Origin of the sequence: Paraliomyxa miuraensis (genome assembly GCF_026337845.1) — a bacterium.
GTDB lineage: Bacteria > Myxococcota_A > Polyangia > Nannocystales > Nannocystaceae > Paraliomyxa > Paraliomyxa miuraensis.
The window spans coordinates 57,672-113,794 of the sequence record NZ_JAOVZF010000146.1 but is presented as its reverse complement, the minus strand read 5'-3'; the positions used below and the strand labels follow the sequence as shown (position 1 = coordinate 113,794).

The window sequence follows — 56,123 nt, the reverse complement described above, 5'->3', positions numbered from 1 at the left end:
GCTCGTGTGGGCCGAGCCCGTCTCCGTGCTGCCCTCGACCTCGGATGCAATGTCGCTGGAGCTGACACCGCTACTCGGGTACTACGAGATCCCGGCGGAGGCGTTGAACGGCACCGTGCTCGCTCCGATCGAGGCCGAGCTCTCCCGGGTCGCCAGCGAGGCACTCGGCACCAAGCTCGAGGTCTTCATCGACCGACCCATGGACGGGCTGGACATCTTCGGGCCGCTCGAGGCCGAGCTCGCCGCGATCGGCGATCCGGACCCCGTGTCTCCGGCCCCGCCGCCGCTCTTTCCTCCACGGCAATCGATTGGTCTGCGGGTGATGCAGTGCGTCAAGGTCGTGGCCACGGTGGTCGATCCCGAGCGTGAGGTCACCCGAGAGGCGGCGGCGGCCGTGGTCGACGAGGTCGAGCTCGACGACGAGCTGCTGTGCACCATGGCCATCACGCGGTCGGAGCAAGCCAGGGCGGCCGCCCATGCGCAGCGCCACGACGTCTGGCCACGAGATCCATGGCAACCCGGGCTGGCGCGGCCGCTGTGGGCCGCGCTGCGACCCCTGCTGCAGGCGTTGGTGCAGCAGCTGCGGCGGGAATCCTGACGACCCCCGCGAGCGGCATGCCGCTCGACGGCCGGCCAGCCGAGTGAAGCGTCCCCACGGTCGACTCCGGTCCACGGTCGAAGAAGGGAACGCCGAGGTCGACTCGCGCGCATCGTCTGCTACAGGTCTGTGTTCACGCATGGCGCTCCAGATCCGTGGGCCATCCCCCACGGTGCGGCCTGCGCCTGGAAGGCGGACCCGTGAAGCTCTCTCTCCTGATCCGGCAGCACAAGGACTCGATCATCGAACGCTGGTCATGGAAGACCGCAAAGCGCCTCGGGCTGGAACCCTCCCAGAAGCCGCAGATCGTCAACGACCTGCCCGAGTTCCTCGATGAGATCGTCGAGCAGCTCGACCTCCCGCCCGAGCAGTGGACGGACACTCGCGGCGCCGCGGCGCACGGCCGCCACCGCGTCGAGATGGGCTTCGACATCGGGGGGCTGGCCGAGGAGCTCGGCATGGTCGGTGAGACCATCTTCGAGCTCATGGCCGAGCTGCGGCACTCGCTCTCGCCGCGGGAGGCCAGCGTGCTCGCGCGCATCATCGGCCGTGGCACCGCCGAGTCGGTACGGGCCTACGCCCAGCTACGCGATCGCCAGCTCGCGGAGGAGGCCTCGCGGCACTTCTCGTTCGTGGCCCACGAGCTCCGCACCCCGCTCCACACCGCGCGCTTGGCCACACAGCTCTTGATGGTGGGGCGGGGCGATCGCGCGGGGCTGCTCGAGCGCGTGCAGCGGGCCCACGACCAGCTCGTTCACCTCGTGGACAATTCGCTGGTCGAGGCGCGGCTGTTCGGCGCACCCGAGCTGCAGTGCACGCCGGAGCGCACCGCCGAGCTGCTGCGCGAGGTGATCGCCAACGCCTCGATGCTCGCGGATCGACGGGACATCGAGCTGATGACCGAGGGCGTGGACCTCGTGGTGAGCGTGGACCGCAAGCTGATGGTCTCGGCGCTGACCAACCTCGTGGTCAATGGCATCAAGTTCAGCCGCGAGGGCGGAGCCGTCGTCATCCGCACCCAGTACGTGGGCGACCGCATGCGCTTCGAGGTCGAGGACGACTGCGGCGGGCTGCCCGAGGACCTGCCCGCGCGGATGTTCCAGCCGTTCGTGCAGGCCAACGCGGATCGCAGCGGCTTCGGGCTCGGCTTGATGATCGTCAAGCAGGCCGTAGAGGCGCACGGCGGTGCCGTCCGGGTGATCAATCGACCCCCGCAGGGGTGCCGCTTCGTGGTGGAGCTGATGGCGACCGAGACCAAGCTCGACGGCGACCCGACGGTTGGCCGAGGCTAGCCGCTGGTGGTCGCCACGCCGTAGTCGGGCTCGGGGCCCGAGCTGCCGTCGGCCGTGGTGCCACCGGTGTCCGTGCCGCCGGTGTCCGTGCCGCCCGACTCGGCTCCCGTGCTCGCCGTGGTGGTCATCCCCTCGGTCATGCCGTCGGTCGCCCCCTCGGTGCTCCCCGTCGTCCCGGCCGTACCTCCGGTGCCCGAGGTGCTCGGATCCGGGAGGCCATAGGCCGGCTCGGCCATGATGCAGCTGGCGAGGGTCAGGCCGACCGCAAGCGTCGCAACCCGCGGCGCGGCCGTGCTGCGCAGCAACGCGCCGCAGTGCGGGCACGCACGATCACCGACGAGCACATGAGCATGACACGAGGGACAAGGGGTCAGGCGAGCCATGGCCGGAAGTATCACCCCGATCCAGCCGCCTCGCACCGGAAATCATGTCCGTAACGATGTTTTCGCGGTCCGGTGATCCGATCTCGACCCCGCGGGCACTCTCGGGTCGAGGCCGTGCGCCGACTCGGTCATCATTGGACTGCCATCGAGCTGGACTGGACTACACCATGAACAAGGACGTGATCCACCACCTCCTCCTCACGATGCTGATCGCAGCGGGTTGTGGGAGCGACTTCGAAACCTTCACCGCGGAGCGCGAGCGGCTGGCGTGCGAGATCGACGAGGCCTGCGGCGCCGAGGGTCTGATGTGCGACGAGGTCTCGGGCTACGCGAAGGACGATTGCGTGCGCTACCGTCCCAGCAAGGCGGACGAGTGTCTCGAGGCGCTCGAGGCCCGGCTGGCCGAGATCGAAGCCGATGCGGCCACCTGCGATCCCGGCTGGACCTGGCCCGACGCGTGCAGCGACGCCGACGAGTGGGTCAGCCACAGACAGGGCTGCAATGCGGTCGCGGGTCGGCCCTTGCAGCACGAGGGCCAGTGGGTGCTGGCCGAGGTGACGCGAGGTCGGCACTGGTCTCGGGCCACGGCTGCGCTCGCAGCCGATCGCGACACCAACCGCCGCCATGCGGCCGCGCGCTGGCTCGAGCTCGCACGCGCCGAGCATGCGTCGGTGGCCGCGTTCTCCCGGGCGAGCCTCGAGCTGATGACCCTGGGCGCTCCGCCACACCTGCTCGAGGGCTGCCATCGCGCGGCCCTCGACGAGATCGCCCACGCACGCCTGGCCCTCGACCTCGCTCGCACGCTGGGCGACCTCGATGACGAAGAGGCGTGGGACCTGGGCCCGCTGCCCGCCGTGCCCTGGCGCTCCGTCACCCTGGAGCAGGTGGCGATCGACGCATTGCTCGAGGGCTGCCTGGGTGAGGGAGCCGCGGCCGCGGCCGCGCAGGTGGCCACCGCCAGGGCCACCGGTCGGGCGGTCGAGGTGAGCGAGACGATCGCGGAGGACGAGACCCGTCATGCCGCCCTGGCGTGGGCCACCTTGCGGTGGGCGCTGCAGCGCGATCGAGCGCTGGCCGAGCCGCTCGCCGACGCGTTCGCGCTCGCGCTCGCCGAGCGTCGGGCTCGCGTCCGGCAGACGCCCACGCCCGAGCCCGACGTCGCGATCCACGGTCTGCTCGACGCGGCCGAGCTCGCACGGATCGAGCTCGACGTGGCCGAGCGGGTGGTCGCGCCCGTACTGACCCGCCTGCTGTCACGCGCGCACGATGACCGGGAGCCCCACGCCGCGGATCCGCGCGGCGAAGCCCTCCAGCCACGCATCGGGTAGCCGCGACAGCCGCTGCGCTCCCGGCTGCTGCGGCGGCCGGGCCATGCCGTAGAGCAGCACGTCGTGGAGGGCGGTGCCCGCGGCGAGCTCCTCGGCCAGGAACGCGAGGTAGGCCGACTGCTCGGCCTCGCTCGGGGGCTCGCCATCGATGGCGATCACGCAGGTCTGGATCCGCGTGCGGCACAGGCCGGCGCAGATCCGCAGGTTCTCGCGGGCACGCTGCGGCGACCCGGCCGCATCGTTGATCGCCTTGCGCCCGGCCGCGGTGGCGCTGTCGAACTTGAACCACGCCTCGCCGCCCGCCCGGCCCAGCCGCTCCACCGCGGGCTGGACCGCCGGCCGATGCAGCTGCGACCCGTTGGTGATGAGCACCTTGTTCAGGTCGGCGAGCCCCTCGCCGTGCAGCACGTCGAGCACGCGCGCGACGATCTCGTCGAGCTGATCGCTGGTGGTGGGCTCGCCGTTGCCCGAGAACGCCACGTCGACCACGCGGCGGTAGGGCTCCTCGACGTTGCGCTCGAGCCACTCCTGGCGCTGTGCTCGCCCCAGGAACCCGCGCAGCTCGGCCTCGAGCCGATCCACGTCGATGGGCGGCGCCGCGCCGCGCACGAGCCCCGGCACCTGGCAGTACACGCAGCGCCAGTTGCAGGCGTTGTTGGGGTTCAGGTTGATCCCCACCGACACGCCCCCGGCCCGACGAGAGACCACCGGGTACACATAGGTCAGGCCCGCGGCATCGCGGTCGTGATCGGTGACGGTGAGTCGGGTCATCGCGCGGCGGGCCATCATGGCGCATGCCCAACGCCTCGGCCAGCCGCCTCGGCCAGCCGCCCCGGCCAGCCCGTCGGGTGTCCCGACCGCCGGTCAGGGCTGATCGTAGCGCACGCGTCGATCGACCGCCGGCGGCGCGGGCTCGGTCGCGGTGCCGTCGGGCCACACGATGCGCAGCGCGATCGCCTCCGCGTGCGACCCCAGACCAAAGTGGCACGCCGTATCCCCGCCCCCACCCAGCGACGGGCGCCCCGTGTGGAAGCAGGTCTGGGTGCCCGCCTCGGTGGTCAGCTCCACGATCGCCCCCACCGCCGCTCGATTGCCCCCACGCCCGCGCAGCTCCACGTCGAGCCAGTGATGTCCGGTGACGGACCGATCCATGCGGTTGTGATACACGCGCAGCGTGCCGCCCCACACGGCGGTGGCCAGCTCCCACGCCCCGTCGCCGTCGAGATCGACCAGGGCCGAGCCCTTGCCATGGGCGGGATCGTTCAGTCCCGAGGCCCAGGTGAGATCCTCGTACGTCCCGTCGCCGCGGTTGTCGAAGAAGGCATCGGGCACCGGCTGGCTGCCCTTGATGCGGCCCCCGCTGAAGTAGAGGTCGAGATCGCCGTCGTCGTCGTGGTCCCACAGGTGCGGGGCCCAGGTGATCGACGGCCGATCCCAGGGCAGCCGGCGGCGCTCGATCCCCGCGTCGAGCGAGACGTCGACGAACGTCCCGTCGCCCGCATTGAGCAGCAGCACGTTCTCCCCGATGTTGGTGAAGGCCAGGTCGACCATGCCGTCGCCATCGACGTCGCCCAGCGCCAGGCCCATGCCGTTGACGCGGGCGAGCCCCACTCCGGACTCCTCCGCCACGTTGGTGAACGTCCACCCCTGCCCCGGGCCGTCGTTGCGCCACAGGGCATTGGGCTCGCTGATCATGCCGCCCACGTCGTCGTTGATGACCACCAGATCCTGATCGCCGTCGCGCTCGACGTCGATCCACACGGCCGAGAACCCCACCGAGTCGATCACCTGGGCCGTGCCACCCCCGAGCGCCTCGGTGCGCTCGACGAACACCCCGCCGTCATTGCGATAGAGGTGATCCCGCGCCCGGATCTCGCTGCCCAGGGCGGGGAAGCAGTAGGCGTGGTTGACCACGTAGAGGTCGAGGTCGTCGTCGGCATCGTAGTCGCCGAACGCCACCCCCATGGTGCGCTGGCTCTCCACGCCCAGCCCCACCTCGAGGGTCACGTCGTCGAAGCCGGGCTGGCCCGACGGCACCAGGCGATTGCGCAGCACCACGTTGGTCCCACGGCGGCCCACGAACAGGTCGAGATCGCCGTCGCCCTCGAGGTCGACGAACGTGGCCATGGCCACCGCGGACAGCTCCACATCGTGCAGGCCCGCGGCCGCGGTCGCATCCTCGAACTCGGGCAGGCCGTCACCATCGCGGTCGCCCACGTTGCGATGCAGCACGCCGTCTCGGCCCACCTGGCCCACGTAGGCATCCACGTCGCCGTCGCCGTCGTAGTCGCCGAACGCGAGCCCGGTGTGGCTCTCGGCGCACTCGTCCGGGCTGCCGGTCACGTCGTGCACGTGGGCCAGGCCGATCGGCTCGGCCACGTCGACGAAGCGCGGCTCCACCACCGTCAGCGCGTGCTCGGCCACCGACTCGGGCTGGGCGCGGCGCCGCACGAACAGGGTGGCCGAACCCACCTCGAGGTCGTCGGGCAGCGGCACGATCGCACCGGGCAGGTCGGCCTGCAGCGGCTCCCGTGGACCGTCGAGGAGCTGGCCATCGATGTCGAGCAGCACCATGTGCATCGGCAGGTCGACCATCACGTAGAGCCGACTGCCCCGGGCCACCGCGTCGGGGGCCGCCACGATCTCGGGCGGAGGCAGGAGCGCGTCGGTGTCCTGATCGCCGCTGCCGCCGCCGAGCGCGGGTACGCCATCGCCACAGGCCAGCGCTCCCCCACCGAGCAGCACGGTGGCGAGACTCCAGCCAGCGACGTCGCGCACCATCTCGTCGATGCCCCCCGATTCCCGCGGCTAGAAGCCGAGGATCACGATCACCACGCCGGCCTCCGCCACGGCCACGTCGTCGCGACCGTTGCCGTCGAAGTCACCGGCCGCCAGCGCCTGCGCCGGGAAGCCGTGGAAGTACTGCGAGGTGCACAGCAGCAGCAACGGCACGTTCTGACCGCCGTAGCCGAAGGTCAGCGACTCGCCGGTATTCACCACCACGTCGGGGATCCCGTCGCCATCGAAGTCGCCCACGTCGGCCTGTGAGCCGTTGCCTTCGAGCGCGATGTAGTACGGCCCCACGTCACCGTTTTGCCAGGCCTCGAGCAGGACCCAGCCTTCCTTGGGCGTGACGCCCAGCACGTCATCGGCGGCCGAGGCGTCGAAGTTCGAGGACAGCAGCTTGCGTGGCCCGTGGTAGGCGCCGTTCAAGACCGAGTCGAGGGTCAGATCGCCCGAGAAGTCACCCAGGAACAGCTGCCCGGCCGCGTCGTCCTGGACCCACAGGTCGTCGTAGGCATCGGCGACGTAGCTGGTGCGGGTCAGCGACGTCACGAAGCCGTAGGTGGGCAGCGTGGCGCTGGCGACGAAGTTCCCCATGCCGCCGCCGAGCTGCACGATCGCCGCGCCATCGTTCGAAGCACCAGCCAGGTCGAGGGTGCCGTCGCCGTTCCACTGGATCGCCGCCAGATCGTACAGCACCAGGCCGAGCGGTTGATCGAGCAGCCCATAGCCGCCCGCACCGTCGCTGAGCAAGGTCAGCAGGTGCCCGTCGTCGGTGGAGGCCACCAGATCGGGATCCCCGTCGCCGTCGAAGTCGCCCGACACGATGTCGACCACCTGCGAGCCCGGGGGAACGGGCAGCGGCTGCGGGCCCGCGTCGCCGGGGCCCAGGTGCAGCTCCACCAGGCCCTCGCGCGCGACCACCAGATCGTCCATGCCGTCGGCGTTGGCGTCGACGAACGCCATCGAGACGAACTCGCCATCGCCCACCGGGAGCTCGAGCGGGAGCAGCTCGGCTTCACCATCACAGCTGGGCAGCGGTATCGCCACCTCGCAATTGCCGTAGCCGTAGTTGGTGTTGCACAGCCCCATGGGGCCGCACTCCTCGTCGGAGTAACACTCGGCGTAGTAGCACTCGCCGTAGCAGCAGTCGTCGTAGCAGCAGTACTCGTAGCAGCAGCCCCCCTCCGCGCAGTAGTAGTCGTAGGGGATGCAGACGTTGTCGATGCACTCGTAGCCGGCCGGGCAATCGCTGCCGTTGTTGCACTCGACGGTCGTGGTGGGGTCGACCTCGGTGTCACCCTCGGTGGCGTCCGCGACCGAGTCGGACTCGGTCTCCTCGTCGAGCGTGATCAGTGGTCCACAGCCAACCGCCAGCACCGAGGTCGCGGCCGCGCCCAGGGTCAGGTTCCACCAGTTCGTCTCCAACCGAGGCCAATCCATGGCCCCGAGCCTACAGCAAACCCCGCGCCAAGGGCGGCTGGGGCTCGGAGGGGGTGAATTCGGGGGATCGGAGCCCGATCGCGACACGGCTGTCGCGGGCAGCCGAACGGCGTTGGACACCGGTGTCGTGCCTACCGCTCCCATGCTCGGGATCGGGTGACTCGCCGCAAGGAGCACATTCGAGCCGAGCAACGCCCATGGCCTGTCGCGCAACAGGCGCGCGAGCACCTCCGCGTCTCCATCAGCGACCTGGCCTAGGCTGGCAACCCCTGCCGGGCGCGCTGCTGCATGGCCATGCGCTTGCGGTGCTCGGCGACCTGCGGCGCCAGCTCGCGGCTGGTGGCGTTGAGCGTCTCCATCAGCGACCTGGGCAGGCCGTGGTGCTCGTCGATGCTGGCGTAGAGCTCGTCGAACACCCTGGCCAGGTGCTCGGGCACGCCGTCGACCTCGGGGCGGTGCTGCGTACGATTGCCCGGGCGCACGGCGCCGATGGCCGCCGCCACGTCGAGGTCGGGCAGCGCGAGCCACTCGACCACCCGCGTGATCACTCCGGTGGGATCGGCCAGGAGCCCATCGTACGACTGCACGTGGATCGCATGCCGTCGCACCAGGATCTCGCGCATGAGCATGAAGCACTCGTCCCACCACTCGAGCCATGGCGGCATGCGCTCGGGCGGGGGAGCCTGCGGACCTCGCTGCTCGTCCTCGATGCGATGGAGCCGCTCGAGCGAGCGCTGGTACTCCCGCCAGTGACGCATGGTGGCGACCACCTTGCCGATGTAGGCCAGGTCGGTGCGCACCAGCCCCGGGATGAACACCTTGACCACGTGGCGCTCGACCTGGCTGGGGTGGAAGAACGCCCCCGACTGTGGGTGGGGGTTGGTGCGGTAGTAGATGCCCTCGCGCAGGACCGACTCGTAGAACCCGTCGGGGTTGGCGTCCTTGAGCGTGCGATCCCAGTTGCGGGGGAACGCCTCGCCGAACGCGGGCAGGCCGGCCGCGGTGAGGATCTGCATCCACATCGAGGTCCCCGAGCGCTTCGTTCCCGTCACGATGATCATCGCGGCCCTCGTCGCCCTCGCCGCGGACACTGTACCGTGACCGATGCGGGCCCCGCTTGTCGGCCCCTCCGATTCGTCCTAGACAGGCCCCATGGGACGAAGGATCGGCGGGTTGGTGCTGGGCATCGTGGCCGCGGGGCTGGTGGTGATGCTCGTGGAGGGACTGGGCCACGCGATGTTTCCGCCCCAGGCCGGCTTCGATCCGGCCGCACCGAACCTGGCGCTGGTGCCCGTGGGCGCCATCGCACTGGTGGCCCTCGCATGGACGCTGGGTCCGCTGGCGGGCGGGCTGGTCTGCACGCTGGTGGGCAAGCCGCCCGGCCCCGTGCCCGCGCTCGTGGTGGGGCTGTTCTTCCTGGCCGCCGACGTCGCCAACCTGGCGATGATCCCGTCGCCCGCGTGGCTGTGGGTGGTGGGCATCGCGGCGCCGCTGCCCGCGGCATGGCTGGGATTCGCGGCGGCCCGGCGCCTGCGCCACAGCCCGTCCTGACCTCACACGCGGGCGCTCGCCGTCTCGCGATGCACGATCGAAGAGACGCTCACCGCAAGATCACGAACGCACCGAACACCGCCGTCGCCAGCAGAGCCAACGCCATCGTGACCATGCCCGCGCTCGCCCACCCCCGCGGCGAAGCCTCGGTCGTCGCAGGCGGCGGCTCGACCCTCGCCGGCTCGAGACGAGCGCTCGACAGCGACACGCCCAGGAACGAGGGCCACTTCTCGGCGGCCCCCTTGGACGTGACGACGACGTTCTTGCGCGACCGCTGGTCGGCCCCATGGCGCACGCTCGAGACCAGCTGGTCGAGATCCTCGTCGTCGACCTCGAGGGGAGGCTGCACGGAGAGCACCGGCTCGAGCGGCGCCACGGGCTCCTCGTCATCGGGAGGATCGAGCGCGCGGATGTAGTCGAACCTCATCGCGATCGCATGGGTTCAGGAACCGTGCCAGCCCGTCGGCAAGCGATCTCGACGCCGCGGCGAGCCGGCGCGCCCTCGAGTACCGTGCGGCTCGTCCACAGTCGTGCCGTTTCGCTCGTCGCGAATGGCACGGTGTGCTTGTGGACCCCATGCGACGATGCAACCTTTGACGAAGCGAATGAACCGAGACGAGTTTCGAGAAGCGTTGCTCGGGGTGATGGAGCGCAAGGTCCACTGGGCGTGGTCGGCGTTCACGCGGGGCGAGGTGGCCGCCGACCGCCTGCACGTGCACCTCGAGCAGGAGTACGGCACCTACGTGCGCGACTTTGCGGTGCTGCTGGGCCGCGCCTATGTGCAGTGCCCGATCGACGAGGTGCGTCGCGATCTGGCCGAGAACCTCTACGAGGAGGAGACCGGTCGGCTCTCGCGAGGACGCCCTCACGCCGAGCTGTTCCTCGAGTACCCGCGCGGCCTGGGCATGGATCTGGCCCGCTTCGGCCGCGTGGAGCTGCTCCCGGCCGCGGCCGCCTACCGCGCTGCGCTCGACGACACCACCACCGACGCGGGCTGGGAGCTCGCCACCGCGGTCACCACGATCTTCGTCGAGGGCACCCGCTACGAGCGAGGCGAGCTCGACCCCGGCGCTCCCCGCCGCCCCGAGCCTCCGCTGGAGCAGCACCCGCTGGTCGTCCACTACGGGCTGCCGCTGTCGTCGCTGGCCCTGACCAAGGTCCATCGCATGGTCGAGGGCGATCACCGGGCCGCGGCGTGGCGGATGGTGCTCGACCACGTGCCCGACGCTCGTCGCCCGGCGGTGGTCGACGGCATGGAGATCGTCCTGGCGCGCTGGCTGGCCTACCGCGACGCGGTTGCGCGGGCGTGTGGGCTCGAGCCGAGCGCCGCGCCGACGACCGACGAGTGAGACCCGGGGTCAGGCAAAGCGCACGGCATGGATCGGAGGCAGGCGCTCCTCCGTCCCGACCCAGGTGTCGCCCCCGTCCTCGGAGGTCCAAAGCCCGCCCGAGGTCGAGCCGAACGCGAGGCGCTGGCCCGACTCGTCCACGTCGAGCGCGTGGCGAAACACCAGGTCGTAGGCGTGCCGCTGCGGCAGGCCGCGATCGAGCACGTCGAAGCTACGACCGCCGTCGCGCGTGCGCGTGACCACCACCCGGCCATCCACGGGCACCCGCAGCTGGTCGCTCTTGGCGGGCACGAACCACGCGGTCTCGGGCTCGCGCGGATGCACCGCAACCGCGAATCCGAACGTGGAGGGGCCCGCCTCCTTCACCTCGGACCACGAGCGCGCGCCGTCGGTGCTGCGCCAGATCCCGCAGTGGTGCTGGGTCCACAGCTGATCGAAATCGGCCGGACACGCGACCACGCGGTGGGGATCCTGGATCACGGGGTCGTTCGCACGATCGGGCGGCATGAAGTCGGCGCGCATGCCATCGGCACGCACGGTCCATGTCTCGCCATCATCGGTGGTCTCCCACACGCCGCCGCAGCTCACGCCCACCAGCACCCGCCGCGAGTCGCGTGGATCGACCAGCACCGAGTGGATGCCGGGCCAGTCGGCGCCGCCGCCGAACCACTTGCGACGATCGGGATGGAACCACAGCGGCTTCACCAGGCTCCACGAGGTCCCGCGATCGCGCGAGCGAAACAGGCCGCCCGGGATGGTGCCCGCCCACAGCTCGCCCGGCCGGTCGGCCCCGGCGCCTTCGAGGGCCCAGATCCGCTGCAAGGTCCACGGCACCGGACGCCCGCCCGCAGAGTCGTCCTCGTCCTCGGGCTTGGCTGGGTAGGTCGGCACGTCGATCTCCTGCCACGTCAGGCCGCGATCGTCCGAGCGCTGGAGCTTGGCGCCGAAGTGGCCGTGGTCGAGCGCCGCGTACCACGTGCCGTCGCGCGCGTCGGGCAGCGCGAGCGTGGTGTTGTCGCCGAGGAACGAGACTCGCACCACCGACCAGCCGGTCGCGGAGCGCTCGAGCACGAACAGACCCTTGCGGGTGGATGCGATGATGGTGTCGGCCATGGTCGTTCCTTCAGCCTCCCGAGAGGGCCTGCATCACGTAGAGCTCCGAGTCGGGGCGCACGGCGTCTGCCAGGCCCCGGCGATCCTGGATCTGCTCGCCGTCGACGAACACGTTCATGTGCTTGCGCAGGGCGCCGTGCTCGTCGAGCACGTAGCCGCGCAGGCGCGGGTCGTGGTCGAACGCCTCCGCCAGACACTCGGCCACCGTCGAGCCGGACACGGTCACCCGAGGCGACGAGACGTGGCGCTGGAGGTTGGCGGTGAAGCTCACCGTGGGCACGGCGGGCCGGAGCATACACCCGCGGCCGGCCGAACCGTAGTACGGCGTTCGAGGGGCGTGGTTGTGTGCAGGGCTGGCCGTACCAACCAGGCCTTGGGGTGGCCGGAGGGCGGCACACCGGCTCAGTCTAACCGTCGGCGACGAGGTCGGCGCATAGGCCGAGGTGATCCGAGACGAAGGTCAGCGGATCACCGGGCAGCGGCGTCGTGCCGACGATCTCGATCGCCTCGACCCGCCAGCGATCGCTGCGAACGAACACCCGATCGATGCGCCGGTGATCGTGCTTGCGCTTGGCCAGCCAGCGCATGCGGTTGACGGTGGTGTCGATGGTGTAGCCGGGCTCGTCGCCGCGAACCTGCGCCCAGGCGTCGGTCCAGTCGGCGAGCGCGGCGCTCTCCGGCCGGTCCGGCTCGGCCGGGAAGTTCATGTCGCCGACCAGGACGATGTCGCGCTCGGACTCGAGTCGGCTGGAGATCTGCTCCAGCTGCACGAGGCGGAACTCGGTCATCTCCGCGGTGCTCTCGAGGTGGACCGTAGCGACGATCAGCGGCGGCTCGCCGGCCAGCCACGAGGTCAGCAGCTCGCGGCCCATCATCGAGGGCAGCGGCATCCGCTCGCTCGAGCGCACGGGCACGCGCGAGAGCACGACCACGTCGTAGTCGTACAGCGCCTCGTCGCTGACCCACCAGCCGCGCGCCCGAAGCCGCTCGATCTCGGGCCCGGCGAGGTGCTCGGGCACGACCTCCTGCAGACAGACGACGTCGGGCTCGAGCCGCTCGATCTCGGCCCACAGCGCAGCCTGTCGCTCTTCTCGCCTCCACTGGCCGAACCACACGTTCCAGGTCACGAGTCGGAGGCGTCGCTCGGGCATGCGCATCCCCTTTTAGCAGGTCTATCCAGTGAGCGCCCACGGGGAGTCGATCCGAGTGATCGCCACGGCAACCCGTCCGCGCCTCTCGGCCCGCCTAGCGCGACTCGTGGAGCTTGCGCTCGAGCCGGGTGATGACGAGGTCGATCCCTCCCTCCGCGTGGAGCCGCAGGAGCTCGTAGCGGTAGTTCTTGGCCAGGCTCACGCCTTCGGTGATCAAGTCGCGCACGAGCCAGCGGCCACCGACCTCGTGCATCACGTAGTCGACCGAGACCACCTTGGTCTGCCCTTGCTCGACCCAGCGCACGCGCGTGTCGATCTTGGTGGCCTTGTCCCGCACGTGATGGGCGACGACCTCGACCGTGCCCCGCCCGCTCGTCGTGATCCGCTCGACGTAGGTGCGTCGCACGAGCGCGGTCAGCAGCGCCTGCAGCTCGTCGCAACGCGGCGCGCAGCGGGCCTCGTACTGCGCGGGACCCCCGAGCGCGGCCTGCATGATGAAGCGGTAGTCGAGCAGCCCGTCCACCAGCGCCTGCACGTCCTTGGCGGGCGCGTGCGCATCGACCAGCGCGGTGAGCTCGGCCTGGGTGCTCGTGAACGTCTCGAGCGCCCCGGGTCGCTCGGTCACCCCTGGCTCGCCCAGGCCGTGCACGACGGGAGAATGGAGCAGCACCCCGCCGAGCAACGCGGCGGCCACGATGATGTTGCGCATGGTCACGACTTCCATCATCCATCCCTACCGGTGCGCGCGGGGACCGACCGTGGGTGACGGCGATCACGACCCCGACGGCCGCGTGCGCGCTTCGGCGCAGCGATGGTCGTCATCGCCCTTCGCTCGGAGCTCCTGCGCGCGCCGACGCACGAAGCTGCTCGAGCCCACGTGCAAGAACGCGAGCCTCAGCGCGGGTTCGACAGCTCGTCGGGATGCTGCGGGATCGGCTCGCCGCCGTCGCGCTCGGCGACCGCCTGGCGAAAGCCCACCTGCTCGGCCCGCGCCTTGAAGGCCAGCCCCGGCGGGTTGTGCCGCGCCATGCCATCGAACAGCGTGGCGATCATCTGCGTGTTGGGCAGCCCGGTCGCATCGCAGGCCTGGTTGACCAGCAGCTTGTGCATGGCCAGCTGCGCCCGGGGAACCGCCGCCACGCGCCGGGCCAGGGCCGCCACCGCGTCGTCGAGCGCCTCGGCCGGCACCACCTCGTTGACCAGCCCGATGCGGTGGGCCTCGCGACCGTCGATGAGATCGCCGGTCAGCAGCAGACGCTTGGCATGCACCGGGCCCACGCGATGGATCCACATCGCGGTGGTGGGACAGCCCCACACGCGCGCGGGTGGGTAGCCGATCTTGGCGTCCTCCGCCATCACCACCAGGTCGCAGCACAGCGCGATGTCGCTGCCGCCGGCCACCGCGTGGCCGTGCACCTTGGCGATGCTGGGCTTGGGGCTGCGCCACAGCGACATGAACTGCTGCGTGAAGCGATGCATGAGCGAGAAGTCGACCATCGGCTCCCAGGGCATCGGCTGCACGCCGGCGTTGCTGCCCGGGGCCTCTGCAAACCGCATCAGATCGTAGCCGGCACAGAAGGCCCGTCCGGCGCCTTGCAGCACCACCACGTGCACGGCGTCGTCGTTGGCCGCACGCTCCACCGCGGCCTGCAGCTCACCGGGCATGTGCTCGTCGATCGCGTTGAGGCGATCGGGACGATCGAGGGTGATGGTCGCGATGCGCCCCTCGGTGGTGTAGCGAAGCGTCGACGGCTGATCGGGCGAAGCGGTCATGGCACCAACGAGGGTACCTCTGCGACCACGTGCTCCGCAGGGGTACACATCGAAGCGACGGGCAATCATCGCTACCATCATTTCAAGCCCATGGGATCGCGATCGAAGGGAGATCCCGATGATCCTGGCCCAGGTCGAAACGGTACGAATCGGGCTCGACGGAGTACGCTAGGAGGTGATCGGTAGGGCGGTATGAAAGCAGCATCGGTATCCCTTTCCCCATCGGTGCGAGGTGCCCATACGGTGGTGCTGGGTTGTGCCAAGGCTCAGCGTGGAAGCATGGCTCCGCTGGTCGAGGCACTGGCGGCCCAGGAGCACCACGTGGAGCTGATTTCCGGGCTCGACGAGTCTCGGCTGCGCTGGCGCGAGGCCGGGCAGCGCCACGGCACGCGGGCCGTCTACGTGGCGTGTGGGGGCCCGACGCTGCCCTCGTTGGAGCTCGAGGCGCTGCGGCAAGACCTGCAATCGCTCGGCATCCCGGACACCAGCGTGTGGACGGGCGTGGTCGACTGGACCAAGGTCGATCGGCTGATCCGCGACGTGGAGCACATGACCGTCGGCACTCGCGTGGTTTCCCCGCCTCCGATTCCCATGCTCCACTCCTCCTCCGTCCCGGCGATTGCGGCGATCACCGCTCCGCCCACGCAACCCCCGGGATCCGCTCGGCTCGCTCCGATGGGACCGGGCCTCCAGCGCCAGGGTCAGCCCATGCAGTCCCCGACTCGACGTGACGACTCGGTCGACCCGTTCGAGCTCCCTGGACGCTCGCGACGACGCTGGGCGCTCGCGATGGGCTCGACGGCGGCGCTGGGCCTGGGCCTGGTCGTGATGCTGGGCCTCGCCGCCGCCCGCGATGGTGAGGCCCCGCTCGTGGCCGAGGCCGCCGCCGGAGAGACGACGGAGTCCGCAGCGGCTCGACGACCCGGCAACGAGCCCTCCGCGCCGGCCGACGCCTCCGACTCCACCGCCGAAGCCGAGCCCATGCTCGAGGTCGCCGCCAGGCCCATCCTCGCCCCCGAGCCGGCCGACGACGACGATGGTCAGCTCGTGCACGAGGCGCTGATGCAGCGCAAGATCCGAGCGCTCGACATCCTGCTCGTCTCGCCCGAGGCCAGGCGCAAGGTCCGTCGCAAGTCCCGCGTGAACCTGATGAGCTGGGCCGACGCCCAGGCCCACTGCGAGGCGCTCGACATCGATGGCGTCAAGGGCTGGCGCCTGCCCACCGCGGGCGAGTTCCGCACCCTCAGCGGCAGCAACATGCTCGAGCGTCGCAGCTACTGGTCGGCCACCGAGGCCGATGCGTTCGGCTCGGACCGCGTGGTGTGGAACAACCTGAAGAAGGCGATGGCCCCGGCCCCCGGCGAGTGGAAGGGCGGCCGGGTGCTGTGCGTGCGGCTCCAGCACCCCGAGCATGCTTCACCGGCATAGCCGGCTGGGCTCACTGCGGTGGGAACGGCTCGTAGGTGCCCGGCGGATGACTCTGGTCGGGGGTCACCGCGCGCAGGCTGCCGTTCTTGTTGTTGGCTCGGGTGAACCAGATCGTCTCGAACGCCACCGCGGTACCGTAGTTGCCCGCGTTGACGTTGAGATCGTGCAGGCCGTTGTCCACGAACCCACCGCCCGGAAGCTCGAGGGTCACGAATGCGTGCGCGTTGTCGTAGCTGATCACGATGAGGAACCCTTCGTCGTTGACCGTGACGTCCGTCGGGTAGGTCACCAGCTCGGCGGGGGTATCCTCGAGCGCCACGCCCGTGATCTCGCCGTCGTCGTGGGCTCCATCGAACCGCACGATGCGTGCGTTCTGGGCGTCGGCGACGTAGAGGTTGCCCTCGTGGAAGGCACAGCCTCGCGCGCCGCCCTGGGGTAGCTCGCTCGAGGTGGTGATCCCGTTGCCCGGGGAGCCGGGGCTGCCCGGGGTTCCCCGGGCCAGCCCGGTGCCCACGCGCGTCACCACCGGGTTGGCGCCCGCAGTGTCGTCGGCATCGATGCGCCAGGCCGTGCCGTCGCCGAGGTTGATCACGAACACGAACGAGTCGACGAGCGCTCCGTTGCCATCGTCGGTGGCGCCGCCGAAGCAGATCCCGCCCGGGTTGGCGAACGCCATCGCATCGACCCCGCCGTCGATGACCTGCACCAGCGCGCCGTCGGGATCGAGGATCGCGATCCCGCCGTTGCCATCGACCCCGCCTTGCTCGAACGTGGCCCATACGAAGCGATCGGGGGTGATCGCGACCGCAGTGGCCCCCATCAAGCCCTCGGCCGTGCCATCGAGCAACGGCGTGGCGGCACCACCGCTGCCGCCCGTGGGGTCGCCCGCGAGCATCAGCTCCGACGTGCCGTAGTTGGCGACCACGATCACCCCGGGCGCGATGAGATCGTCGTAGGCGGGATCGTCCTCTCCCTCGGTCTCTTGATCCTCCAGCGCCTTGCCCGGAGCGATCGCGATGTCGAAGGGGAAGTTGAAGCCGGTCACCACGTCGTCGAACAGGCCCTCGAACAACCCGACGACGGACGTGCCATCGGTGTCGGTACCACCGCCGTCGTCTGGGCCTCCGCAGGAGAGGGACAGGAGCAGCAAGGGGAGTCCAACGCGCGCTGGGCGGGTCATCGAGGGCTTGGACCGCGCCGGCGGCATGGATTCCAACCCGTGCGCTCGCGAGCAGGGTGTGTTCGCTCGACACGGATGGACCTCGCAGCCGCCACGCTCGGACCGCGAAGCGGCTGGATCGATCGTTGCAGCTCCGGTCGCACATGCATCGGACGATCGGGATCCTCGCCCTCATGGGCTTCGCACTCGCCGCGTGTGGAGAGCAACCCCCCCCGGCGGTCGAGCCGGCAGGTGAGCCGGAGACCACCAAGACCAAGGTGCTCGAGACCGGCGCCAGGGTGCTGCAGCGAGCGGGGCCTGCGGCGACCCTCGACCTCCACCTCGTGGGCTATCATCCGCTGTTCGACGATCCCCACGACCAACTGGAGGCCCACCACTACTGCAAGCAGGTCAACGAGGACTTCGCCCAGTGTGCGCTATGGGACTCCAACCGCGAGGACGCCAACCTGAACGGCATCGAGTACATCATCTCGCAGCGGCTCTTCGACGGCCTTCCCCCCGAAGAGCAGCAGTACTGGCACCCGCACGACTACGAGATCCTCTCGGGGCAGCTGGTCGCGCCCGGGCTGCCCGAGCTGGCCGAGCTCGCGCTCATGAAGGGCAAGATGAACAGCTACGGCAAGACGTGGCATCTGTGGAACACGGGCGCCGACCCCGATGCGCTGCCGATGGGTCCGCCGCGGCTGGCGTGGTCGTTCAATGCCGACGGCGAGATCGACCCCGCGCTGCTCGAGCAGCGCGACCGCGTGCTGAAGCTGGACACCGACCAGATCCGACACGCACGACAGGCACTGGTGCCGCTGGCCGAGCCGCAGCGCGGCGTGGATGCCCTCGCGGACGCGTTCCCCCAGCGCAGCAAGCCGGCGGGAGTCATGAGCGCCAAGTGAGCCGAGCGAGCGGTGAGCTGGTACCGAGGTACGCAGCGCGTCTTTGCTCCACGCGAAATGTTTCCCCCGTCGCGCGCGTGGTCTAAGGTCGCGTCGATGTCCCGATCGCAGCTCACCGATCGCCGTACCTTCGTGCTGGGTCTCTCCGCCGGGCTGGCGCTGCCGTTCGTGCCGCGACGCGCCGGGGCGAGCACCGAGGACCTCCGCGTGCTGATCGTGGGTGGCAGCGCGATGGTGGGAGCGCTGGGCAAGGAGCTGAGCGACGGGCTGCAGGCCGCGGGCCACGTCACCGAGCGCAAGTCCAAGAGCGCCTCGGGGCTGGCCCGGCCCGACTTCTACGACTGGCCGAAGGTCGCGGCCGAGGCTCACGCCGAGTTTCGGCCGCACGCCACGATCGTGATGTTCGGGGGCAACGACGGTCAGGGCCTGCGCATGCCCCCCGAGTCCGACGTGGAGTGGATCCGCTGGACCAACGAGGCGTGGAGCGAGGAGTACGGCCGTCGCGTCGACGCCTTCGCCGACGCCGTGATGCCCGACGGCGAGCAGCTGTTCTGGATGGGCATGCCCGCCATGCGGCAGAGCAAGCTCGACCTTCGCATGCAGCGGATGAACGCGATCTTCGAGGAGCGCATGGCGGCACGCGCCAACGGATGGTTCATCGAGACGCGCTCGGCGCTCTCGGACGACCGCGGCAACTACGTCGACGAGATGAAGGTCGACGGCCGGCTGGTGCGGGTGCGCTCGCCCGACGGGATCCACTACAGCCGCAGCGGAGCCAAGGTGCTCGCGCGGCACGTGGTGCCGCAGGTGGTCGAGCGCCTCGGCGCCACGGAGTGACGGCGCCGGCCCGAGCGGCCGATTGTCAACTCTGATTCATCATTGAACGGAATCCAATCCCATTGTTCTCCGATGGGAATCCATCATGATGGGACCATGCGAGCCGCCGTCATCTCCCAGTATGGTCGTCCCGAAGCCCTCGAGATCCGCGAGGTCGACAAGCCGACCCCCGGGCCCCGGCAGCTGCTCGTCCGGGTGCGGGCGTCATCGGTCAACCCCGTCGACTGCGCCATCCGCAGCGGGGCCCTGCGCTCCTTCATCCGCCTGCGGCTGCCGACCCCGCTGGGGGTCGACTTCGCCGGGGTGGTCGAGGGCGTGGGCCGCGAGGTCGAGGGCTTCGCCGTGGGCGACGAGGTGTTCGGCTTCATCGACATCCGCGTCTGCGGTGCGCATGCCGAGTATGCGGTGATCGACGCCGCGGCCGCGGCGAAGAAGCCGGCCTCGCTGTCGTGGGAGGAGGCGGGCGCCAGCCCGGGCTCGGGTCTCACCGCCCAGCAGGCGCTCACCAGCGTGGTCGCGGTGCGCCCCGGCGAGCGGGTGCTGATCAACGGCGCCGGGGGAGGAGTGGGGACCTTCGCCGTGCAGATCGCCAAGGCCCTCGGCTGTCACGTCACGGCGGTCGGCAGCACCTCCAAGCGCGAGCTGCTGCTGAGCCTGGGCGCCGACGAGGTCATCGACTACACCAAGCAGGATCCCTTCGCCGCCCGGGCGGCCTACGACGTGATCATCGACTGCGTCGGCAACATCGGCGTGTTCGCGGCCCGCCGATTGCTGGTCGCGGGGGGCCGCTGCGTGGAGGTCGCCTCCAACCCCAAGATCATGCTCCGCGCCCTGCTGAGCAAGCTCCTGCCCAGCAAGCCCTACAAGTCCATGTACGTGGTCCCGCGCGGCAGCGACGTCGAGGCCCTGGCGGGGTGGTTCGAGCGCAACGAGGTCCGCGTGGTCCTCGATCGCACCTATCCCCTCGAGAAGATCGCCGAGGCCCACGCCTACGTCGAGCGGGGCCGCAGCACCGGCAAGGTCGCGATCTCGATCGCCGCGTGAGCGGCGATCTGGTACCTCGACGAGGATGATCGAGCGGGCGGAGCCGAGGTGAGCACGCGGAGCGTGGTGCCGCGTGTGATCGAGCGCCTCGGCTCCCCCGGTGACGCGGCTCGTCAGGCCATCGCCTTGCCGGTCTCGAGCAGGGACTTGAGGTCGCTGAGGATCCAGCCCCAGCCGCCGCCGCCCTGCTCGTTGAACTTGCTGGAGACCGCCCCGGCCATGCCCGGCAGCCCCTCGAGCTCGTGCGTGATGGTGACGCGGCAGAAGCCCGCCCCGGTCTCGTTGATCTCCCAGGTCAGGCGCGAGAAGCCCTCGGCCTTGGTCTCCTCGTTGAACAGGAAGCGGTAGGTCTGCACCAGCTTGCGCGGCGGGTCGACCTCGAGCACCTCGCCGTCGACGACGACGTCGGGCAGGCCCATCTCGCGCATCCCCGGCGTGGCATGGGCTCGAAAGGCGCCGCCGGGGCGCAGCTCGTACTGGGACGGGCCCTTGTAGCCGTACCGCGCCGTCCACTCGGGATCGGTGATCGCGGTCCAGATCTCGGAGGCGGGGGCCTTGATGTAGATCTCGAAGATCTTCGTGGTGGCAGGATCGGTGGTGGTGCTCATTCTCGTGACTCCAGCTTGGTCTTGAGGTCGACGAGCATCGAGACTCGTCGCTCGGTGTACTTGTCGATCCAACGGTCGTGGATCAGTCGAATCGGGACTGGGTTCAGGTAGTGCAGCTTCTTGCGGCCGGACCTGCGGGTGATCACGAGGTTTGCGTCCTCGAGGATCCGCAGGTGCTTCATCACGCCGAAGCGAGACATGCTCAGCTCGGCCTCGAGCTCGCCCAGGCTCGCGCCATCGCGCTCGAACAGGCGGTCGAGAAGTGAGCGTCGCGTACGGTCGGCCAGCGCCTTGAACACGGCGTCGTCGCTGGCGACCTCCGGCACACCGGGGACAATAGGTGACCTTTTGGTCACATGTCAAGGAGCAGCGATCCGAGGGGTCCCAGGGGCGGTTTGGCGGGGTTTGGGACCCTCGGGATCAGAGATCGACGAAGTAGCGCGGCACGGGGTCGGTGCCTGGGCCCGTCCGCCCGGTCCACCGCCACCTCTACCACCCTCCCCCGCAGCTTCGAGTTCGGCGCCAGCACCCGTGGTGTTCACGGACGGTAGGCGTCGAAGAGCGCGTTCACCTCGGGCGCGTCGTTGTTGGCCAGGAACACGGCGAGGTCGCCGTCTGCGGCTCGGTCATCGCGGGGAGCCCCAGCGCCTCCGGGTCGGCCCAGGCCGAGACGAGATCGGGGGGACGTGGCTCGAAAGGGTCATGGTCACGGGTCGCCGGGATCCTTGCCGTAACGCCCGTGGGCTCGGTCATGGTAGAGATCCTCGGATGCGCCGGCTTCTGATCCCGCTGGTCATTCCGTTCGCCGCGGCTTGCTGGGTAAAGACGCCCTACGCCCCCGCAAGCTCCGGCTTTCGAGGGGGCTACAGCGACTTCGAAGCCCAACCGAGCGTGCACTTCGTGAGCTTCGAGGGCAACGGGTTCACGTCTCGCGACGAGGTCATCGCCGGCTGGCACCAGCGCGCCGCGGAGATCTGCGGGGGACCGTCCAAATACCAGATCATCAGTCACTCCGCGGCCACGACCACGCACTCGCAGACGATCGGGTCGGACCAGATCGACGCGACTGCAACCACCCACGGCAATACCACCTACGTGGAGGGCACGATCACGGAAGCGCCGGAGATCCAATTCGACAAGTCGCGCGCCGAGGGTTACGTGCGTTGTGTAGCGACGGGTCCAGCGGAAGAGTCACCGGATGCCGTGCCTCCCCAGCAGGAAATCTCCGAGCAGTGGTGTTTCTTGGGCGATGCGGACGGCCGCGAAACGGGCGGCTGTCGGTCGACCTTGGAGGAATGCAACGCCTACGCCGAGTATCTCCTCCCTGCTGGGTTGCAGATCAGATCGTTGTGTAGCCCCACGGCCAACGTCGTGTGCTCGGAGGCGAGCAGGGCCAGCGACGGCGCAAGCATCGTTGCTTGCTTCCCCTCGGTACCAGCATGCGAGCACTACGGAGAGGCCCTCGCGGCGTCCGAGGATTGGGGGGCTTCCTCGCCATGTGTCGATCCCCGTGCGACCCCGCTACCGGGGGATCTGAGCGCGGCCTGTGACGACGGTAGCGCAGACGCGTGCCTTGCCCTTGCACGGCAGCGCTATGACGCCGGGGCCTACGTCGAATCGCTCGAGTACACGGCGAGGGCGTGCAAGGCCGGCAACGCTGCCGCCTGTGTGCACGCTGCGACCGCCTTGGAAACGGGCGAGGGGATCGAGCCCAACGCCAAGAAGGCCGCGGCGTTCTACAAGGCGGGGTGCAAGCTCGGAGACGATGCAGCGTGCGAGGCATTCGCTCGCCTGCGGTCGGCAGGCGACACGGCCGTCGGTGGCGAAGCCGCGAAGTAGCAGTCACGCGGCGCCAGAGCCCGACAGCCAGCCTCCGAGCACGTGCCCTTTCTCGGCGCCCCAGCGGCCCCAGGATGCGCCCGGCGAGACCCGGGGCCGGGGGCCACGACCGCCGCGCTCACCCGAACTCCCTGCGAACTCCCGGCCGCTCCCCGAAAACAGAAAAGCCCCTCGAAGGGGGCTTCTCGCAGCGCATCCGGAAGGATTCGAACCTCCGACTTTCGGTTCCGTAGACCGACGCTCTATCCAGCTGAGCTACGGATGCATGAGCGCTCGTGGGTCGCGGAGACTACCCATCCCGGTGCCACCTCGCAACCCCGTTCACCCACCAGCGCGAGCGATCCCTCACGCCCTCCCCGGCCTCCCCGACCTCCCCGTCGCGCCCTACCCGGCCAGCTCGCTGCCGCTGAACAGCAGCGCCAGCACGAACCCATTGTTCCCCATGTGCACCAGCACCGCGGTCCACAGCCGTCCACTGCGCTCCAACACCGCCGCGAACACCAACCCCAGCCATAGATAGACCACGAAGCCGGCCGGGTTGCCGTGGATTGCCGCAAAGCCCAGCGCGCTGACGGCGTAGGCCAGCCCGCGCCCGGAGACGGCGGTGACCCGGCGAAACAGCAAGCCCCGAAACAGCCACTCCTCGGCGATGGGCGCCAGCACGAGCGCCGCGAGCACCAGCATGCTCGCCTGCAGGTCGAATCCTCGGGCGACAACCCCCTCGGTGATCTCCAGGACGCTCGACTGCTCCTGCACCCGCATCCCGAGCTGCTCGAGCAGCAGCCCCAAGAGGATGCTCCCCCCCAGCGCCGCGAGCACCCCCAGGGGCACCGTGACCAGTGCCGTCCCCAAGCCAGCGACCGGTGGCTCGTGCCAAGGAGCGGGATCGGGGTCGGGCTCGTCCTCCTGCCCCCTGGCCATCGCAGCCCACAGCGGCCCGATCTTGCCGTAGAAGGCCGCCGCCACCCCGGTGATCAGGGGCCCCGCCAGCAAGGCGAGCGGCCCGGAGCCCAGGCCCACGGCGCTCATCCCCGCCGCGACCACCACGTAGCCGAGCACGAGCCCGCCAAAGGCCATCCCGAGCTCGGCCAAGCCCCGCCAGAGCCTCCTGCCGCGCTGCCCCATCGCGGCCACAGCATGCCCACCGCCGCCCGTGCCAGCAAGGAGCAGCCCCCGGTGCCCCCGCTTGCCAGGGCCCCCCGACCGCGGTTACCTTCCCGCCCCCGCAAACCAGCAAAGCGCCAATTTGGAAAGGGTGCCCCGAGCACCCCGGGACCTGTGGAACGGTGGCCGAGTGGCTGAAGGCACAGGTTTGCTAAATCTGCGTAGGGGAAACTCTACCGAGGGTTCGAATCCCTCCCGTTCCGCAACGAAAGACCTCCGCCGGGATTCCGGTCGGAGGTCTTCGTTCTTCGAAGCCACCGCCGCCTGCTATCGTGCTCGGCCGATGCCCACGCGCCGCGCTCGCCTCGCCTCGGCTCTCCTCCTGCTCGGTCCGCTCTCGTGCGACTCGGCCGACGACACCGTCAAGGCCGGCGAGCAAGCGGCTCGCGAGGCCTCGCAGCAGGCGCTCGATGCCTCGAAGAAGAAGGCGGGCGAGCTGGCCGACGAGGCCGCCGACGCGTCCAAGAAGGCCGCCGGCGAGCTGGCCGACAAGTCCAAGCAGGCCGCGAGCGACCTCGCCGATGCCACCAAGTCGGGCGCGAAGGCGCTGTTCCACGATCTCACCAACGATGGCGAGCTGAGCCAGACGGCCAAGTCGTGGCTCGAGGGTCAGGCCAGCGGGGCGGATTCCGTGCTCACGATCGAGACGGTGCTCGTCAACGGCGTACAGCTGGCTCCCGTGGCGCTCGAGGCCGCCAAGGTGCTCGCCGATGCAACCGACAGCGAGACGGTGGTGGAGCCGATCTTCCAGAAGGTGCACGACGATCCCGCCGCCATCGACCAGGCCATCGGCGACATGCCCCGGGTGCAGGTGGTCGACGACGTGACGGTGGGCTTCAAGCAGATCGACGGCCTCTCCGGGACCACGCAGGTCAAGGAGCGCGGCTACCTGGTGATGTGGCGCCACGAGGATCACCTGGTCGGCTTCGTCTACCGCTCGACCCGCACCATCGACCTCGAGAAGCTGGTCACCGAGACCCCCCGGCTCATTCGCCTCACCCAGAAGGCGCTCGAAGACTGAGCGGCGTGGACCCTTCCCGCGGCGCTCCGAGCCGGGCGGGGCCGCATCTCCCGTTCCGGCGGCCCTGGTCGTTCCCGCTTCCCTTGCCGACCGGGCCTCCGTACGATTCGCGTCCGGTCCTCGCACGGACCATCCCCCACCGGAACGGAGACGATCGCCCATGGACATCAAGACCATCTCGACCGCCCTTGCCCTGCTCGGCAGCGGCCTCGTGCTCAACGCCTGCGACAAGGACGATGCCAAGAAGGATGCGGCCGAGGTCAAGAAGGACGAGAAGAAGGCCGATGCCAAGACCGACGTGAAGGCCGATGCCAAGGCCGACGCGAAGGCCGGTGAGCACGCCTGCGGCGAGGGCCAGTGCGGCGCCGACAAGGCGGCCGCCAAGGAGGCCGCATGTGGCGAGGGTGCCTGCGGCAAGGAGGCCAAGGACGACGGCAGCGCCGCGGTCAAGGCCGGCGAGGGCGATGCGAAGGCCGACGCGCCCGCGGACGAGCCCGCCGACGAGGCCGACAAGTCCTGAGCCGATCGAGATCGGACGACCGAGCGCACGCACCTGCGGCGCCCTCACGTCCCGCCCCGTGAGCACACCCGGGCGGGACGACGCAGCGCTTGACGCCTGCGCAGGCGACCCCGCAAGATCGCCGCGGAGGGCAGCACGATGGCTTTGGTTATCTCTTGGTTGGCCGCGACGGCGTGGATTGCGGGCTCGGGTGTGGTCGTTCCCGCGGCGCCGGAGCCACAGCCGCTCGATCCCCCTCCGGTGATGCCGATCACCGACCCGGCCCGTCCCCCGATGCACATGGGCCTGGGCCACGAGCCCGACGTCCAGGCGGGGTTCAACACCCCGACCGTGCTGTACGTGAACTTCGAGGGGCCGTTCATGAACGGCGGCTGCGGCAACAACTCGCTGCAGGACTGCACCACGATCTTCCCCAACACGCAGTTCCTCGAGCACCCCGGCAGCCCCGCCACGCGCGCGGCGATCATCCAGGCCACCCGCGAGGACGTGGAGGACTTCGGGGTGATCGTGGTGGGCGAACGACCGCCCGCGGGCAATCCCTATGCAATGGTGGTTGCCGGCGTCCCCAACGGCGGAGGCCCACCGGGCGTGGGGGGCGTGGCACCGGGCATCGACTGCAGCAACACCAACCCCAACATCACGAGCTTCTCGTTCCTCGTCAACGACAACGCCAACATCCAGGCCACCGTCATCCACCAGGAGGCCGCCCACACCTGGGGCCTCGAGCACGTCGACGACCCCTCCGACAACCTGTTCCCCTCCACCGGGGGAGCCAGTGATCCCAAGTACCAGGACACCTGCAGCACGGTGGTGGCCGACGTCGCCCTGAACCCCACCAACGCGGCCTGCAACTCGGTCCACACCATGTTCTGCAACGCCAACCAGCAGAACTCCTACCAGGAGATGCTGCTGCTGTTCGGGCCCCCGATTCCCGACCAGGTGGCGCCCCTGGTGACGATCGACTCGCCCCTCGACGGCCAGGAGCTCGACTACGAGACCGACTTCGAGCTCACGGTCACGCTCGACGACGACCGCCGTCCCGCCGTGCTGGCGACCACGGTGTACTTCGACGACGCCGAGGCGGCCGACGTCTCGCTCATCAACGCCACCCACACCTTCCCGGTCAATGGTGGCGATGCCCCAATGGGCCACGGGCTCGGCAACGGCCCGCACACCATCCGGGTCGACATCGTCGACGAGGGCGGCAATCCGGCCTCGGCCGAGGTCACGTTCGTGATCGTCAACGGCCCCATGGAGGGCTCCGACGAGACGGGAGCGGACGACAGCACCGGGGGCGATCCCACCGCGGGAGAGGGCACGGGGGACGATCTCCCCGGGGGCACGGGAGCCGGCACGGGCGCGGCCACCACGGGTCCCGAGCTCGACGACTCGGGTGACGAAGGATGTGCCTGCCGGGCCACGGACGGCACACGCGGTGATTCGAGCACCGGCACGGGGCCGGGAACGGCATTGCTCGTGCTCTTGACGCTGGGTCTTTGGCGTCGGCGCGATTGAGCGCATCCCACGGGGTCCATGGCCCCCAAGGCGTGACCGCGCACGAACTCGTCCCGCTTCGAGGTCGAGTCTCGCCGTCGTCACGATGGGCGTGAAGCTCACGGTGTGCGATCTGCACAAACCGCATGTCACGCCAAAGATCGGTTTGCATGCCGTGCCAGGAAGGGCCTACGATGGTCCCGCGATGGGGATGCATAGCTCGATGGGGCGTCTTTGTGTGGCAGTCGTGCCTGCGCTCGCGCTGGCCTGCGGAGGCGACGGTGATGGTCGCGGCGATGGAGAGGGTGACGGAGGAATCCCCACCACGATCACGGCCGCCAGCAACACCGACAGCGCCACGGGTCAGGACGAGGATTCCAACAGCGGCACGACCAACGGCACGGGCAACAACTCGGGGGTCGACAGCAGCGGAGACGGCGACGTCAAGTTCGACCTCGGCACCCAGCCCGACGCCAACGTCGGCTGCGGAGGTGGAGGCGGAGGCGGAGGCGGCGGAGCCCCCGACTTCTCGTACATCTGGATCGCCAACAGCAACTCGGGCTCGATCTCCAAGGTCGACACCCAGACGCTGATCGAGGAGGGCCGCTACGTCGTGCGTCCCGACTCCAACGGCAACCCGTCGCGAACCTCGGTCAACCTCAACGGCGACGTGGCGGTGGCCAACCGCTCGGGCGGCGTCACCAAGATCTATGCGATCCCCGAGCGCTGCGACAACCCGGCCAACACCTCCACGGGGGCCGGCGACGTCAAGGCCTGGCCCGACGGCTGCATCGCCTGGCACACCCCGTTCGCCTACGCCTCGCAGCGGCCCGTGCAGTGGACCCAGGGCACGTTCAACACGGGCACGTGCCGCTACGAGGACACCAAGGTCTGGACCTCGGGCGCCAACGGCAGCATCGACGTGGTGCTGATGGACGGCGAGACCGGCGTGGTCGAGGCCACCGTGCCCATTCCCGGCGTCAACCCGAACTTCTACGGGATCTACGGCGGCGCGGTGGACTCCGACGGCAACTTCTGGGGCAGTCAGCTGAGCCAGGGCTACCTGGTGCGGGTGCGTCTGTCCGATCTCTCGGTGAGCACCTGGCCCATGGCCACCAGCGGCTACGGCATGACGGTGGACTCGCTCGGTCAGGTGTGGACCTGCAGCAGCAACGTCGGCCGCTTCGATCCCATCACCGAGACCTGGCAAACGGCCTACGCCGGCGGCAGCGGTGGCTGCATGGAAGACGGCATGGGCACCCTGTGGCTGGCCAACGACCCGATGGTCGGGGTCGACATCAACACCATGGCCGTGGTCCAGACGATCGATCTACCGAGCTACGTGCACGGCATCAGCATCGACTTCCAGGGCAACGTGTGGGGCCCGGCCATCTACAACAACGAGGCCTACCGCGTGAACCCGGTCACCGGGCAGATCGACACCGTGACCGGCTTCAACCTGCCCTACACCTACAGCGACATGACCGGCTTCGCCCTCAGCAACGTGGGCAATCCCATCGGGTAGCACCGAGTCGCCGAGGGCCGGTCGCCCCACCGAGGGCACGAGAGGGCGAGACCTGCACGGCGGGTCTCGCCCTTCGGCGTACGGCGATGTCTGACCTGTACATCCGTCCGGGTGCCCGGCTCGAGGCCGCCGGCCGCGGGGGCGACGATTTCGACGGTCGATATTCGTCTTTCGGCCCCCACCTATGCGATGCTTCGCCCCGTGGAAGGCGCCACAGCACCACGCTTGATTACCCCGGGTGAGATCGAGGTGGTCGTCGGTCTCTATCGCGACTCGATGGCCCGCTACGAAGAGGCAGGAGCAGTGCTCGAGCACCGCTTGCGCCGCGAGCTGCGCGCAGCAGGCATCAAGGCCTTGGTGCTGTCGCGTGCCAAGCATCCCGACGAGGTGCGACGCACCCTCGCCGAGCAGCGATCCGCCGACGAGCCCTCGAGCCCGACCCTCACGTACACACGGCTGACCACCGAGCTCAACCGCTTGGTACCCGATCTCGCGCGAGCGCGTGTGATCGTCTACCACCCGGTCGACGAGCAGGCGGCGTTCGAGCTGATCCTGCGGCGGTTCCCGCTGGCCGACGTACCCAACCCCATCGAGCACAAGGCCGATCGCGCACGGGCCAGCCGTGCGCTCGTCGACCTCGACGAGTCGTTCGACCGGCCGTCGCTGCGAGGCTCGATCGTCGAGGTCCAGGTCGCGTCGATCTCGTCGCACATCTTCAACGAGCTCGAGTCCGACATCGCCTACCGGCCCGACGCCGAGGACATCCCGCGCGAGGTCCACGAGGGCATCGACGACCTGCTGCACCTGTCGCGGCTCACCGACCGCGCCGTGGAGCGGCTGCTCGACGCCCGCCGTCGCCGACTGCTCGATGCCAACCACCCGCTCGAGAGCCCCGAGGATCTGCGGCACGCGCTCGAGCACTCGGTGGGGCACACCCTCACGGGTGACTTCATGCGGCTGTTCCGGCTGATGGACTCGGTGATCGAGCCCCTGACCTCCGGCGCGCTGGCGGGCCTGGGCACCACGGCCGAGATGCTCGAGCGTGGGGTCGAGGTCGCGGGCGAGCTGGGTCTTCACGAGACCGGCGGCGACGACGACGTGCTCTGCTACACCCTGGCCCTCATGCCGACCTTCGGGCCGGAGTTCCAGGATCTCGCCAAGAGCTGGCGGGGTCCCACCAACGACATGAAGAACGCCATCCTGGGCTGGAAGAAGTAGTCGATGTCGCAGCTCAAGCTCCCCGATCTCGCCTCCGGCCTGCTGAGCCGTGGCAAGCGCTACCACGAGCTCGTGGTGTTCGCCGACGACCTCGCCGAGGTGGCACAGCTCCGCATCGGCGAGCTGCCCCTCGAGCTCACGCCGCTCGATCACGCCGGGCAGCACTTCTCGTTCCGCGAGATGAACCAGGACTTCATGCTCGAGGTGAGCGAGGACGGCGTGGCCCGCCTGCAGAAGCTCGATGCTCCGCCCAAGAAGCGCCCGGTGCTGCAAGACGAGGCGCCCCACGGGGCGGTGCCCTCGGCGGCGCTGCGCACCGCGGTGGCCAAGAAGGGCGACGGCTGGGCGGCGGGGCTGGTGCTCGGCATGCTCATCGGCGCGCCGATCTCCAAGGAGTCGAACTCTCGCAAGGTCCTCACCGTCCGGTTCCATGCGCCCGATCGCTCGTGGCGGACCTACGACGGCGGGCTCGTGCGGTGGATGAAGCGCGAGCTCACGGCCTCGGGCTGAGGGCCCGGGCGGCCCGCCGCGAGACCGCTCGCACCAATCCGAAGAGCCCCTCCCGCGCCCGCACCCCGGGCGCGACCTACGGGGCGTCGTTCGGGTAGGCAGCCATGATCTTGCGGACCGCCTCGTCGATCACCGCTGCCGGGTCGTCGCCCTTGTGCAGCCACTTGGAGGTCCAGCCATGCCAGACCTCCGCCTCGGTGGCGCGATCGATGAGGTAGATGTTGAGCGTGCCCTTGGTCTGTGGCTCCCCGGGGCCGGTCGCGGTGATCGAGCTGGGATCGACGCCCTCCACCCGGTAGCGCACCCGCACGCCCACCGAGAACGCCACCAGCACCTGGGCCTGCTCCTTGGGAACCAGCTGGAACCCGCGCGCGGCCAGCTCGCGATTCACCGCCTCCCGGATCAAGCGCTCGTTGTCCTTGGTGCGCACGTTGGGCTGATCCTCGCCGAGCTCGATGAGCACGAGATCTTCGGTGACCCACGCGTAGGCCTTGGCGGCCTCGAGGTCGTAGTCGGGCGTGCGCTGGGCATTGACCTTGGGTGCACACGCAACGACGGCCCACAGGCCCCCCACGAGGAGCGCGAGCACGGCACGGCGGGACGAGGAACGGGGCCGGGAGTCCGCAGCGACAGACATGAGCGGGGCAGAGTATAGGGCAGTTGCCGCCAGACGCTCGCTCGAGAATGACGATGCGTCGCTCCCGCAGCCTGCCCCGGGGCCAGCCTGCCCCGGAGCCCAGCCTACTGGAATCGACGGCGCCTACTTGCCCTTGCTGGGTCCGCTCTTGTCTCGCGAGGGGCTCCGCGGAGGCGCGCTGATGTCGAGGTTCTCGAGCAGGTCCTCGAGGGCGATCTTCTTCTCGAGCCGCTGGCTCTGCAGCTCCACCACTTTGCGACCGATGCGATCGCCCTCGGACGTGAAGTCCTCCAGGCGGTCGCTGAGCTTCTTGCGCAGCGCATCGGCCTTGGGGTCCTTCTTGATCGCCTCGAGGTTCTGCCGGGTCTCGTTGGCCCGCTGGTCGAGCTCGATCTGCTGCGCCTTGAGTCCGTCGATCTCCGTGTCGATGCGGCCGATCTCCCGCCGAAGGTCGACCACGGGCTGGATCTTGCTGCGCATGTCGGCCGGCAATTCGGCCGACAGCACCAGCTTCTCCATCAGGCCCAGCGCGCGACCGTCCCAGATGCTGATCGTGGTGGTCGAGGGCGTCTGCTCCACCACCACCGTGCTGCCCTCGGTCTTGCCCTTGGGCACGTCCACGGGGATCAAGTACCCGTCGGGCAGCACCTCGGTGCCCTTGGGCGGATCGATCAGCTCGTAGTTCCAGCCGGCCTTCCCGTGGCGCACCAGCACGTTGTAGCCGTCCTTGTCGGTCTTGCCCTTCACCGACCAGGTGGTGGTCGTGCGCGAGAAGCTCTCCACCTCGAGCACGCCTCGCGAGATCCGCAGGAGGTGCATCTCGTCGCCCGAGTACTGCGCGGACGAGCTGACCATGATGCCCGGCTCCACCGCGAACGGAATCGTGGCGCTGGTGCCCGTGCTCACGGCCTCCGAGAGGCCCTCGCCCACGAAGCTGCCCCCGGTGTAGATGCTGATGGGCCCGGGCTCGAGCACGAACGGCGTGCTGTTCTTGAACCGCACCACCCGGTAGGGATTGGCGTCGTAGCCGATGCCCGCGCCCCCGGGCCGGTAGAGGAAGGTCTGCTCGGCCTCCACCTGGCGGTTGAGGATCGCCACCATGGTGGCGCTGCCGTTGGGCACGGTCACGCGCTGCTCGAGGTCGTAGCGGGTCATGCCGCTGACCTGCTTGGCGCGGGCGTCGGCCAGCGTGCTGCGCCGCAGGGCCTCGAGGTCGACGGGGCTCGGTGCATTGGCAGCCGGCGGGGGCATGGGGCCCGAGGCGGCGCTGGCCCGACCGTAGCCGCTGCTGGGGGCGCCGCTCGGCTTCGGCTCGGCCGGCTTGCGCTTGGCCTTGGCGTTCTTGTCGGCCTTGTACTCGCGCTCCTCCTCCGCCTCGGCCCAGTAGTCCCCGTCGCCCCCGGCCATGTCGTCGGCCTCATAGTCGTAGGCCGCAGCCGCCTCGGGCTCGGGCTCGGCCATCGCCTCGTCGTAGGTGCCGTAGGTGGTCTCGCCCATCGCCACCGTGGCCCGCTTGCGCACGCCGGACTCGGTGAGATCGCTGCGGAACACGGTGCGCGGGGTGTGCAGATCGTACTGGAACGCGATCGGCTCGCCCGAGGTCAGCGACATGCTCACGTTCGACCAGTCCTCGCCGCTCACGTTGTCGACCACGGCCCAGCCCTGGAGCAGCGCCTGGCCCTTGCCGTCCTCGGGCAGCACCACGCGATAGGTGGGCTTCCACATCGGGGCCGAGACCACGTAGCTCACGCTCACGTCGTGGCTCTTGGCGCCCACCAGCTCGATCGCCACCTCGACCTGCTGGAACATGCCCTCGCCCGAGCTGGCGTCGAGACGGCGGTGGAGCTGCATGGCGAGGTCGCCGTCGTGCAGCGTCACGTCGCGGACCTTGGACAGGCGCACCACCTGGAGCTCGTTGCCCCTCATGAGCGTGACCTTGAAGTCGCGCTGCGAGGGCCCATCACCGCCGCCGCCGCCGCGCGGCCAGCCCGAAGCGGCGTCGGGATCGGGCTCGTCGATGATCCGCTCCACCAGCACCACCCGACCGCGAACGCGGCCCAGCGTCGTGTGCAGGGTGACGTCGGTACCGCGCAGGCCGTCGAGTAGCTGCGCCAGGCTGCCGCTGCCCGGGGTCAACGCCGACAGGGCGGCCGCGGCCCACGTCTCGGGGTCCAGCGGCATCGACACGCTCACGGCCTGGCCGTTGGCATCGACCACGGTCAGGCTCTTGAGCAGATCGTTGATCTGATCGCGGCGCACGCGAATGCGCAGGGTCGAGTCGTCGACCTCGCCGTGGCGCTCGAAGTAGCCGACGCCGTTGCGATAGAGCACGACGCGCTCGAGCTCGAGGTTGGTGGAGGTGGCGGGGAATGCTCGGCGCCCGCTGGCACAGCCCGTGGACGCGAGGGTCGGGGCCAGAGCCAGGAGCAAGGTGAGGGGGCCGAGGCGGGCGAGCTTGCGGTTGCGCATGACGGTCTGAGCGGGTGGCGACTGTACCGATCCCGCCGCTTCTACGCACCATCGGTCCCCCATGGTGTGAGCGCCGGGTGGGCGCGGGTGGAAAATGGCGGGGCTTCGGCATGCGCGGCTCTGCGCAGGGTCCCGTCCTCGGAGCGGATGCGTCCTCCAGGTGCGCTACCCGCGAGGGCTTTCGCGAGCCCCCGCGATCGGGCGGGAGCCGTTATCATGGCGGCAGCGTGTCCGAGCTGCTCCTAGGTCCCTTTGGCGAGCTCTACGAGCTCTCGACGCGGTTCGACCCGGCCAAGGCCGGCGCCGCCTCGACGGTGACGCTGCAAGAGGCGGAGTCGTGGAGTCGCACCTTCGACTGGATCGTCGATCACCCCAGCAACCTCGAGGCCCTGCGGCGGGCGCTGATGCGGGCCGTGCCGCAGCTGGGCGCCGACCTGTGGTCGCTGCCCGAGAGCCGGCTGCTCGAGCTGTTCTCGCGCGAGGTGGCCTCGGGCGAGATCATGGTCATGGCCTGCATCCGCGAGCGCCCGTCGATGGAGCTGCTCGACAGCGAGCCCTCACCGCTGGCCACGCTCACCCAGCAGGATGGGAGCACCTCCTCCTCGCCCCCCAAGGAGTCCGAGCCCGCACCGGCGCCGGTCATCGAGTGCATCCTGGCCGTGGTCACCTACGAGTGCAGCCACGTGGGCAAGCGCAAGGCCGCCCTGCGCCTCGAGGTGGGCACGGCGCAGTCCGACCGCACGCTCGAGGTGGTGGCCGGCGACCAGGACCACGCCGACACGATCACGGTCAAGCCCGAGTGGACCGCGGCCGCGTGCGGCGTCCACCAGCCCAAGGTCCTGTCGGTCACCGGGCCCGGCGTGCGGCAGACCCTGCCCGACGGCGAGCTGAAGGTGCAGGTGTTCTACTCGCGCATCGACAGCTCGCGCCTGCTCGACTACTTCTGGGCCTGGAACATGGGCCCGGCCGAGTTCACCCTGTCCCCGCAGGCGTGCACCGGCCACGGGGTCCATGCGCTCGTGCGCGTGTACCCGGAGCTGCAGGTCGAGGCCAAGCTGGTGCTGGCGCTCAACACCGACGATCGCGTCGACGGCAAGATGGAGCTGGCACAGCAGCGCGGCTACCACGAGAAGCGCGGGCGCCCGGCCCATACCGAGTGGAAGTTCGAGCTCGAGGGCAAGGTCAAGTACGGCGGCCGCTCCGAGTCGCTCGGCCTCAAGTACGAGGACAAGATCAAGAAGTGGGCGGCGTTCAACCGCCTGATCAAGCGGGCCATCGACAAGTTCGTCGAGTACTTCTTCACCTTCACCGGGGTCACGCTCCGGCCGCTGTTCCCCAACCTGCAGCTCGAGTACAAGGGCCAGTACACCGAGATCGAGGGCAAGACCACCGTCGGCACCGAGTGGAGCGTGATGCTCAAGGCCGACCCGCTCATCGGCCTCGAGCTGCGCATCGAGATCCTCGACGTGCTCATCAAGGCGCTGGGCAAGACCCAGTTCGCGATCATCGCCAAGGGCCTGGCCAAGGTGCGCGAGTGGGCCAAGGAACGAGATCAGGTCTTCGAGATCTTCCTGGCCTTCCAGGGGCTCATCGCGGGCGAGATCGGGGCCAAGAAGAAGCCCGAGCTGGCCCGAGCCAGCGTCAACGGCATGATCCAGGGCGCGCTCAAGGTGATCTTCGAGGCCAGGGCCTCGTTCGGCTCCACGGGCTGGTTCGGGTTCGCGTTCGGGGCCGAGGTCAAGGGCAACACCGGCTTCGCCGTGCGCTTGCAGCTCGATCACGACAGCCAGGGCGTGTTCCTGGTGGGCAAGTTCGTGCTGCTCGAGTGCAAGTTCGAGTGTGCGGTGTGGGCCTCGGGCAAGTTCATCTGGGAGCTCAAGGAGGGCTACGAGGGCGAATTCAAGTGGTGGGAGGAGCAGGATCTGCTCAAGACCGGCAACAAGTACGTGCTGACCAGCGGCTCCTGAGCCGTAGGCGTCACATCACCGCCACGCGACCCGCCGCGCCGTTGCCCCCGCGAAGGTTGACCGCGCCGCCGCCGTAGACCGACACGCCCCCGTTGCCCCCGGAGACGTCGAGGGCGCCGCCCGCGACGTTGGTCATGGGCGAAGCCAGCATGATCGCGCCCCCGGCTCCGCCGCCGCCGCCACCGGTCGCGCCCTCGCAGCCGGCATCGTTGCCGCCGTTGCCCCCCGAGGCATCGATGTCGCCGGTCACGGTGATCGCCACCGTGGCCTCGATCGCGATCGCACCGCCACCACCACCACCGCCCGCGCCCTCGTCGTCGGTGGGATCGAGGCCGGCACCCAGCGCGCCATCCTTCTCCACGCTTCCGCCACCGCCTCCGCCACCGCCCACGAGCGGGGGCAGGCTGGCGTACGCCTCGCCGCCCGAGCCCCCCACCCCGCCGGCGTTGCCCAGGCCATTGGAGCCGGCCATGGCATGGCCACCTCCGCCACCGCCGCCCGCTCCGAACACCAGATCGATCACCGCGTTGGCCTGTCCACCCCCGGCGACCGCGACCATCTCCGGCGCCTCGCCGGCACGACCGTTCTCGGTGCCCGAGCCTCCCAGGCCCGCACCATCACCCCCGGCGAAGCCTCCGGGGCCCCCCTGCCCTCCCTGGCCGGCCGAGTTGCAATCGATGCCTCCACCGCTGGGGTTGGTGCCGTTCTCCCCCGAGACGTCGAGCAGCCCCGCCACGAGCACCTCGCCCTCGACCAAGATCGTCAGCGGAGCGCTGCCGATCACGCGCAGGGATGCCCCCGCCTCGAGCTCCAGCCCGGTGAGATACCAGGTGGCGCTCGCGGGATCCCAGCTCGTCTGCGGCACCCCGTCGAGCTCCCCGGTGTCGGTGTCGAGCACGTGCATGCCCGCCAGCACCAGCGCGGGCGCCGGCATGCACTGGTTGCTGCAGAAGTCGAAGTCGTCGGGGTTGCCGTCGTCGCACGACTCGAGCGCGGTCTCGTTGAGCACGCCGTCTCCACACGCCGCCGCCGTGCAATCGGCGTTGCATGCCGTCGACTCGCCTCCGTCGTCGCAGGTCTCGCCCGCGGTCTCGTTGAGCACGTCGTCTCCGCACGCCGCCGCCGTGCAGTCGGCGTTGCAGGTGGCCGACTCGATCCCGTCGTCGCACTGCTCACCGGCGGTCGCGTTGATCGAGCCGTCTCCACATGCGGCCGCGGTGCAATCGGCGTTGCACGTGGCCGACTCGACCCCGTCGTCGCAGTCCTCGCCGGCATCGACGATCCCATCACCACACGCCGGAGGCGCGGTCGTCTCGTCGACCGACTCGGTGGTGGAGGTGCTCTGGTCTCCGCTGCTGCTGTCGACGACCGCGGTGGTGACGAGCTCGTCCCCGGTGTCACTGCCCGAGCCCGAGCCCGAGCCCACGGGCGTGAGCGAGTCGTCTCCGCACGCGAGCCCGGCGAGCAGCAGCCCCGACAGCAGCAAGCCGCGGTGACGCGACGGGTGGTGTGGACGGTGACCCGAGGGGCGGCCCGGCTCGAGGCCCACGTGATCGAAGGCGATGCGTGGAGATCCAAGCACGATGCCGGCATGATCGCCGACGAGCCCGACGAAGGTCCAGGAGCACGCGCGCATGAGCACCACGTTTCGACCCGATCTCCTCCACGGCAAGGTTGCGCTCGTCACCGGCGGAGGCTCGGGGATCTGCAAGGGCATTGCCGCCGCGTTCGTGGCCCATGGCGCGAGCGTGGGCATCGTGGGTCGCAAGGTCGAGCGCCTCGAGGCGGCCGCCGCGGAGCTGAGCGCACGAGGGCCCGGCCGCGCGTGGGCGCTGCCGGGGGACGTGCGCGACTACGCAACCGTGGAGGGCATCGTCGACGGGCTGCTCGAGCGGGCCGGCGAGCTGCACATCGTGGTCAATGGCGCGGCCGGCAACTTCCTGTGCCCGGCCGCGCAGCTGTCGAGCAACGGCTTTCGCACCGTGCTCGACATCGACGCGCTCGGGACCTTCAACGTCTCGCGGGCCGCGTTCGAGCGAGCGCTGGGCCAAGCGGGCGGCAGCATCATCAACATCTCGGCCACCCTGCACTACGGAGCCACGATGCTGCAGGTCCACGCGGCGGCGGCCAAGGCCGCGGTCGATGCCACCACGCGCGGGATGGCGCTCGAGTGGGGCCCGGCCGGAGTGCGGGTCAACGGCATCGCGCCCGGACCGATCGACGACACCGAGGGCGTCGCGCGGCTGCTGCCCGCCGATCAGCGCGAGCGGGCGCTCCGGTCGATCCCCCTGCGCAGGTTCGGCCTCATCGAGGAGATCGCCGACGTGGCGCTGTTCCTGGCCTCCGACGCCGCCTCGCTGATCACGGGCACCGTGATCGTGGCCGACGGGGGCGCGTGCCTTCCCCAGGGCATGAACCTCGACTCGATGGGGTAGACTCGCGCTCGATGACGGACGGCCAGACCCCGCTCGGAAGCACGGGAACCCCGGTGTTCGAGGTGGCGGTGACCACCAGCGGCCTCGACCTCGAGGTCCGGGCCAACGACGTGCCCGTGATGCGGGTCTCGGGCGGCCACGTGGAGACGAGCTTCGACGTCAACCCGCACGTGGTGACGGGGCACAACCACCTGGGGGCCGTGGTGCGCCCCTCGGCCAAGACGGGCGAGCACCACCCGGCGGGCGAGGCCACCATCGTGCTGCGCGTGCGTGATGCTCCGGGAGGCTCGGTGGTGCAAGAGCGCGGCCGACTGGTGTTCGCCACGTCCGAGCTCGCGGCCGACACCGCCTTCTCGCGCTCGGTCACCCCCGAGCGCGCCGAGCCGGTGGTGCAGGTGGGTGCGGGCGACGTGGTCCGGGCGCGGATCCCCGTGGTCCTGGCCACGCCGTTCGCCCCGTGGAGCTGGCTTGGCGCCGACACGCTGACCCACGAGCCCGCCACCTTCGACGACGTGCTCGCGCAGACCCGTGCGTTGTGGTCGGCGATCCAGGCCAAGGACGTGCCCGGGCTGCAGGCCGCCGCCACCCCGCAGGCCAGGGACTGGCAGCGCGCCTACTTCCTGCCCGACGAGGCCACCGCCCACCGCATGCTCGGGGTGGCCCAGACGCTGGGCGACCCCGACGTGGAGGCCATGCCGTTCCCCGACCCCGGCGAGCTGTCGCTCGAGCTGCTGGGGTTCGGCAAGCTCGCCCACCTCGTCGACGCGCACGGCAAGGGACCGATCGCGCTCGGCGTGAAGGGCAACCCCCGCATGACCGGCCGCTTCACGGCGATCTTCTGCCGGCACGGGCAGACCTGGACGATGATTCGCTAGCGGGACGACTGCGCCGAGATTCGGCGCGCGGACCGGCGGCGATTCCAGCGGATGCCCAGCTCCCGGGCCAGGCCTCGGGGCAATTGGGCCACGCCGGTCGCCACGACCAGGATCAGCATCGCATAGGTGAGAATGGTGAAGATGCTCATGACAGACTCCTTCCCGCTCGTGCGGTCAGAGGATGCGCGGCCCCCATGCGATGCCCGTGCCAAGATCGAAGGGCTCCCAATCCGTCGAAATCTCGGGATCTGGCGTGGGACTCCCCTCACTGGCAAGTCCCGTGGCCACCGGCGACACCTGGACGACACCAAAGTGGCTACTCGAGTTGCCGATCCGGGGCCGCGGGAGGGCCGATCCGCCCCGAATCGGGGCCAAATCGAGGATCCCGGGTGGCCTCGACAGTAGCCGCCCCTCTTTCATGGGCGACGTCGCGCGCGCCACTATCATGCGGGACGAGCTCCGCCCGTGGTCATGAAGCCAGGCCAGCGCTACGGCGCATTCGAGATCCTCGAGCACATCGGCTCGGGGAGCTTCGGTCACGTCTACAAGGTCATGACGCCGCGCTCATCCGAGCCGATGGCGCTCAAGGTCTCGCTCGCTCCGATCACCCAGATCGATACCGCCCAGCGTGCGCTGCGAGAGGTGGCGATCATGCGAACGCTCACCAACCCGCACGCGGTGCGCGTGTACGACTGCGGCCTGCGTCGCGACGGCCACGTCTACGTGCTGATGGAGCTGCTGCAGGGGCTTCCCCTCGACAAGTGGCACGACTTCGATCGGCCGCTCGATCCCGCGTGGTCCTGCCACGTGATCCACCAGTGCTGCCTGGGCCTGTGCGAGGCCCACGATCGGGGAATCGTTCACCGCGACCTCAAGCCGGCCAACGTGTTCGTGGACGAGCGCGTGCTGGTGCGCGTGCTCGACTTCGGCCTGGCCCGCTCATGGGACGACAGCTCGGTCATCGGGCACGACGCCACCGGCAGCCACATGCTGGTGGGCACCGCCCACTACGCCCAGCCCGAGCAGCTGCGAACCATGACGCTCACGCCCGCGGCCGACGTGTACAGCCTGGGCATGATCTTCTACGAGCTGATCACCGGGCACACCCCCTTCATCGCCGACGAGCCGGTCAGCGCGGTGGTGGACAAGTGGAAGCGGGTCCCGATCTCGTGGATGCAGGCCCACACCAACTCGGAGGTCGTTCCACCCACGCGCTACCTGCCGCCCGGCCGAGGCCTCGAGAGCATCGAGGCCGTGATCCTACAGGCGCTGCACAAGGACCCGCACCGTCGCCCGGCCTCGGCGCGCGAGCTTGCCGAGCTCATCGAGGGGGCCTGGCCCACGTCCTAGCCCTTGGCGGCGTGGGCGGCGTCGACCAGGGCCAGCAGGTACTCCTTGTCGAGCTCGAGCAGCATGCGGCTGATGACCTCGTTGCTCACGCCGACGTCCTGCAAGACCACCACCACGCCCATCGGGTCGTCACCTTCGATGGCCTTCTCGAGCTCGGCGAGCCGACCGGTCTCGTAGATGATCTTGCCCAGCTCGTCGGTGGAAGGAGGTGCCATGCGCGCGTAATAGCACGAACCGATCGGCATGGAAGCCCCTCGCTCTGCGGGAGATCGTCCCGAACGATCACCACGCGATGATCTCGATCACCCAACGATCATCGCGCGGCGCTCTCCCGACGCTTGCTCGCTCGGCTTGGCCTTCTTCTTGCGGGGGGTCACGGGGGTACGGCGGACGATCCCACTTCGTGGGCAAACATAGACCGGGCACTGACGAGCGCTCACGGGATGGCCCCGCCGATACGCTCGATCGTCACCGAGGTCGTGATGGGGCTTGCCGCCCACGAGCGCCACGGCGCGGGCCACGTAGTGCTGGGCGTGCTGCCAGATGTGGAGCTGAACTGCGTTGTTGGGGCTGATGTTGGCGCGCAGCTCGGAGTAGACGTCGTCCCAGCGCCGACCCACCTGCGAGAGCAGCCAGCGACGCAGCGGGCCCAGGTGTTCGCCGAGCCACTTGGTACCGCCGCGATGCCGGCTGATGGGCTCGAATCGTGGATGGTCCTCCCACGGCAGCAGCGCCATGCGTGCACCGGGGATCCGCGAGAGGCTCGAGCGCCCGCGCGCACGGCTGCGTCGCTTGACCCGCATGCCTCCGCGGGGGCGCTCGCACAGCACCTTGTCCATGTCACGTCGCATTGGAAGCCTTCTGAGTCTGTGGAACGATCGTGTCCGGCCGATGGGGATCGAGCTGCCATTGCATCACGGGTCGATGGGTGGGCAGGTCGCGCCGGGCCTGCCAGGCCTCGAGCGCGCGGGTCGAGGCCTGGGCCTCGTGGAGGTGTCGGGTGACCGCGCGCTGCAGGGCCTGCAGCGCCGCGGCCCGGTTGCGGGACTGGCTGCGGTGAGCGTCGTGCTGCACCGCGATCCCGGTGGGCCGATGGGTGATCTGCACCGCCGTCGATCGCTTGTTCACGTTCTGGCCGCCGGGCCCACGCGAGCGTACGAAGCGGATCTCGAGGTCGGACCGTGCCAGTACGATCGGCGCCGAGCCCTCCGGACGATCGTGCTCGATGGCCGCGAACCAGCGACGCCGCGCATGAGGCCCTCGCAGGTCGGCGGTGAGCTGGTGCGTGCCCACCCAGCCGTTCAACCCGGATCCATCACCGCGCACGCGCACGAGCACGCGCCCGGGGGCGCTGGGATCGCCGTGCGCCTCGATCGCCTCGACCTGGGCTCCGCTGGCCTGCAGGCGCTCGCACAGCGCCTGCGTCAGCATGACCACGAAGCGTCGGGCCTCTCGCGGACCGCGGCCCGCCCCGATTCGAAGGGTGTGCAGGGTGCTCATCGCTTCACCGTCACCAGGGGCACGAGGGCCGCCACGCGGGTGGCCACCCCGGCCTGCTCGAGAGCCGCCACCACCGGCTCGATGGGCTTGTAGACGTCTTGGTGCTCCTCCCACAGCAGCTCCTGGCGGTCGCACAGCACGTGGCCGCCCAGCGGCGTGCGGGTGAGATCGCTTCGTCGGTAGCGATGGGACAGGCGAGCCTTGGCCTCGGCACGGGGAATCCGTCGACCCGCACCATGGGCCACCGAGCACAGGTGCGCCTGGTCGCCGCGACCGCGGAGGATCCAGCTGGGACTGCCGCGGCTGCCCAGGGTGATGGTCAGCTCGCCCGCACGGGCGGGGGCGGCCCCCTTGCGGTGCACCCACGGTGCCTGCGGGCTCTCGCCGGGACGCACGTCGTTGTGCACGAGATCGAGGGTGCCGCCGAGGCGATCGACCCGGGCGGCGCCCACCGCCTCGAGCAGCCGCCACACCAGCAAGGCGCGGTTGGCCTGCGCAAAGCGGCAGCAGCCAGCGAGCTCGCCGAGGTAGGTGGCGATCTCCTCGGGCTCGCCGAGCGCTCGCTCCTGCCAGCGCTGCACCAGCGCATAGCCCAGGCCGCGCGAGCCCGAGTGGGCCATCACCACGTGCGCCCCGCGGCGCAGGCCGGGCAGGGCGTCGTCGTCGAGCACCTGGTCCACGCGACCGAGCTCGATGAAGTGGTTGCCACCGCCGGTGGTGCCGAGCGCCTCGCCGAAGCGAGCCTCGTGCAGCGCCTCGGGGATGGGACCGCTCGGGCCGAGGGGCTCGCCCCATGGCACCGTGGCGACCCACTCGCCGAACGCCTCGGGCATGCCGGCGAGATTGGCCAAGCCGCGTGGTCCTCCGTGCCAGGCGGCCTCGAGCGCCTCGAGGGAATCGACCGGCAAGGGATCGGGATCCACCGTGGCTCGCTCGATGCGCCGCAGCTGCTTGGCCTGCGGCACCACGCGCCGCGTGACCACGGCCGTGACCCCGCAGCCCGCGTCGCTGCCCACCAGGGTGGGATGCACGTGGGTGGCCGAGGCGGTGACCATGCCGATGGGGATGCCCGGGCCCGGGTGCAGATCGGGCATGCCCACCGCACGCACGCACCCCGGAAGGCCGGCGACTCGACGCAGCTGCGAGACCGCGTCGACTTCGATGTGAACGCCGGGACCCTCGATCACCGAGACCTCGGGAGCGGCGTGGATGCTGGGAGTGCCCATGATGCCGCCCGGAAGAGCAGATCCCGTGCCACCATGGAATCATTGAGCTTTCTTGTGGTAATGGTGCACAATGCACCGTGTTGATACGGTACATCATGCACCGCTGACGGTGCGTGATACACCATGTCGCGCTGCCTGCTGACCTGGTCCGACCGCAGCACCACCGTGCGGGGCGAGCCGCCGCCATCCAAGGGCGGAGAGCCGCCCGATCGCGGTCCGTTGATGCGGCTGCTCGACCACAGCGAGGTCGAGTACCAGCACGTGCGGCTGCTGACCTCGCCGCAGGGCGAGCCGGCGGCACAGCGGCGACTCGCCGAGATCCTCGCCCGGGGAACGTCGGCCGATCTTCGCGTGCTGCCGATCGTGGACCCCAGCGATCACGCGCAGGTCTTCGCCGCGCTCCACGGCGTCACCGAGGGCCTGCCCCCGGTGCCGCTGGACGTGTGCCTCTCGGCCGGCACGCCGCAGATGCAGACGCTGTGGGTGATCATGGTCGAGGCCGGCCTCTTGCCCGCGCGCATGCTGCAGGTGATCCCGCCCGCGTTCGTGCCGTCGGTGCACCCGCACCCCATCCGCGAGGTGCGGCTCGAGATCGAGGGCTTCCCGCAGATCCGCGCGCTCAAGGAAGAGGTCGTGCGGCTGCGTGCGGCCGGCCGGCGCTCGATCGTGGGCGACAGCCCCGCCATGCACGAGCTGTCGCGACGGCTGCTCCGAGTGGCGCGCAGCGACGTGCCCGTGCTCGTGCAGGGTGAGACGGGCACGGGCAAGGAGCTGGTGGCGCGTGCCATCCACGAGTCCAGCGAGCGGGCGAGCGGGCCGTTCGTGGCCGAGAGCTGCGGGGCGTTCGCCGAGGGCGTGCTGGCCAGCGAGCTGTTCGGACACGAGCGCGGCGCGTTCACGGGCGCGCAGGCGCGGCGCCGCGGGCTGTTCGAGCAGGCCGACGGCGGCACCCTGTTCCTCGACGAGGTGGGCGAGATGAGCCCCCGCGTGCAGGCCATGCTCTTGCGGGTGGTGCAGGAGGGCACGCTGCGGCGGGTGGGGGGCGAGCGGTCGATCGACGTGGACGTGCGGGTGGTGGCCGCGACCCATCGCGACCTGCCGCAGCTGGTCGCGCGCGGGGACTTCCGCGAGGACCTCTACTACCGGCTGGCCGGCGCCACCTTGCACGTGCCGCCGCTGCGCGAGCGCGGGGCCGATCTCGAGCGCCTGGTGGCGTTCTTCCTCGACGAGCTGTCCGGCCCGCGCCCGTGGCCCACCCCTGCCGCCTGGCGCTGCCTTCGGAGCTACGCGTGGCCGGGCAACGTACGACAGCTTCGGGCCGAGGTGGTGCGATGGACCGTCTTCTGCGAGCACCGGGTGGAGGTGGAGGACCTGTCGCCGCAGCTACGAGCGCTCGCCGAGGACGACTCCGCTCCCGCTGCGGGCTCTCGCCCCGGCCTCGCAGCAGACGCTCGCCCCGGGCCCGCGCGCACGACTCTCCCCTCGTCGCCCCGCACCCTGGCCGAGGCGGTGAGCGAGCTCGAGGCTCAGGTGATCCGCGAGGCCCTGGTACGCGAGGGCAGCCTCATGGGCGCCGCTCGGGCGCTGGCGATCGACCGCAACACCCTCAAGCGCAAGCTCCGTAGGCTGGGTCTGCGGTGACGGGAACGGCGTCTCGATGCTGGCCATGGTCCCGAGCCCGGAAGTACAGTCGTCGAATGACACGCCGCCCCCTCTCCTTGGTCATGCTCGCGGGCGCCGGCCTGCTCACCGCCTGTCCCGGCATCGACATCCCGCCCGTCCCCGTCGACGGCAGCAGCTCGGACGACGGCAGCACCGGTCCCGCCACTCCGCCGCTCACCACCGATGTCGATCCCGACTCGACCACCGTCGCGGACGAGAGCTCCTCGACCGGCTCGACCTCGATCGATCCCGACTCGAGCACCACGGACGTGCAGACCTGTGGCAACGGCATGCTCGATGGCGACGAGGTCTGTGATGGCGACGAGCTGTCCGGGGAGACCTGCGCGAGCCAGGGCTTCGACTCGGGGCAGCTGGCCTGTGCCGCCGATTGCTCGGGCTACGACACCCGCGCGTGCGCGATGTTCAACTGCGGCAACGGGGTCGTCGAGGGCAGCGAGGTCTGCGATGGAGCCGACGTGGGCGGCGTCACCTGCGAGGGCGAGGGCTTCGACAGCGGCACGATCACCTGCGCGCTCGATTGCAGCGCGCTCGACACCAGCGACTGTGGCACCTGCGGCAACGTCATCGTCGATGGCGACGAGGTCTGCGACTCGATCGTGCTGCTCGGCCAGACGTGCATGAGCCAGGGCTACTCGAGCGGCCAGCTGGGCTGCTCCGCCGATTGCCTGTCCTACGACGTGGCCAGCTGCATCCAGTGCGGCAACGATCTCATCGATGGCATCGAGCCGTGTGATGGCGTCGACCTCGGCGGGGAGACGTGCGTGAGCCAGGGCTACGTGGGCGGCGTGCTGGCGTGCGACGCCGACTGCAGCGCCTTCGACATCTCGGGGTGCAACACGTGCGGCAACGCCATCGTCGACGCCGGCGAGGCCTGCGATGGCATGAACCTGGGCGGGGCGAGCTGCGCCAGCCTGGGGCTGATGGGCGGGGTGCTGGCGTGCACCCCCGGCTGCCAATTCGACTTCTCGGGCTGCGACATCCCCGGGGTCCCGTTCGGCAGCGACGCCTTCTACACGGGCATCTCGCTGAACCCGATGCCGCTGCCCTGCGACGACATCAGCGCCTCCGGGACCAATGCGTTCCTCGACGACGACGACGAGGTCGGCGTGCCGATGGGCTTTACGTTCACGTTCTATGGCGTGCCGTTCACCCAGGCCACGATCGCCTCCAACGGTGCGATCTACTTCAACTCGACCGACTACCTCGACTACCTCAACGTGTGCATGCCGGGTGACACGTTCAGCCCGGTCACCAACTACATCCTCGCGCCGTTCTGGACCGATCTCGATCCCAGCTCGGCCGGTGCGGTGCGCTACCAGACCCTGGGGGCGGCGCCCAACCAGCGCTTCGTGGTGCAGTGGGACGTGCCGTTCTATGGCGGGAGCGTCGCCGACCTCATCCGGGTCCAGGCCATGTTCCAGCAAGACGGCTCGATCCAGGTCTGCTACCCGGACACCATCAGCGTGGGCGACCCGGGCAACAGCGGAGCCGGGGCCACCTCGGGCGTGCAGCAGAACCCGCTCACCGGCTTCCAGTACAGCTGCGATGCGCCCAACCTGACCAACGGGCTGATGCTGGCGTACCTGCCGACGTGAACGCGAATCCGGCGAGCTGGCCCTCACGAAAACACTCTTTTCGAATAATCCCAACCAATCCAACACCAGTCGTGCTATCCCGGAGTCCATGAGGTCCTGGACTCGGGGATGGGGTGTGGTCGTGATTGCGATGGGGATTGGCGGGGCCTGTGGTCCCATCGTCCAGCTCGACGACGAGACGGGCTCGGGAGACGAGGGCAGCACCACAAGCATCCCTCCGCCGAGCACCACGGTGCCGAGCACCACGTCGCCGGGCACCACGGCCGGGACCACGATTACCACCACCAGCACGACCGCGAGCGAGACCTTCGGCGAGTCGCCGGGCGACGAGACGTGGAGCAACTTCATCCCGCAGCCCGATGACCTCGACTGGGGAGACCAGTGCGGAATCTTCGAGCAAGACTGCCCCGAAGGTGAGAAGTGCATGCCGTGGGCCAACGACGGCGGCAACTCGTGGAACGCCACCCGCTGCTCTCCGGTGGCCGAAGATCCCGATGGCCTGGGCGAGGCGTGCGTGGTGGAGGGCAGCGGGGTGAGCGGGGTCGACAGCTGCGACTACGGCCTGATGTGCTGGGACGTGGACCCGGACACCAACGAAGGCACCTGTGTGGCGTTCTGCGTGGGCTCGGAGGAGAACCCGTTTTGCGAGGACGAGAATTCCACGTGCTTGCTGAGCAGCGATGGCGTGCTGGCGCTGTGCCTGCCCCACTGCGACCCGCTGCTGCAGGACTGCAACGACGGCAGGGCCTGCTACCCGATCAACGACGAATTCATGTGCGCGGTCGATGCCTCGGGCGACATGGGGGAGCCTGGCGATCCGTGCGAGTACATCAACGTGTGCGACGGCGGGAATTTCTGTGCCAGCGCGGATGTCGTTCCCGATTGCATGGGGAATGGTTGTTGCACTCCGTTCTGTGCGCTCGACGATCTCATGCCGCCATGCCTGCCGGGGCAAGTGTGCACGCCGTGGTACGAGCCCGGCTTGGCCCCGCCGGGCTACGAGAACGTGGGCGCGTGCGTGCTGCCGATGTAGCGCGCATGCGGAGCAGGTCGCAGCGGCCCGAGTCGGGTGCTGCGAGCGGGCCGTGAACCTACGCGGCTGCGCCCGAGTCGGTCGGCGATCCCTCGGCCGCAGCAGCAGGCATGGACTCGAGCCCGCTGCTGCACACCGTGCCCACCACCGTCGCCGGCTCGGGCTCGGGCTCGTCGAAGAACTCGCGCAGCTTGTTGTAGAACGGCCGCGTGACCACCAGCGACGAGTGTCCGCCGGGCAGCACCAGGTAGTCTCGCTCTCCGTCCACGCCCTCGAGCAGCTCGGGTCGCGGGCAGAAGGCATCCTCGGCGGCGCTGACCTGACGGACCCGCACTCCGGGCGGCATGGGGGCATCGCGAAGGTCGCGGAGGAAGGGACTGGTGGGCAGCACCTGCCACACCGAGGGGCTCACCAGGCCCACCGTGCCCACCCCGGCCAGGCCCACCCAGGTGCCGCTGGTGGGCGAGCCCAATAGAGCCAGGCGACGGATCCAGCGCTGGGCCTGCAGGAACTTGAGCGCATGCAGGGCAATGAGACCGCCCATGCTGAAGCCCACCACGTCGACCCGCTCGACCCCCAGCTCGCGCTCGAGTCGTCCGAGGTGATCGACCAGCTGCTGGGCGGAGGCCCGCAGCGACCGCAGCTGGAACGTGCCGTGGTGGTAGCTGAACACCACTCGACCGTCGGACTGGAAGCGCTGGGTCAGCGGAATCATCGTTCCGCGCGTGCCCATGAACCCGTGCGCGAGAACGACCGGGGGGCTTCCGGGCTTGGTCCAGGAGATGTCACCCGCGAAGTGATTGCCCCGAGCAAGGTGCCGGGCGTACTCCACACTGTGGGTGACGGTCTTGAGGGCCCGGCGGAGCCGGCCTGGCTTGCGGTCCTTCGTGACCACGGCGTTTCAGAATTTACCAAGCGATCAACGGCTCGGCCTCTTTTTGGTAAAAGCGCGTAATTCGCACTTCAAAGCCGGCCAAGATTCCAAGGGTTTCGGCCATTTGCGTGCGGAACATGGATCCGAGCCGGTTGGAGCGACAAGGGCGGCTCACGGACCGAGCCGGACGCGCGCCGGTTCGGCGGCGTGGAGCGGCCAGGAACGGGCCGACTGGGTCAGGTCTTGGGCTCGTCGTCGCCCATGGGGAACGACGCATTGCTGGAGTTGGCGGCGGGGACCTCGGGAAGCATCGCGCGGAACATGCTGCCCTCACCACCTCCGGAGGATCCGAGCGCTCGCAGGCGGGCCTGCGCTTCGCTGGCCAGGCGGGTGCCGGGGAACGCCTTGGCGGCTTCCTCGTAGCGCGTTGCCGCCATCTTGCGCTCCCCAATGTGTTCATAGGCCTGCCCGAGGTGGAAGAGGTAGACCACCAGGGCCGGGTTGTACTCGAGCGCCGACAGCCCGCTCGCGAGCCGGTCGACGCCCTCGCGGGCCCGGCCCATGCGAACGAGGCACAGCCCCTCGAGCGCGTTCCAGGCCAGCTCCACATCGCCACGGAACACGGTGGGCACGTGGCGCAGGCACTCGTCGCGGTCGCGGCGAATCGCCTCGAGCCGCGCCTCGTTGGGAGCCTCGGTGAGCACCGCCAGCTCGTGGCGGCCGAACGAGGCCAGGGCGCGTAGATGAGGGGCGAGCTCGGCCTCGCTCGCGGGCGCCTCGATCGGCGCGGGCGGAGCTCCTTCGTCTTCGTCGGCGGGAGCATCGCCGGGCAGCGCCAGGGGATCGAGCACATCGCCGGGCAGTGCCTTGGCCCCGCCACCGAGGGGAATGCCCGCGTAGATCCCCCTTGCCTCGTCGAGTCGCCACTCGGCCACCATCAGCCCGCCGAGCTGGGCGCGGGCCATCCACTGACGCTCGGGGCTCACGGCCTCGCCGGCTTCGACCAGCGCGAGCTCGCGACGCAAGGTGGCCTCGAGCTCGCGGTGCTGGCCGGTGGCGATGGCCCGGCGCAGATACTCCGCCTCGTAGAGCGCTCGACGCTGACGACCCGCGCTCAGCAACCACGCGCCCAGGGTCATGCCGAAGGCCATGGCGGCGAGCACCGTCAGCTCGCCCGCGCAGCCCGATAGACCCGCGAGGGCAGCGAGTCCCGCGGCGCGGCCGACCACGAGCCCTCGCGTCCGCGTGTGGCCGTCGCCATGGTGGCGGCGGTCTCGAGCCGCGGCGGGCTCGGGCCGTGCGATCCTCGGCGAGGGCATGCGGGCCAGAGCATAGCGCGGTCGGTCGCAACCGACTCGACCAGCTCCTGGGCCTCGATCAGATCGACGAGAACGCCTCGTGATCCTGCACCTGGGCGTCGAACACCAGGCCGCGGGTGGCAAACGTGCGCCGGTGGGGCTGGTCCTGATAATACTGCTCGATGAAGGCCTCGAGCTGCGGTCGAGAGAAGCGCGCCAGCAGCGAGGAGCAGAAGTCGCAGATGTTGCCGTACTGCTCCGGGAGGTCGTGGCCCTGCGCTCGCAGGAACACCACCAGCTGGCGCGGGCCCTGGTAGTGCATGAACCGCGCGATCGGATCCTGCCGGATGGCGTGGGTGATCTCCTCCACGTTGCCACCGGAGCAGCGGGTGGTTCGCATCTGGGGCTCGTTGGCCCAGCTCGAGCAGCAGGGGAACACGTCACCCTCGGCGGTGACCAGCGGTGACTCGCCGGCCTGGTGGCAGCTCTCGTCCTGCCACTGGTCCACGTGCCACCGGGGTAGCGCCTCGAGCGTCGCCCCGCGGCCGACCGGACCCGTGTACTGGTGGTGCACGACGATCTTCGGGTGCACGTAGCGAGCCACGATCGCCTCGGCCCGGGGGTCTCCCGCGCGCAGCAGGCTGCTCTTGACGTGGACGGGGACGCACTCCGAGCGAGGTACCCCGTAGAGCACCAGCAGCTGCTCCACGTCGGGGTCGATGGCCGCCCACTCCGCGGCGACCAGCGCATCGAAGGACTCCGCGGTGACCTGGTCGAGCCGCAGGCGGCCTGCCTGGATCGGATCCTCGATCTCCGGCGGCGGGGCCGGCTCCTTGCGGTCGATCGCAGTGCACAGCTGCGGCTGCAGCCCCAGTCGGCGTACCACCTCGAGCGCGTGGCGGACCCGCGGGGCCGCCACGTAGGGCAGGTGGTGGTGATCGATCGAGATCTGGAGGGTCGAGAGCCCCGCCTCGACCAGGGGCGCGAGGAAGGCCAGACCCCGCTCGACGTCGAGCGCCCAAAAGCCGTTGCTGATCACCTCCGTGCGCAACCCCAGCGCGGTCCCGTGCCGGCACAGCTCCAGCACATCGTCCCGGTGCAGGAGGTTCTCTCCCCCCGTGAGGTACACGGTGTCGAAGAGGCCCGAGCGCGCCGCGCCCGTATAGATCTCGAGCGCCTCGGCCAGGGGCATGCGGCGCTTGACCTTGGGTCCCGCCAGCGACACGCAGTGCGCACAGCGAGCGTTGCAGGTCAGCGTGTACGAGAGGACGAGCGTCTGGTGTCGGCGGCGCGTCATCGCAAATCGCTCGGGCCTCAGGGCTCGTCGACGATCTTGAACGACTCGATCACCGCGCGCAGGTGGGGCTTCTTGGCCCCGCCGAGGATCCCGAGTTTCGCAGTGGGGATGCCCGCCTTCTCGAGGCGCTCGAGCCCATCGGTCGACCACAGCTCGGGCATCTTGTCGTCGCCTACCGACTTCTTGATCTCGGCGATCCGCACCTCGAGATCCTTGAGGGTGGGCGCGGGGATCTGGGCACCTTCGGGGACCTTCGCGCCCATGGCACGCAGGGTCCCGGTGGGATCGGAGACGAACTTCGCTCGAAACTTCTCGTCCGTGAACATCCTCTTGCGAAACTCGAGGATGAGGTCCTTGGTCCACCAGCTCATCGGTACTCTACCTCTTGGTATCGTTGGGGGCTCACTGTATCCTATTCGGCGTCGTCCTCGAAAGTCGATGATTCGAAGGGGACGGCCGACGTCGGGTCATTTTCGCTCGGAGACCGAACGGAAACGACCAACAGCGCCGCAAGGCCGGGGACGAATCGTGTCGTGGCTACTGCTCCATGGATTCTAGGCGTCAATGCATCGCACAACGGCGCGGCGTGCCTGCTGCGAGGCTCCGAGCTCGTGGTGGCGATCCAGGAAGAGCGCCTCACACGGGTCAAGCGCACACGAATCTTCGCGGGTCGGCCGTCGCTGGCGACCTCGTACTGTCTATCCCACGCCGGAATCGGGGTGGACGAACTGGACTGCGTGGTGATCTGCTCGTGCCCCGGTCGCAGCGAACCCGATCACGATCCTTTGCACAATTTGCAATTCGAGCCACTACATCGACAGGGGCGTCTGCTGTCGTTGTCCCACCACTTGGGACATGCTCATAGCGCGATTGCGAGCGCGGGCTACGAACGCGCGGCGGTGCTGGTCATCGACGGTGTGGGCTCACCTCTGGTCGATCTCGATCCGAGCGAGCGTCGCACGATCGTCGAGGGCGGCCCATGGGCCGGTGACGGTCCTTGCTACGAGGCGATCTCACTCTACGAGGCGACCGGCCTCGGGGCCCCGGCGCTTCGGGTCACGCCCCTCGCCAAGCAGGTGTCGCGGGCGTGGCTCGAGCGAGGCCACGAGCAACTCGGTCGCATGCCTCGATTCGAGAGCCTGGGCGGGCTCTACTCGGCGGTCGCCCAGCAGATCTTCGGCAACCCGCGGCACGCCGGCAAGGTGATGGGCCTGGCGTCCTACGGTCGGCCCACCATTCCCACGAGCGCGTTCCTGAAGGTGGACGCGGACGGCCAGGTGCACTATCGCGACGAGGTCTGCACGCTGTTTCGTACCGAGGAGCGCTGGCCCGCCCGGCATGAGCAGTACGCCGACCTGGCCGCGTCCGCGCAGGCGGCCCTCGAGCACGCCGTGCTGGCGGTGGTGGGCGAGCTCCGTCGACGCTGCCCGCACCCGCACCTGTGTTATGCCGGCGGCGTGGCGCTCAACGGCCTGCTCAACGAGCGCATCATTCGCGAGTCCGGCTTCGAGGAGGTGTTCATCACCCCCGCCGCGGAGGACAGCGGCACGGCCATCGGGGCCGCCTACTACGGCCTGCAGTGGTGGCTCGATCGCCAGCCGGCGCCCGTGAGGGTCGCCCGCCCGCGGCTGCGCCGCGACGCCACGGGCACCGAGTACCCGCCCCTGGGGCCGACCGCCTCCTCGCGTGACGATGTCGTCGAGGAGGTCGTCGACCGGCTCCTCGACGGCCAGATCCTGGGCTGGTTCCAGGGGGGCAGCGAGCTGGGGCCGCGCGCGCTGGGTCAGCGCAGCATCCTGTGCGACCCACGGCGCGCGGAGGCCAAGGAGCGGCTCAACGCCGCGATCAAGCGGCGTGAGTGGTTTCGGCCGTTTGCGGCGTCGGTGCTCGAGGAGCACGCGGCGCAGTGGTTCGACTGGGGCGAGACCACGGAGGACAGCCCCTTCATGCTGAGGATCTGCCCGGTGGCCCCGAGCTGCCGCGAACTGGTTCCCGCGGTGGTCCACGTCGACGGCACCGCGCGCATCCAGACCGTGTCGCGGCAGGTCCTGCCGCGCTTCCATGCGCTCATCGAGCGATTCTTCGCCCGGACCAACGTGCCGCTGCTGCTCAACACTTCGTTCAACGTGCGAGGCGAGCCGCTGGTCGAGACCCCCGACGACGCGCTGCTTTGTCTGCTGACCAGCGGGCTCGATGCCTGCGTGTTGCACGATCGGGTGATCGAGCGCCCTCCCGGCGTGACCACCCCCCTCGAGCTGGGCTACGCGGTGTCCGAGCGCGTGCGGGACGTGCAGGTCCGGCCGCGCGACGACGGTGACGTGCTGGAGGTACTCGATGGATCGATGCCGCTCTCGATCTGCATCGAGACCCCGTGGGGCACCCTGGTGCGGGAGTTTCCGGAGCCGTGGGCGGCGATCCTGTGGGGCGTTCGAGAGGGGCACCATGGCGAGGCGCTGCGGGCGGAAGTTGCTCGTGCGTGGCGACGCGCCGTGTCGCCCGAAGAGCTGGGCACGGCGCTCGTGGAGCTCGGTCGCGCCGGGGTCCTCCGAGTCCATGTGGGGTGAGTCATGAACGAAGCCGACCCAGGTACGCACAACCCTCCAGTCGAGCCCGCGCCGGGGACCCCGCTCGTCTCGCTGGTGTTCCCGCCGCAGGTGTTCTCCTCGTTCGGCGCCTACTACCCATCCACGGCGGTCCTGGCCGGGCACCTACGGGCGCATGGCTTCGTCGCCGAGCAGCACGACCTCAACAGCCGGCTCTTCGAGCACCTGCTGCGGCCCGAGCACCTCGAGCGGCTCGAGCACGGCTTCGCCTTCGACGGGGAGGTGTTCGCCCCCACCAGTTCGCCGGCCATGGCCGCGCGCGTGATCCAGCGGCTCGAGCGGCCCTTCCACGACGAGCAGGGGCGCGTACGCGGGCACTACCCCCGCGGCTACAACCCAAGGATGCTGCTCCACTGGTTGTGCCAGCCGTACCGCGTGGACCAAAGCGTGGGCGCGTGCCTCTCGGAGGCGTTCGGCCGCAGCGAGATCCATGAGTTCTACGCCCGCTTCTATCGGCAGAGCGAGTACCTGTCGTGGCTGCGCGGCGCCCCCGATGTCGCGCTGGTCGGGATCTCCGCGTCGATGGCCCCGCAGCTGGGGCCGAGCCTGATCCTGGCCCGCTGCATCGGCGAGGTGCGGCCCGATGTTCGCGTCGTGCTCGGCGGTTCCACCTTCAGCCTGATGGCGCCCGACGATGTGGCCCGGGTGCTCGAGGCGGCGCCGGTGGACGCAATCGTGCGCTTCGAGGGGGAGCGGCCCTTGCTGGCGCTCTGCGAGCAGGTCGCGGGCCGGCAGTGGGCGCCGGCCGAGGTCTCGGGCGTGGCCAGCCGCGTCGAGGGGCGAGTCCAGATCAACCCCGCGGAGGCCGGGGTCGCGCTCGAGGAGCTGGCGTTCCCGCACTACGACGCCGAGATCCTGGCGCGGCTGGCCGACCCGATCTTGAGCGTGGTCCAGGCGCGGGGTTGCTACTGGGGGCGATGCGCCTACTGCGACTACGTGGAGCTCTATGAGGGCAACCCCCGCTATCGCACGCGCTCGGAGGATCGCTTCGTCGACGAGATGGAGCACCAGATCGCGACGCACGGGATCCGCCGCTTCACCTACGTCACCGAGGCCCTGCCGCCCGCCTTCGCCCGGAAGTCCGGGCTGCGGATCTTGGAGCGCGGGCTCGACGTCCGCTGGGGCTCCTTCGTGATGGTGGAGCGGCACTTCGGCGAGGAGACCTTCGCCATCATGCGCCGGTCGGGGTGCGAGCGGATCGTGGTGGGCGTGGAGACCATGACCGATCGGGTGCTGAAGGTGGTGCGCAAGGCCTCGACCGAGGCGGAGATCAGCGCCTTCCTCCGGCTCGCGCGCGACAACGGCATCACGGTCCACATGAACATCATCATGGATCTGCCCACCACGACCTTTGCCGACGCGATGCAGTCGCTGGCGTCGTTTCGCGCCCACGCCGACTGCGTGGCCGACATCAACCTGTTTCGCTTCGAGGCCACGCGGTCGGCCGAGGTCGGCCGCACCCCCGAGCGGTTTGGCCTGCGCGTGCTGCCCTCGGGATGCGGGTCGGAGGCGGTCGAGTCGTGGCACAGCGAGTACCCGTCCAACCACCTGCACGTGGTCGACCCCGCCATGTCCACGCAGGAGCGCGAGGAGGTCTACCGGCGCTACGAGGCGTTCGTGCACGACTTCTACGGGGAGAAGTTCCTCCAGTCGGACCACGCCGCTCGCTTCATGCTCGACGCACGCGATCGGACCACGCCCGTGCGCATCACCATGGATCACGTGGACGTGCTCGAGGACGGCGACGATCTGCACTGCTTCCAGTGGCAGCGCGGTCTGGATCTCGTGCTGCGCGGCGCCCACCGAGCGCTGTGGGACATGGTCGTGATGAACGTGGCCCTGACCGGGGACGAGCTCGTGGCCCGCTTCGACGACCCGCAGCAGGGCGAGGCGGCATGGGTGACCCTGGTCGACGGCTGCGCGCTCGTGCGGGCCTACCATCCCGACGACTGGTTGCTGGGCCTGCTGGGCATGACCGACGAGCCCGAGGCGGCAGCGGCCGGCGCACAGTGAGCGAGCCGTACCCGCGCGGTTCATGGCGAGGGCATGAGTAGACTCCAGGAAGTCGACGCCCAACAGCGCGACCACGAACGGTGAAACCGAGCGCGTGCGGGACGAACACGGAAGGGCCCGTGATACCCTGACCCCCGATGTCATCGGTGCGTTGCTTCTCGGGCCACTTCGTGTTCGCTCTCGCACTGGGGCTCGTTGCCGCTTGCTCCGGTGACGACGTTCCCGTCTCGACGACCTCGGAGGGCACCACCACCGGCGCGACCACGACCGACGGCGTCACCACCTTCGCCATGGACTCGGGCTCGACGACCGGCGTGGGCACGGGCGAGGCGAGCGAGGATACGGCCAGCGTCGACAGCAGCGGTGGCGGGCTCGGGTGTGGCAATGGCGTCGTCGAGGGCGACGAGTCGTGCGATGACATGGGTGAGTCGGCCTCGTGCAACGCCGATTGCACGGCGGCGGCGTGTGGCGACGGGGTCGTCAACCCGACCGCCGGCGAGGCATGCGACGACGGGGTCGAGTCGGCCTCGTGCAACGCCGATTGCACGGCGGCGGCGTGTGGCGACGGGGTCGTCAACCCGACCGCCGGCGAGACGTGCGACGAGGGCGGCCCCTCGACCACGTGCAACGACGACTGCACGCCCGCATCGTGTGGCGACGGAGTGGTCAACGCGACCGCGGGCGAGCAGTGCGACGATGGTGGCGAGTCGGCGACGTGCGACGTGGACTGCACGCTGGCGGAGTGCCAGGACGGCATGCTCAACGTGGCCGCCGGGGAGATCTGCGACGAAGGCAGCCAGACGGCGACGTGCGACATCGACTGTACGCCCGCCGAGTGTGGCGATGCCTATCCTAACGGGCTCGCGGGGGAAGTCTGCGACGACGGTGGCGAGACCGCGTTTTGCAACGCCAACTGCTCGCTGGCCTCGTGCGGCGACGGACTCGTCAACATGGCGGCGGGCGAGCAGTGCGATGACATGGGCCCCTCGCCCGGGTGCGACGTCGATTGCACGCCGTCCGAGTGCGGCGACGGGGTGATCAACGGCCCGGCAGGCGAGCAGTGCGACGACGGCAACGTGCTGGGTGGAGACGGCTGTGACAGCACCTGCCAGTGGGAGATCGGGCCGAGTGATTGCGCGCCGGGCTTCACCACCGTGTCCGTGGCCCCCAGCGGCCTGGCGGTGCTTTGCGACGACCCCGCCGACGTCACCTGCGAGGAGGACCTGGA

General features: G+C 69.8%; 53 protein-coding genes and 2 tRNA genes (2 of these 55 cut by a window edge). 27 read left to right on the top strand and 28 right to left on the bottom strand.

The window, feature by feature from the left end; genetic code table 11:
* Positions 1-598 carry the 3' portion of a hypothetical protein gene (locus tag OEB96_RS13145; protein ID WP_266215951.1) on the top strand. Its footprint begins 464 nt before the window's first position, so 598 of the gene's 1,062 nt are visible here — the last part of the coding sequence; its start codon lies off the left edge, out of view; its stop codon occupies positions 596-598.
* A gap of 200 nt (positions 599-798) precedes the next feature.
* The gene (locus OEB96_RS13140; protein WP_266215950.1) at positions 799-1,890 is read left to right on the top strand and encodes a sensor histidine kinase; all 1,092 of its coding nucleotides are present in this window, start codon (positions 799-801) and stop codon (positions 1,888-1,890) included.
* Here OEB96_RS13140 and OEB96_RS13135 read toward each other — a convergent pair.
* Positions 1,887-2,273 carry a hypothetical protein gene (locus tag OEB96_RS13135; protein WP_266215949.1) on the bottom strand — a complete coding sequence of 129 codons (387 nt, stop codon included), beginning with the start codon at positions 2,271-2,273 and terminating at the stop codon, positions 1,887-1,889. The two genes, OEB96_RS13140 and OEB96_RS13135, sit on opposite strands and share 4 nt — an antisense overlap.
* A 167-nt stretch (positions 2,274-2,440) precedes the next feature.
* Here OEB96_RS13135 and OEB96_RS13130 point away from each other — a divergent pair, with 167 nt between their 5' ends.
* Entirely contained in the window at positions 2,441-3,601 is a 1,161-nt protein-coding gene (locus tag OEB96_RS13130; protein ID WP_266215948.1) for a hypothetical protein, read from the top strand.
* Here OEB96_RS13130 and OEB96_RS13125 read toward each other — a convergent pair.
* The 4 genes from OEB96_RS13125 to OEB96_RS13110 form a co-directional block, all read right to left on the bottom strand.
* Positions 3,527-4,372, bottom strand: coding sequence for a radical SAM protein (locus OEB96_RS13125; RefSeq protein ID WP_266215947.1), 846 nt, complete (start codon positions 4,370-4,372; stop codon positions 3,527-3,529). The genes OEB96_RS13130 and OEB96_RS13125 overlap by 75 nt on opposite strands.
* 93 nt (positions 4,373-4,465) lie before the next feature.
* The gene (locus OEB96_RS13120) at positions 4,466-6,382 is read right to left on the bottom strand and encodes a CRTAC1 family protein (RefSeq protein ID WP_266215946.1); all 1,917 of its coding nucleotides are present in this window, start codon (positions 6,380-6,382) and stop codon (positions 4,466-4,468) included.
* Positions 6,383-6,409: 27 nt separating this feature from the next.
* Positions 6,410-7,828 (bottom strand): FG-GAP repeat domain-containing protein, encoded by a 1,419-nt coding sequence (locus OEB96_RS13115; RefSeq protein ID WP_266215944.1) that lies wholly within the window; start codon positions 7,826-7,828, stop codon positions 6,410-6,412.
* A 254-nt stretch (positions 7,829-8,082) separates the two neighbouring features.
* Complete coding sequence (locus OEB96_RS13110) at positions 8,083-8,880, bottom strand: hypothetical protein (RefSeq protein WP_266215942.1); 798 nt, start codon at positions 8,878-8,880, stop codon at positions 8,083-8,085.
* Between the two features lie 100 nt (positions 8,881-8,980).
* On the opposite strand from OEB96_RS13110, the gene OEB96_RS13105 reads away from it, so the two are divergent.
* Positions 8,981-9,379, top strand: a complete 399-nt coding sequence (locus OEB96_RS13105; protein ID WP_266215941.1) for a hypothetical protein — start codon at positions 8,981-8,983, stop codon at positions 9,377-9,379.
* A gap of 49 nt (positions 9,380-9,428) precedes the next feature.
* Here the strand turns inward: OEB96_RS13105 and OEB96_RS13100 are convergent, their stop codons facing one another.
* Positions 9,429-9,806, bottom strand: coding sequence for a hypothetical protein (locus OEB96_RS13100; RefSeq protein ID WP_266215940.1), 378 nt, complete (start codon positions 9,804-9,806; stop codon positions 9,429-9,431).
* Between the two features lie 178 nt (positions 9,807-9,984).
* Here OEB96_RS13100 and OEB96_RS13095 point away from each other — a divergent pair, with 178 nt between their 5' ends.
* Positions 9,985-10,728 carry an iron-containing redox enzyme family protein gene (locus OEB96_RS13095; protein ID WP_266215939.1) on the top strand — a complete coding sequence of 248 codons (744 nt, stop codon included), beginning with the start codon at positions 9,985-9,987 and terminating at the stop codon, positions 10,726-10,728.
* Between the two features lie 9 nt (positions 10,729-10,737).
* Here OEB96_RS13095 and OEB96_RS13090 read toward each other — a convergent pair whose 3' ends face one another.
* The 5 genes from OEB96_RS13090 to OEB96_RS13070 all read right to left on the bottom strand — a co-directional run bounded on the left by OEB96_RS13090 (position 10,738) and on the right by OEB96_RS13070 (position 14,765).
* Positions 10,738-11,841 carry a WD40/YVTN/BNR-like repeat-containing protein gene (locus OEB96_RS13090; protein WP_266215937.1) on the bottom strand — a complete coding sequence of 368 codons (1,104 nt, stop codon included), beginning with the start codon at positions 11,839-11,841 and terminating at the stop codon, positions 10,738-10,740.
* A 10-nt stretch (positions 11,842-11,851) separates the two neighbouring features.
* Positions 11,852-12,121: a MoaD/ThiS family protein gene (locus tag OEB96_RS13085; RefSeq protein ID WP_266215936.1), complete on the bottom strand. Its 270-nt coding sequence runs from the start codon at positions 12,119-12,121 to the stop codon at positions 11,852-11,854.
* 127 nt (positions 12,122-12,248) lie between these two features.
* Positions 12,249-12,992, bottom strand: a complete 744-nt coding sequence (locus OEB96_RS13080) for an endonuclease/exonuclease/phosphatase family protein (RefSeq protein ID WP_266215935.1) — start codon at positions 12,990-12,992, stop codon at positions 12,249-12,251.
* Between the two features lie 94 nt (positions 12,993-13,086).
* Positions 13,087-13,701 (bottom strand): Tgt2/MlaC family protein, encoded by a 615-nt coding sequence (locus OEB96_RS13075; protein WP_266216067.1) that lies wholly within the window; start codon positions 13,699-13,701, stop codon positions 13,087-13,089.
* Between the two features lie 185 nt (positions 13,702-13,886).
* Positions 13,887-14,765 (bottom strand): crotonase/enoyl-CoA hydratase family protein, encoded by an 879-nt coding sequence (locus OEB96_RS13070; RefSeq protein ID WP_266215934.1) that lies wholly within the window; start codon positions 14,763-14,765, stop codon positions 13,887-13,889.
* Between the two features lie 279 nt (positions 14,766-15,044).
* On the opposite strand from OEB96_RS13070, the gene OEB96_RS13065 reads away from it, so the two are divergent.
* Positions 15,045-16,193, top strand: coding sequence for a hypothetical protein (locus tag OEB96_RS13065; RefSeq protein ID WP_266215933.1), 1,149 nt, complete (start codon positions 15,045-15,047; stop codon positions 16,191-16,193).
* A gap of 10 nt (positions 16,194-16,203) precedes the next feature.
* On the opposite strand, the gene OEB96_RS13060 is transcribed toward OEB96_RS13065, so the two are convergent.
* Positions 16,204-17,343, bottom strand: coding sequence for an NHL repeat-containing protein (locus OEB96_RS13060; RefSeq protein ID WP_266215932.1), 1,140 nt, complete (start codon positions 17,341-17,343; stop codon positions 16,204-16,206).
* Positions 17,344-17,546: 203 nt separating this feature from the next.
* On the opposite strand from OEB96_RS13060, the gene OEB96_RS13055 reads away from it, so the two are divergent.
* From OEB96_RS13055 to OEB96_RS13045, 3 genes are all read left to right on the top strand, one after another.
* The gene (locus tag OEB96_RS13055; protein ID WP_266215930.1) at positions 17,547-18,260 is read left to right on the top strand and encodes an OBAP family protein; all 714 of its coding nucleotides are present in this window, start codon (positions 17,547-17,549) and stop codon (positions 18,258-18,260) included.
* Between the two features lie 96 nt (positions 18,261-18,356).
* A complete protein-coding gene (locus OEB96_RS13050) occupies positions 18,357-19,097 on the top strand; it encodes an SGNH/GDSL hydrolase family protein (protein WP_266215929.1) in 741 nt (246 codons plus the stop codon).
* A 96-nt stretch (positions 19,098-19,193) separates the two neighbouring features.
* Entirely contained in the window at positions 19,194-20,141 is a 948-nt protein-coding gene (locus tag OEB96_RS13045; RefSeq protein WP_266215928.1) for an NAD(P)-dependent alcohol dehydrogenase, read from the top strand.
* Between the two features lie 113 nt (positions 20,142-20,254).
* On the opposite strand, the gene OEB96_RS13040 is transcribed toward OEB96_RS13045, so the two are convergent.
* Positions 20,255-20,749 (bottom strand): SRPBCC domain-containing protein, encoded by a 495-nt coding sequence (locus OEB96_RS13040; RefSeq protein WP_266215927.1) that lies wholly within the window; start codon positions 20,747-20,749, stop codon positions 20,255-20,257.
* The gene (locus OEB96_RS13035; protein ID WP_266215926.1) at positions 20,746-21,075 is read right to left on the bottom strand and encodes an ArsR/SmtB family transcription factor; all 330 of its coding nucleotides are present in this window, start codon (positions 21,073-21,075) and stop codon (positions 20,746-20,748) included. Before OEB96_RS13035 ends, OEB96_RS13040 begins: the two co-directional genes overlap by 4 nt.
* Positions 21,076-21,517: 442 nt before the next feature.
* On the opposite strand from OEB96_RS13035, the gene OEB96_RS13030 reads away from it, so the two are divergent.
* On the top strand, positions 21,518-22,588 hold the full coding sequence (locus OEB96_RS13030; protein ID WP_266215925.1) for a CC0125/CC1285 family lipoprotein: 1,071 nt from the start codon (positions 21,518-21,520) through the stop codon (positions 22,586-22,588).
* Positions 22,589-22,779: 191 nt separating this feature from the next.
* Here the strand turns inward: OEB96_RS13030 and OEB96_RS13025 are convergent.
* Positions 22,780-22,853, bottom strand: a tRNA-Arg gene (locus OEB96_RS13025).
* A 119-nt stretch (positions 22,854-22,972) separates the two neighbouring features.
* A complete protein-coding gene (locus OEB96_RS13020) occupies positions 22,973-23,680 on the bottom strand; it encodes a CPBP family intramembrane glutamic endopeptidase (RefSeq protein WP_266215924.1) in 708 nt (235 codons plus the stop codon).
* Positions 23,681-23,868: 188 nt separating this feature from the next.
* On the opposite strand from OEB96_RS13020, the gene OEB96_RS13015 reads away from it, so the two are divergent.
* From OEB96_RS13015 to OEB96_RS12985, 7 genes are all read left to right on the top strand, one after another.
* A tRNA-Ser gene (locus tag OEB96_RS13015) sits at positions 23,869-23,955 on the top strand.
* Between the two features lie 80 nt (positions 23,956-24,035).
* Complete coding sequence (locus tag OEB96_RS13010; RefSeq protein WP_266215923.1) at positions 24,036-24,773, top strand: hypothetical protein; 738 nt, start codon at positions 24,036-24,038, stop codon at positions 24,771-24,773.
* Between the two features lie 160 nt (positions 24,774-24,933).
* Positions 24,934-25,293, top strand: a complete 360-nt coding sequence (locus tag OEB96_RS13005) for an HvfA family oxazolone/thioamide-modified RiPP metallophore (protein WP_266215922.1) — start codon at positions 24,934-24,936, stop codon at positions 25,291-25,293.
* 243 nt (positions 25,294-25,536) lie between these two features.
* Entirely contained in the window at positions 25,537-26,808 is a 1,272-nt protein-coding gene (locus OEB96_RS13000) for an MYXO-CTERM sorting domain-containing protein (RefSeq protein ID WP_266215921.1), read from the top strand.
* Positions 26,809-26,992: 184 nt separating this feature from the next.
* Positions 26,993-28,312 carry a Vgb family protein gene (locus OEB96_RS12995; protein ID WP_266215920.1) on the top strand — a complete coding sequence of 440 codons (1,320 nt, stop codon included), beginning with the start codon at positions 26,993-26,995 and terminating at the stop codon, positions 28,310-28,312.
* 201 nt (positions 28,313-28,513) lie between these two features.
* On the top strand, positions 28,514-29,530 hold the full coding sequence (locus OEB96_RS12990) for a nucleotidyltransferase family protein (protein ID WP_266215919.1): 1,017 nt from the start codon (positions 28,514-28,516) through the stop codon (positions 29,528-29,530).
* A gap of 3 nt (positions 29,531-29,533) precedes the next feature.
* Positions 29,534-30,040, top strand: coding sequence for a hypothetical protein (locus tag OEB96_RS12985; protein WP_266215918.1), 507 nt, complete (start codon positions 29,534-29,536; stop codon positions 30,038-30,040).
* A gap of 76 nt (positions 30,041-30,116) precedes the next feature.
* Here OEB96_RS12985 and OEB96_RS12980 read toward each other — a convergent pair whose 3' ends face one another.
* Both OEB96_RS12980 and OEB96_RS12975 read right to left on the bottom strand, forming a co-directional pair.
* Positions 30,117-30,629, bottom strand: a complete 513-nt coding sequence (locus OEB96_RS12980; protein WP_266215917.1) for a DUF4136 domain-containing protein — start codon at positions 30,627-30,629, stop codon at positions 30,117-30,119.
* 171 nt (positions 30,630-30,800) lie between these two features.
* The gene (locus OEB96_RS12975; protein ID WP_266215916.1) at positions 30,801-33,146 is read right to left on the bottom strand and encodes a DUF4139 domain-containing protein; all 2,346 of its coding nucleotides are present in this window, start codon (positions 33,144-33,146) and stop codon (positions 30,801-30,803) included.
* A 227-nt stretch (positions 33,147-33,373) separates the two neighbouring features.
* Here OEB96_RS12975 and OEB96_RS12970 point away from each other — a divergent pair, with 227 nt between their 5' ends.
* A complete protein-coding gene (locus tag OEB96_RS12970) occupies positions 33,374-35,113 on the top strand; it encodes a hypothetical protein (RefSeq protein WP_266215915.1) in 1,740 nt (579 codons plus the stop codon).
* 10 nt (positions 35,114-35,123) lie between these two features.
* Here the strand turns inward: OEB96_RS12970 and OEB96_RS12965 are convergent, their stop codons facing one another.
* Positions 35,124-36,695 carry a hypothetical protein gene (locus OEB96_RS12965; protein WP_266215914.1) on the bottom strand — a complete coding sequence of 524 codons (1,572 nt, stop codon included), beginning with the start codon at positions 36,693-36,695 and terminating at the stop codon, positions 35,124-35,126.
* Positions 36,696-36,747: 52 nt separating this feature from the next.
* On the opposite strand from OEB96_RS12965, the gene OEB96_RS12960 reads away from it, so the two are divergent.
* Together OEB96_RS12960 and OEB96_RS12955 are read left to right on the top strand one after the other, a co-directional pair.
* Positions 36,748-37,548 (top strand): SDR family oxidoreductase, encoded by an 801-nt coding sequence (locus OEB96_RS12960; protein ID WP_266215913.1) that lies wholly within the window; start codon positions 36,748-36,750, stop codon positions 37,546-37,548.
* An 11-nt stretch (positions 37,549-37,559) separates the two neighbouring features.
* Positions 37,560-38,423, top strand: coding sequence for a hypothetical protein (locus tag OEB96_RS12955; RefSeq protein ID WP_266215912.1), 864 nt, complete (start codon positions 37,560-37,562; stop codon positions 38,421-38,423).
* On the opposite strand, the gene OEB96_RS12950 is transcribed toward OEB96_RS12955, so the two are convergent.
* Positions 38,420-38,572: a hypothetical protein gene (locus OEB96_RS12950; protein ID WP_266215911.1), complete on the bottom strand. Its 153-nt coding sequence runs from the start codon at positions 38,570-38,572 to the stop codon at positions 38,420-38,422. The two genes, OEB96_RS12955 and OEB96_RS12950, sit on opposite strands and share 4 nt — an antisense overlap.
* 322 nt (positions 38,573-38,894) lie before the next feature.
* Here OEB96_RS12950 and OEB96_RS12945 point away from each other — a divergent pair, with 322 nt between their 5' ends.
* Positions 38,895-39,773: a serine/threonine protein kinase gene (locus tag OEB96_RS12945; RefSeq protein WP_266216066.1), complete on the top strand. Its 879-nt coding sequence runs from the start codon at positions 38,895-38,897 to the stop codon at positions 39,771-39,773.
* Here OEB96_RS12945 and OEB96_RS12940 read toward each other — a convergent pair.
* From OEB96_RS12940 to OEB96_RS12925, 4 genes are all read right to left on the bottom strand, one after another.
* Entirely contained in the window at positions 39,770-39,988 is a 219-nt protein-coding gene (locus tag OEB96_RS12940) for a hypothetical protein (protein ID WP_266215910.1), read from the bottom strand. The two genes, OEB96_RS12945 and OEB96_RS12940, sit on opposite strands and share 4 nt — an antisense overlap.
* Positions 39,989-40,075: 87 nt before the next feature.
* Complete coding sequence (locus OEB96_RS12935; protein ID WP_266215909.1) at positions 40,076-40,624, bottom strand: hypothetical protein; 549 nt, start codon at positions 40,622-40,624, stop codon at positions 40,076-40,078.
* Positions 40,614-41,273: a peptide chain release factor-like protein gene (locus OEB96_RS12930; protein WP_266215908.1), complete on the bottom strand. Its 660-nt coding sequence runs from the start codon at positions 41,271-41,273 to the stop codon at positions 40,614-40,616. The genes OEB96_RS12935 and OEB96_RS12930 overlap by 11 nt, the downstream gene beginning before the upstream one ends.
* Positions 41,270-42,499 carry an RtcB family protein gene (locus OEB96_RS12925; protein ID WP_266215907.1) on the bottom strand — a complete coding sequence of 410 codons (1,230 nt, stop codon included), beginning with the start codon at positions 42,497-42,499 and terminating at the stop codon, positions 41,270-41,272. The genes OEB96_RS12930 and OEB96_RS12925 overlap by 4 nt, the downstream gene beginning before the upstream one ends.
* A 123-nt stretch (positions 42,500-42,622) precedes the next feature.
* Between OEB96_RS12925 and OEB96_RS12920 the strand changes: the two genes are divergently transcribed.
* The 3 genes from OEB96_RS12920 to OEB96_RS12910 all read left to right on the top strand — a co-directional run bounded on the left by OEB96_RS12920 (position 42,623) and on the right by OEB96_RS12910 (position 46,810).
* Positions 42,623-44,140: a sigma-54 interaction domain-containing protein gene (locus tag OEB96_RS12920; RefSeq protein ID WP_266215906.1), complete on the top strand. Its 1,518-nt coding sequence runs from the start codon at positions 42,623-42,625 to the stop codon at positions 44,138-44,140.
* 56 nt (positions 44,141-44,196) lie between these two features.
* Positions 44,197-45,777 (top strand): hypothetical protein, encoded by a 1,581-nt coding sequence (locus tag OEB96_RS12915; RefSeq protein WP_266215905.1) that lies wholly within the window; start codon positions 44,197-44,199, stop codon positions 45,775-45,777.
* 88 nt (positions 45,778-45,865) lie between these two features.
* Positions 45,866-46,810, top strand: coding sequence for a ribulose phosphate epimerase (locus OEB96_RS12910; RefSeq protein WP_266215904.1), 945 nt, complete (start codon positions 45,866-45,868; stop codon positions 46,808-46,810).
* A gap of 58 nt (positions 46,811-46,868) precedes the next feature.
* Here OEB96_RS12910 and OEB96_RS12905 read toward each other — a convergent pair whose 3' ends face one another.
* The 4 genes from OEB96_RS12905 to OEB96_RS12890 all read right to left on the bottom strand — a co-directional run bounded on the left by OEB96_RS12905 (position 46,869) and on the right by OEB96_RS12890 (position 50,650).
* Positions 46,869-47,705 (bottom strand): esterase/lipase family protein, encoded by an 837-nt coding sequence (locus tag OEB96_RS12905; protein ID WP_266215903.1) that lies wholly within the window; start codon positions 47,703-47,705, stop codon positions 46,869-46,871.
* Between the two features lie 215 nt (positions 47,706-47,920).
* The gene (locus OEB96_RS12900) at positions 47,921-49,003 is read right to left on the bottom strand and encodes a tetratricopeptide repeat protein (protein ID WP_266215902.1); all 1,083 of its coding nucleotides are present in this window, start codon (positions 49,001-49,003) and stop codon (positions 47,921-47,923) included.
* A 58-nt stretch (positions 49,004-49,061) separates the two neighbouring features.
* Positions 49,062-50,279, bottom strand: a complete 1,218-nt coding sequence (locus OEB96_RS12895; RefSeq protein ID WP_266215901.1) for a radical SAM protein — start codon at positions 50,277-50,279, stop codon at positions 49,062-49,064.
* 17 nt (positions 50,280-50,296) lie between these two features.
* Positions 50,297-50,650, bottom strand: a complete 354-nt coding sequence (locus tag OEB96_RS12890) for a hypothetical protein (RefSeq protein ID WP_266215900.1) — start codon at positions 50,648-50,650, stop codon at positions 50,297-50,299.
* 162 nt (positions 50,651-50,812) lie between these two features.
* On the opposite strand from OEB96_RS12890, the gene OEB96_RS12885 reads away from it, so the two are divergent.
* The 3 genes from OEB96_RS12885 to OEB96_RS12875 all read left to right on the top strand — a co-directional run.
* Positions 50,813-52,843 carry a carbamoyltransferase family protein gene (locus OEB96_RS12885; protein ID WP_323137371.1) on the top strand — a complete coding sequence of 677 codons (2,031 nt, stop codon included), beginning with the start codon at positions 50,813-50,815 and terminating at the stop codon, positions 52,841-52,843.
* A gap of 3 nt (positions 52,844-52,846) precedes the next feature.
* Entirely contained in the window at positions 52,847-54,895 is a 2,049-nt protein-coding gene (locus OEB96_RS12880; protein ID WP_266215898.1) for a B12-binding domain-containing radical SAM protein, read from the top strand.
* A 137-nt stretch (positions 54,896-55,032) separates the two neighbouring features.
* On the top strand, positions 55,033-56,123 hold the 5' portion of the coding sequence (locus tag OEB96_RS12875; protein ID WP_266215897.1) for a DUF4215 domain-containing protein. 427 nt of this gene lie beyond the right edge of the window; the window shows 1,091 of its 1,518 coding nt (coding positions 1-1,091); the start codon lies at positions 55,033-55,035; its stop codon lies off the right edge, out of view.

Bases quoted from the DNA above. Each gene is read 5' to 3' on its own strand.
- OEB96_RS13135 (WP_266215949.1), bottom strand. From the start codon at position 2,273: ATGGCTCGCCTGACCCCTTGTCCCTCGTGTCATGCTCATGTGCTCGTC.
- OEB96_RS13130 (WP_266215948.1), top strand. From the start codon at position 2,441: ATGAACAAGGACGTGATCCACCACCTCCTCCTCACGATGCTGATCGCA.
- OEB96_RS13125 (WP_266215947.1), bottom strand. From the start codon at position 4,372: ATGACCCGACTCACCGTCACCGATCACGACCGCGATGCCGCGGGCCTG.
- OEB96_RS13120 (WP_266215946.1), bottom strand. From the start codon at position 6,382: ATGGTGCGCGACGTCGCTGGCTGGAGTCTCGCCACCGTGCTGCTCGGT.
- OEB96_RS13115 (WP_266215944.1), bottom strand. From the start codon at position 7,828: ATGGATTGGCCTCGGTTGGAGACGAACTGGTGGAACCTGACCCTGGGC.
- OEB96_RS13105 (WP_266215941.1), top strand. From the start codon at position 8,981: ATGGGACGAAGGATCGGCGGGTTGGTGCTGGGCATCGTGGCCGCGGGG.
- OEB96_RS13100 (WP_266215940.1), bottom strand. From the start codon at position 9,806: ATGAGGTTCGACTACATCCGCGCGCTCGATCCTCCCGATGACGAGGAG.
- OEB96_RS13095 (WP_266215939.1), top strand. From the start codon at position 9,985: ATGAACCGAGACGAGTTTCGAGAAGCGTTGCTCGGGGTGATGGAGCGC.
- OEB96_RS13090 (WP_266215937.1), bottom strand. From the start codon at position 11,841: ATGGCCGACACCATCATCGCATCCACCCGCAAGGGTCTGTTCGTGCTC.
- OEB96_RS13080 (WP_266215935.1), bottom strand. From the start codon at position 12,992: ATGCCCGAGCGACGCCTCCGACTCGTGACCTGGAACGTGTGGTTCGGC.
- OEB96_RS13075 (WP_266216067.1), bottom strand. From the start codon at position 13,701: ATGCGCAACATCATCGTGGCCGCCGCGTTGCTCGGCGGGGTGCTGCTC.
- OEB96_RS13070 (WP_266215934.1), bottom strand. From the start codon at position 14,765: ATGACCGCTTCGCCCGATCAGCCGTCGACGCTTCGCTACACCACCGAG.
- OEB96_RS13065 (WP_266215933.1), top strand. From the start codon at position 15,045: ATGGCTCCGCTGGTCGAGGCACTGGCGGCCCAGGAGCACCACGTGGAG.
- OEB96_RS13055 (WP_266215930.1), top strand. From the start codon at position 17,547: ATGGGCTTCGCACTCGCCGCGTGTGGAGAGCAACCCCCCCCGGCGGTC.
- OEB96_RS13050 (WP_266215929.1), top strand. From the start codon at position 18,357: ATGTCCCGATCGCAGCTCACCGATCGCCGTACCTTCGTGCTGGGTCTC.
- OEB96_RS13045 (WP_266215928.1), top strand. From the start codon at position 19,194: ATGCGAGCCGCCGTCATCTCCCAGTATGGTCGTCCCGAAGCCCTCGAG.
- OEB96_RS13040 (WP_266215927.1), bottom strand. From the start codon at position 20,749: ATGAGCACCACCACCGATCCTGCCACCACGAAGATCTTCGAGATCTAC.
- OEB96_RS13030 (WP_266215925.1), top strand. From the start codon at position 21,518: ATGCGCCGGCTTCTGATCCCGCTGGTCATTCCGTTCGCCGCGGCTTGC.
- OEB96_RS13010 (WP_266215923.1), top strand. From the start codon at position 24,036: ATGCCCACGCGCCGCGCTCGCCTCGCCTCGGCTCTCCTCCTGCTCGGT.
- OEB96_RS13005 (WP_266215922.1), top strand. From the start codon at position 24,934: ATGGACATCAAGACCATCTCGACCGCCCTTGCCCTGCTCGGCAGCGGC.
- OEB96_RS13000 (WP_266215921.1), top strand. From the start codon at position 25,537: ATGCCGATCACCGACCCGGCCCGTCCCCCGATGCACATGGGCCTGGGC.
- OEB96_RS12995 (WP_266215920.1), top strand. From the start codon at position 26,993: ATGGGGATGCATAGCTCGATGGGGCGTCTTTGTGTGGCAGTCGTGCCT.
- OEB96_RS12985 (WP_266215918.1), top strand. From the start codon at position 29,534: ATGTCGCAGCTCAAGCTCCCCGATCTCGCCTCCGGCCTGCTGAGCCGT.
- OEB96_RS12975 (WP_266215916.1), bottom strand. From the start codon at position 33,146: ATGCGCAACCGCAAGCTCGCCCGCCTCGGCCCCCTCACCTTGCTCCTG.
- OEB96_RS12960 (WP_266215913.1), top strand. From the start codon at position 36,748: ATGAGCACCACGTTTCGACCCGATCTCCTCCACGGCAAGGTTGCGCTC.
- OEB96_RS12955 (WP_266215912.1), top strand. From the start codon at position 37,560: ATGACGGACGGCCAGACCCCGCTCGGAAGCACGGGAACCCCGGTGTTC.
- OEB96_RS12950 (WP_266215911.1), bottom strand. From the start codon at position 38,572: ATGAGCATCTTCACCATTCTCACCTATGCGATGCTGATCCTGGTCGTG.
- OEB96_RS12945 (WP_266216066.1), top strand. From the start codon at position 38,895: ATGAAGCCAGGCCAGCGCTACGGCGCATTCGAGATCCTCGAGCACATC.
- OEB96_RS12940 (WP_266215910.1), bottom strand. From the start codon at position 39,988: ATGGCACCTCCTTCCACCGACGAGCTGGGCAAGATCATCTACGAGACC.
- OEB96_RS12935 (WP_266215909.1), bottom strand. From the start codon at position 40,624: ATGCGACGTGACATGGACAAGGTGCTGTGCGAGCGCCCCCGCGGAGGC.
- OEB96_RS12930 (WP_266215908.1), bottom strand. From the start codon at position 41,273: ATGAGCACCCTGCACACCCTTCGAATCGGGGCGGGCCGCGGTCCGCGA.
- OEB96_RS12925 (WP_266215907.1), bottom strand. From the start codon at position 42,499: ATGGGCACTCCCAGCATCCACGCCGCTCCCGAGGTCTCGGTGATCGAG.
- OEB96_RS12920 (WP_266215906.1), top strand. From the start codon at position 42,623: ATGTCGCGCTGCCTGCTGACCTGGTCCGACCGCAGCACCACCGTGCGG.
- OEB96_RS12915 (WP_266215905.1), top strand. From the start codon at position 44,197: ATGACACGCCGCCCCCTCTCCTTGGTCATGCTCGCGGGCGCCGGCCTG.
- OEB96_RS12910 (WP_266215904.1), top strand. From the start codon at position 45,866: ATGAGGTCCTGGACTCGGGGATGGGGTGTGGTCGTGATTGCGATGGGG.
- OEB96_RS12900 (WP_266215902.1), bottom strand. From the start codon at position 49,003: ATGCCCTCGCCGAGGATCGCACGGCCCGAGCCCGCCGCGGCTCGAGAC.
- OEB96_RS12895 (WP_266215901.1), bottom strand. From the start codon at position 50,279: ATGACGCGCCGCCGACACCAGACGCTCGTCCTCTCGTACACGCTGACC.
- OEB96_RS12890 (WP_266215900.1), bottom strand. From the start codon at position 50,650: ATGAGCTGGTGGACCAAGGACCTCATCCTCGAGTTTCGCAAGAGGATG.
- OEB96_RS12880 (WP_266215898.1), top strand. From the start codon at position 52,847: ATGAACGAAGCCGACCCAGGTACGCACAACCCTCCAGTCGAGCCCGCG.